This window comes from Escherichia sp. 20412-1, from assembly GCF_003027595.1.
Classification (GTDB): domain Bacteria; phylum Pseudomonadota; class Gammaproteobacteria; order Enterobacterales; family Enterobacteriaceae; genus Escherichia; species Escherichia marmotae.
Genome location: NZ_PYQM01000004.1, coordinates 111693 through 169363, shown reverse-complemented (window position 1 = coordinate 169363; position 57671 = coordinate 111693). Strand labels below are relative to the sequence as shown.

General features: G+C 49.9%; 46 protein-coding genes (2 of these 46 cut by a window edge). 40 read left to right on the top strand and 6 right to left on the bottom strand.

What is annotated here, in order from left to right; translation table 11 throughout:
- The 3 genes in view from mdtC to mdtA are tightly spaced (each overlapping or abutting the next) and all read right to left on the bottom strand, a layout consistent with a single transcriptional unit that may run on beyond the window.
- A protein-coding gene (mdtC, locus tag C7B16_RS05205; RefSeq protein ID WP_107179433.1) for a multidrug efflux RND transporter permease subunit MdtC crosses the window boundary here: on the bottom strand, nucleotides 1–1560 show its 5' portion. The gene continues 1518 nt to the left of window position 1, outside the view; the window shows 1560 of its 3078 coding nt (coding positions 1–1560); the start codon lies at nucleotides 1558–1560; its stop codon lies beyond the left edge, outside the window.
- A complete protein-coding gene (mdtB, locus tag C7B16_RS05200) occupies nucleotides 1561–4683 on the bottom strand; it encodes a multidrug efflux RND transporter permease subunit MdtB (RefSeq protein ID WP_107179432.1) in 3123 nt (1040 codons plus the stop codon).
- Nucleotides 4683–5930, bottom strand: coding sequence for a multidrug efflux RND transporter subunit MdtA (gene mdtA, locus C7B16_RS05195; RefSeq protein ID WP_000679018.1), 1248 nt, complete (start codon nucleotides 5928–5930; stop codon nucleotides 4683–4685). The genes mdtB and mdtA overlap by 1 nt, the downstream gene beginning before the upstream one ends.
- Nucleotides 5931–6209: 279 nt before the next feature.
- Between mdtA and C7B16_RS05190 the strand changes: the two genes are divergently transcribed.
- The 4 genes from C7B16_RS05190 (at nucleotide 6210) to C7B16_RS05175 (ending at nucleotide 9838) form a co-directional block, all read left to right on the top strand.
- Nucleotides 6210–6266, top strand: coding sequence for a type I toxin-antitoxin system Ibs family toxin (locus C7B16_RS05190; RefSeq protein WP_106907789.1), 57 nt, complete (start codon nucleotides 6210–6212; stop codon nucleotides 6264–6266).
- Nucleotides 6267–6483: 217 nt separating this feature from the next.
- On the top strand, nucleotides 6484–7143 hold the full coding sequence (locus tag C7B16_RS05185) for a vWA domain-containing protein (protein ID WP_000003146.1): 660 nt from the start codon (nucleotides 6484–6486) through the stop codon (nucleotides 7141–7143).
- Nucleotides 7140–7901 (top strand): PP2C family serine/threonine-protein phosphatase, encoded by a 762-nt coding sequence (locus C7B16_RS05180; protein WP_032159402.1) that lies wholly within the window; start codon nucleotides 7140–7142, stop codon nucleotides 7899–7901. The genes C7B16_RS05185 and C7B16_RS05180 overlap by 4 nt, the downstream gene beginning before the upstream one ends.
- Nucleotides 7898–9838 carry a helix-hairpin-helix domain-containing protein gene (locus C7B16_RS05175; protein WP_016248905.1) on the top strand — a complete coding sequence of 647 codons (1941 nt, stop codon included), beginning with the start codon at nucleotides 7898–7900 and terminating at the stop codon, nucleotides 9836–9838. The genes C7B16_RS05180 and C7B16_RS05175 overlap by 4 nt, the downstream gene beginning before the upstream one ends.
- Before the next feature lie 12 nt (nucleotides 9839–9850).
- Here C7B16_RS05175 and yegD read toward each other — a convergent pair whose 3' ends face one another.
- Nucleotides 9851–11203: a molecular chaperone gene (gene yegD, locus C7B16_RS05170; protein WP_000469721.1), complete on the bottom strand. Its 1353-nt coding sequence runs from the start codon at nucleotides 11201–11203 to the stop codon at nucleotides 9851–9853.
- Between the two features lie 133 nt (nucleotides 11204–11336).
- Here yegD and alkA point away from each other — a divergent pair, with 133 nt between their 5' ends.
- A complete protein-coding gene (gene alkA, locus C7B16_RS05160; protein ID WP_105269861.1) occupies nucleotides 11337–12185 on the top strand; it encodes a DNA-3-methyladenine glycosylase 2 in 849 nt (282 codons plus the stop codon).
- A gap of 70 nt (nucleotides 12186–12255) precedes the next feature.
- Here alkA and C7B16_RS05155 read toward each other — a convergent pair whose 3' ends face one another.
- Nucleotides 12256–15573 carry a diguanylate cyclase gene (locus C7B16_RS05155; protein WP_107179431.1) on the bottom strand — a complete coding sequence of 1106 codons (3318 nt, stop codon included), beginning with the start codon at nucleotides 15571–15573 and terminating at the stop codon, nucleotides 12256–12258.
- A 318-nt stretch (nucleotides 15574–15891) separates the two neighbouring features.
- Here C7B16_RS05155 and udk point away from each other — a divergent pair, with 318 nt between their 5' ends.
- From udk to asmA, 3 genes are all read left to right on the top strand, one after another.
- Complete coding sequence (udk, locus tag C7B16_RS05150) at nucleotides 15892–16533, top strand: uridine kinase (protein WP_000132077.1); 642 nt, start codon at nucleotides 15892–15894, stop codon at nucleotides 16531–16533.
- A 91-nt stretch (nucleotides 16534–16624) separates the two neighbouring features.
- Nucleotides 16625–17206, top strand: a complete 582-nt coding sequence (gene dcd / locus C7B16_RS05145; RefSeq protein ID WP_001234771.1) for a dCTP deaminase — start codon at nucleotides 16625–16627, stop codon at nucleotides 17204–17206.
- Between the two features lie 21 nt (nucleotides 17207–17227).
- Complete coding sequence (gene asmA / locus C7B16_RS05140; protein ID WP_061090431.1) at nucleotides 17228–19081, top strand: outer membrane assembly protein AsmA; 1854 nt, start codon at nucleotides 17228–17230, stop codon at nucleotides 19079–19081.
- Nucleotides 19082–19540: 459 nt separating this feature from the next.
- Here the strand turns inward: asmA and C7B16_RS05135 are convergent, their stop codons facing one another.
- The gene (locus C7B16_RS05135) at nucleotides 19541–21124 is read right to left on the bottom strand and encodes a TerC family protein (RefSeq protein WP_000454698.1); all 1584 of its coding nucleotides are present in this window, start codon (nucleotides 21122–21124) and stop codon (nucleotides 19541–19543) included.
- Between the two features lie 669 nt (nucleotides 21125–21793).
- On the opposite strand from C7B16_RS05135, the gene wza reads away from it, so the two are divergent.
- From wza to wecB, 32 genes are all read left to right on the top strand, one after another.
- Complete coding sequence (gene wza, locus C7B16_RS05125) at nucleotides 21794–22933, top strand: polysaccharide export protein Wza (protein WP_107179430.1); 1140 nt, start codon at nucleotides 21794–21796, stop codon at nucleotides 22931–22933.
- A gap of 5 nt (nucleotides 22934–22938) precedes the next feature.
- Nucleotides 22939–23382 (top strand): low molecular weight protein-tyrosine-phosphatase Wzb, encoded by a 444-nt coding sequence (gene wzb / locus C7B16_RS05120; protein ID WP_000482894.1) that lies wholly within the window; start codon nucleotides 22939–22941, stop codon nucleotides 23380–23382.
- A gap of 2 nt (nucleotides 23383–23384) precedes the next feature.
- On the top strand, nucleotides 23385–25547 hold the full coding sequence (wzc, locus tag C7B16_RS05115) for a tyrosine-protein kinase Wzc (RefSeq protein WP_105276111.1): 2163 nt from the start codon (nucleotides 23385–23387) through the stop codon (nucleotides 25545–25547).
- Nucleotides 25548–25653: 106 nt separating this feature from the next.
- Nucleotides 25654–26493, top strand: a complete 840-nt coding sequence (gene wcaA, locus C7B16_RS05110) for a colanic acid biosynthesis glycosyltransferase WcaA (RefSeq protein WP_107179458.1) — start codon at nucleotides 25654–25656, stop codon at nucleotides 26491–26493.
- A gap of 2 nt (nucleotides 26494–26495) precedes the next feature.
- Nucleotides 26496–26984, top strand: coding sequence for a colanic acid biosynthesis acetyltransferase WcaB (gene wcaB, locus C7B16_RS05105; protein WP_000888754.1), 489 nt, complete (start codon nucleotides 26496–26498; stop codon nucleotides 26982–26984).
- The gene (gene wcaC / locus C7B16_RS05100) at nucleotides 26981–28198 is read left to right on the top strand and encodes a colanic acid biosynthesis glycosyltransferase WcaC (RefSeq protein ID WP_107179429.1); all 1218 of its coding nucleotides are present in this window, start codon (nucleotides 26981–26983) and stop codon (nucleotides 28196–28198) included. Before wcaB ends, wcaC begins: the two co-directional genes overlap by 4 nt.
- Nucleotides 28173–29393, top strand: a complete 1221-nt coding sequence (gene wcaD / locus C7B16_RS05095; protein WP_107179428.1) for a colanic acid polymerase WcaD — start codon at nucleotides 28173–28175, stop codon at nucleotides 29391–29393. Before wcaC ends, wcaD begins: the two co-directional genes overlap by 26 nt.
- Nucleotides 29394–29522: 129 nt before the next feature.
- Nucleotides 29523–30269 (top strand): colanic acid biosynthesis glycosyltransferase WcaE, encoded by a 747-nt coding sequence (gene wcaE, locus C7B16_RS05090; RefSeq protein WP_001516635.1) that lies wholly within the window; start codon nucleotides 29523–29525, stop codon nucleotides 30267–30269.
- 15 nt (nucleotides 30270–30284) lie between these two features.
- On the top strand, nucleotides 30285–30833 hold the full coding sequence (wcaF, locus tag C7B16_RS05085) for a colanic acid biosynthesis acetyltransferase WcaF (protein WP_001516634.1): 549 nt from the start codon (nucleotides 30285–30287) through the stop codon (nucleotides 30831–30833).
- Between the two features lie 26 nt (nucleotides 30834–30859).
- A complete protein-coding gene (gmd, locus tag C7B16_RS05080; protein WP_000048206.1) occupies nucleotides 30860–31981 on the top strand; it encodes a GDP-mannose 4,6-dehydratase in 1122 nt (373 codons plus the stop codon).
- Nucleotides 31982–31983: 2 nt separating this feature from the next.
- On the top strand, nucleotides 31984–32949 hold the full coding sequence (fcl, locus tag C7B16_RS05075) for a GDP-L-fucose synthase (RefSeq protein WP_016248895.1): 966 nt from the start codon (nucleotides 31984–31986) through the stop codon (nucleotides 32947–32949).
- A 2-nt stretch (nucleotides 32950–32951) separates the two neighbouring features.
- The gene (gene gmm, locus C7B16_RS05070) at nucleotides 32952–33431 is read left to right on the top strand and encodes a GDP-mannose mannosyl hydrolase (RefSeq protein WP_107179427.1); all 480 of its coding nucleotides are present in this window, start codon (nucleotides 32952–32954) and stop codon (nucleotides 33429–33431) included.
- A complete protein-coding gene (gene wcaI / locus C7B16_RS05065; RefSeq protein ID WP_000699674.1) occupies nucleotides 33428–34651 on the top strand; it encodes a colanic acid biosynthesis fucosyltransferase WcaI in 1224 nt (407 codons plus the stop codon). The genes gmm and wcaI overlap by 4 nt, the downstream gene beginning before the upstream one ends.
- A gap of 2 nt (nucleotides 34652–34653) precedes the next feature.
- Nucleotides 34654–36090, top strand: coding sequence for a mannose-1-phosphate guanyltransferase (gene cpsB / locus C7B16_RS05060; protein ID WP_000079312.1), 1437 nt, complete (start codon nucleotides 34654–34656; stop codon nucleotides 36088–36090).
- A gap of 156 nt (nucleotides 36091–36246) precedes the next feature.
- On the top strand, nucleotides 36247–37617 hold the full coding sequence (gene cpsG, locus C7B16_RS05055; RefSeq protein WP_096263657.1) for a colanic acid biosynthesis phosphomannomutase CpsG: 1371 nt from the start codon (nucleotides 36247–36249) through the stop codon (nucleotides 37615–37617).
- A 54-nt stretch (nucleotides 37618–37671) separates the two neighbouring features.
- A complete protein-coding gene (gene wcaJ / locus C7B16_RS05050) occupies nucleotides 37672–39066 on the top strand; it encodes an undecaprenyl-phosphate glucose phosphotransferase (protein ID WP_000183151.1) in 1395 nt (464 codons plus the stop codon).
- A gap of 1 nt (nucleotide 39067) precedes the next feature.
- Nucleotides 39068–40546 carry a colanic acid undecaprenyl disphosphate flippase WzxC gene (gene wzxC, locus C7B16_RS05045; protein ID WP_107179426.1) on the top strand — a complete coding sequence of 493 codons (1479 nt, stop codon included), beginning with the start codon at nucleotides 39068–39070 and terminating at the stop codon, nucleotides 40544–40546.
- A 945-nt stretch (nucleotides 40547–41491) separates the two neighbouring features.
- Nucleotides 41492–42772, top strand: coding sequence for a colanic acid biosynthesis pyruvyl transferase WcaK (gene wcaK, locus C7B16_RS05040; protein WP_096263655.1), 1281 nt, complete (start codon nucleotides 41492–41494; stop codon nucleotides 42770–42772).
- Complete coding sequence (gene wcaL / locus C7B16_RS05035) at nucleotides 42769–43989, top strand: colanic acid biosynthesis glycosyltransferase WcaL (protein WP_072795316.1); 1221 nt, start codon at nucleotides 42769–42771, stop codon at nucleotides 43987–43989. Before wcaK ends, wcaL begins: the two co-directional genes overlap by 4 nt.
- Nucleotides 43990–43999: 10 nt before the next feature.
- Nucleotides 44000–45394, top strand: coding sequence for a colanic acid biosynthesis protein WcaM (gene wcaM / locus C7B16_RS05030; protein WP_072795318.1), 1395 nt, complete (start codon nucleotides 44000–44002; stop codon nucleotides 45392–45394).
- 174 nt (nucleotides 45395–45568) lie between these two features.
- Nucleotides 45569–46462: a UTP--glucose-1-phosphate uridylyltransferase GalF gene (gene galF, locus C7B16_RS05025; RefSeq protein WP_016248888.1), complete on the top strand. Its 894-nt coding sequence runs from the start codon at nucleotides 45569–45571 to the stop codon at nucleotides 46460–46462.
- Between the two features lie 372 nt (nucleotides 46463–46834).
- Nucleotides 46835–47920 (top strand): dTDP-glucose 4,6-dehydratase, encoded by a 1086-nt coding sequence (rfbB, locus tag C7B16_RS05015; protein ID WP_000699457.1) that lies wholly within the window; start codon nucleotides 46835–46837, stop codon nucleotides 47918–47920.
- Complete coding sequence (gene rfbD / locus C7B16_RS05010; RefSeq protein ID WP_072795322.1) at nucleotides 47920–48819, top strand: dTDP-4-dehydrorhamnose reductase; 900 nt, start codon at nucleotides 47920–47922, stop codon at nucleotides 48817–48819. The genes rfbB and rfbD overlap by 1 nt, the downstream gene beginning before the upstream one ends.
- A 57-nt stretch (nucleotides 48820–48876) precedes the next feature.
- Entirely contained in the window at nucleotides 48877–49755 is an 879-nt protein-coding gene (gene rfbA / locus C7B16_RS05005) for a glucose-1-phosphate thymidylyltransferase RfbA (protein WP_072795324.1), read from the top strand.
- Nucleotides 49756–49759: 4 nt separating this feature from the next.
- A complete protein-coding gene (gene rfbC / locus C7B16_RS05000) occupies nucleotides 49760–50299 on the top strand; it encodes a dTDP-4-dehydrorhamnose 3,5-epimerase (RefSeq protein ID WP_107179425.1) in 540 nt (179 codons plus the stop codon).
- 44 nt (nucleotides 50300–50343) lie between these two features.
- Entirely contained in the window at nucleotides 50344–51648 is a 1305-nt protein-coding gene (locus tag C7B16_RS04995) for a nucleotide sugar dehydrogenase (protein ID WP_072795328.1), read from the top strand.
- A 1-nt stretch (nucleotide 51649) separates the two neighbouring features.
- Nucleotides 51650–52708: a Gfo/Idh/MocA family protein gene (locus tag C7B16_RS04990; RefSeq protein WP_072795330.1), complete on the top strand. Its 1059-nt coding sequence runs from the start codon at nucleotides 51650–51652 to the stop codon at nucleotides 52706–52708.
- 26 nt (nucleotides 52709–52734) lie between these two features.
- Nucleotides 52735–53313 (top strand): acyltransferase, encoded by a 579-nt coding sequence (locus C7B16_RS04985; protein WP_072795332.1) that lies wholly within the window; start codon nucleotides 52735–52737, stop codon nucleotides 53311–53313.
- 2 nt (nucleotides 53314–53315) lie between these two features.
- The gene (locus tag C7B16_RS04980) at nucleotides 53316–54416 is read left to right on the top strand and encodes a DegT/DnrJ/EryC1/StrS family aminotransferase (RefSeq protein ID WP_072795334.1); all 1101 of its coding nucleotides are present in this window, start codon (nucleotides 53316–53318) and stop codon (nucleotides 54414–54416) included.
- The gene (gene wzx / locus C7B16_RS04975) at nucleotides 54413–55672 is read left to right on the top strand and encodes an O180 family O-antigen flippase (protein ID WP_072795336.1); all 1260 of its coding nucleotides are present in this window, start codon (nucleotides 54413–54415) and stop codon (nucleotides 55670–55672) included. The genes C7B16_RS04980 and wzx overlap by 4 nt, the downstream gene beginning before the upstream one ends.
- Nucleotides 55673–55822: 150 nt before the next feature.
- Nucleotides 55823–57037 carry an O180 family O-antigen polymerase gene (gene wzy / locus C7B16_RS04970; protein WP_160524827.1) on the top strand — a complete coding sequence of 405 codons (1215 nt, stop codon included), beginning with the start codon at nucleotides 55823–55825 and terminating at the stop codon, nucleotides 57035–57037.
- A gap of 76 nt (nucleotides 57038–57113) precedes the next feature.
- A protein-coding gene (wecB, locus tag C7B16_RS04965; RefSeq protein WP_107179424.1) for a non-hydrolyzing UDP-N-acetylglucosamine 2-epimerase crosses the window boundary here: on the top strand, nucleotides 57114–57671 show its 5' portion. Its footprint extends 528 nt past the window's final position; 558 of the gene's 1086 nt are visible here — the first part of the coding sequence; the start codon lies at nucleotides 57114–57116; the stop codon falls past the right edge of the window.

Sequence of the window (57671 nt, the reverse complement as noted above, 5' to 3'; positions counted from 1 at the left end):
TTTCAGCGACTTGCCGTAGCCTTGTTGCAGTGCAACCAGCATCCGGCCAAAACCGCGTAACCGTGTTTGCTCACGCGGCTTGCTGGCTTTCAGCATCCAGCCGCACATCATCGGCGTCAGCGTCAGGGAAACCAGCAGTGAAATACCTATCGCCACCGAAAGCGTCACGGCAAACTCGCGTAACAAGCGCCCCGGCAAGCCGCCCATCAACAACAGCGGCAGGAACACAGCTACCAGTGACAGGCTCATCGACAGAACTGTAAAACCGACTTCGCGGGTGCCTTGCAGTGCGGCCTGTAGCGGTTTCATTCCCGCTTCCAGATGACGGGCAATGTTTTCCAGCACCACAATGGCGTCATCGACTACAAAGCCAGTAGCGATGGTGAGTGCCATCAGCGACAGGTTATTGAGACTGAAACCGCAAAGATACATCGCTGCAAAGGTGCCAATCAGCGAAACCGGCACTGCAACCGCAGGAATGATCGTCGCCCGACCTGAACGCAGGAACAAAAAGACCACTAAAATCACCAGCGCCACCGAAATAATCAGCGTCTGCTCGACTTCTTCCAGCGAGGCGCGAATGGTGGGGGAGCGATCCTGAGCTATTTGCAGATCAATCGCCGCCGGGATTGTCTCCTGTAACTCCGGTAATTTCGCCCGGATGCTGTCTACCGTCTGGATGATATTGGCTTCCGGCAGTTTGCGGATCATCAACAAAATAGCCGGTTTGGCGTTGGTCATCCCGGCGTTGCGCACATCCTGTACTGAGTCGGTTACCGTTGCCACATCACCCAGACGAACCGCGCCGCCGTTGTTGTAATGAATAATCAACGGCTGGTATTCGGCGGCAGTTTTCAGCTCATCGTTGGTCTGGATCTGCCAGCGGTGAGTGTCATCTTCCAGCGCCCCCTGCGGTTTACGCACGTTGGCATTGCTGATGGCGGTGCGCACATCGTCCAGCGACACGCCCTGATTAAACAGCGCCTGTGGATTCAGCCCGACGCGCACCGCAGGCAGCGAGCTGCCGCCGACATCGACATCACCGACGCCGTCGATTTGTGCAATTGTCGGAGCCAGTTGCGTCGAGGCAAAATCGTACAGTTCCCCCTGCGAATAAGTATCGGACGTCAGCGTCAGGATCATAATTGGTGCATCCGACGGGTTCGCTTTGCGATAAGTCGGACGGCTTGGCATCCCACTGGGCAGCAGACTTTGGGCGGCGTTGATCGCCGCCTGTACATCGCGCGCCGCGCCGTTGATATCCCGGTCAAAATCAAACTGCAAAATGATACGCGTGCTGCCGAGCGAACTGCTGGAGGTCATTTCACTGACCCCGGCAATGCGTCCAAGCGAGCGTTCCAGCGGTGTGGCAACGGAAGACGCCATCGTCTCTGGCGATGCACCGGGCAGCGAGGCGCTGACCATAATTACCGGAAAATCGACCTGCGGCAGCGGGGCGACCGGCAGCATACGGAAGCCCAGTATGCCGCAAAGGGTAATGGCAACCGACAGTAAAATCGTCGCCACCGGGCGGTAAATGAAGAGGGCAAAAAACTTCACTTACGCCTCCTCTTCATGGCGGGCAAAGCGGCTTTTGGTCCACAATGCCAGGCGGTCGAACAGCAGATAAATCACCGGCGTGGTGAACAGCGTCAGCACCTGACTGACAACCAGACCGCCGACCATGCCGATACCTAACGGACGACGCAGTTCCGCGCCGACTCCGGTACTCAACATCAGCGGCAATGCACCGAGCAGCGCTGCCAGCGTGGTCATCAGGATCGGACGAAAACGCAGCAGGCAGGCCTGGTAGATGGCATCTCGCGGCGACATGCCTTGCTCGCGCTCAGCGGCCAGCGCGAAGTCGATCATCATGATGGCGTTTTTCTTCACAATACCGATCAGCAAAATAATGCCGATAATGGCGATCACATCCAGCTCACTACCGGCAATCAGCAACGCCAGCAATGCGCCGACACCTGCCGTTGGCAACGTCGAGAGAATAGTGATCGGGTGAATAAAGCTTTCGTACAGAATACCGAGCACGATATACATCGCCACCACTGCCGCGACAATCAGCCAGACAGTGCTACCCAATGCCGACTGGAAGGCGAGGGTACTACCCTGGAATTGCGTGGTGATATCCACTGGCAGATTTAGCGTCTTCTCGGTATCCATAATCGCCTGCACCGCATCGCCCAGTGAATAGTTATCCGGCACGTTAAAGGAGATGGTCGTTACCGGGAACTGATCCAGATGGTTGATGGAGAGCGGCGCAAAACGCTGCTCAATTTTAGCTATCGAGCTGAGTGGCACTACGCCGCCGTCGCTGCTGGTCAGGCGAATGGTATCCAGCGCCGCCAGCCCTGGTGTGTTTTCAGTGTTGTGCTCCAGCACCACGCGATACTGGTTGGCCTGAGTATAAATCGTCGAAATTAGCCGCTGACCAAAGGCGTTGTACAGGGCGTTATCAACATCCGCCATGCTGATCCCCAGACGGCTGGCGCTGTCGCGATCAACGTTAACATACGCCACCAGTCCTTTGTCCTGCCAGTCGCTGGAGACATCAGAAAGCTGCGGCAGTTGCTGGAGTTTTTCTATTAGCTGCGGCACCCAGGTACTGAGCGCATCCAGAGACGTGGCCTGCAATGTAAACTGGTACTGCGTGCGGCTGACCTGAGTATCGATGGTCAGATCCTGCGTTGGCTGCAGGAAGAGATCGACGCCCGGCACTTTATCTACCGCCGTTTGCAAACGGGCGATAACTTTTTGTACCCGATCATCACGCTCATCCAGCGGTTTCAGATTGATCTGCAAACGCGCACTGTTCAGCGACGGGTTAGTGCCATCAACGCCCACAAATGAGGTCAGGCTTTGCACTGCCGGGTCCTGCAAAATCACCTCCGCGACCTGGCGTTGCCGCTGGGCCATATTGGCAAAGGAGCTGGATTGCGGTGCCTGCAAGGTGCCCTGAATAATGCCGTTGTCTTGCACCGGGAAGAAGCCTTTTGGAATAAATACCCACAGCAGCACGCTAAGCAGCAGCGTACTGAGCGCCACGCTTAAGGTCAGCCACGGATGATTCAGCACTTTCGTAAGTCCGCGACCATAGGCGGCGATTATCCGCTCGAACATTTTTTCCGAGGCGCGGGAGAAGCGGTTCTGTTTACGCAGCGACTCCTGGCTAAGCATCCGCGCGCACATCATCGGCGTCAGGGTCAGCGACACGACGGCTGAGATCAAAATCGCTACTGCCAGAGTAATGGCAAATTCGCGGAACAGTCGCCCGACGATATCGCCCATAAACAGCAATGGGATCAGCACTGCAATCAGCGAGAAGGTCAGCGAGATAATGGTAAAGCCGATTTCGCCTGCACCCTTGAGCGCCGCTGCCAGCGGTTTTTCACCTTTTTCGATATAGCGCGAAATGTTTTCGATCACCACGATGGCATCATCGACCACAAACCCGGTGGCGATGGTTAACGCCATCAGGGTCAGGTTATTGATCGAGAAATCGAGAAATACCATGACCGCGAAGGTGCCGATTAACGACAGCGGCACCGCGACGCCAGGAATGATGGTTGCCGGAATATTTCGTAGAAACAGGTAGATAATCATCACCACCAGCGCGATAGCCATCATCAGCTCAAACTGGGTATCGTCGACCGATGCGCGGATATTGGTGGTGCGGTCAGAAAGCACCGTCACTTTTACCGATTTCGGCAGACTCTCAGTGAGCTGCGGCAGCATCTGACGAATGCTGTCAGCGGTGGAGATAATGTTAGCGCCAGGCTGGCGCTGAACATTCATGACGATGGCTTGTTCTTTATTCGCCCACGCACCAAGCCAGGTGTTTTCCGCCCCTTGTTCTACGGTAGCGACATCGCCAAGACGAATCGGCGCGCCGTTCTGGTACGCGATAATTAACTGACGGTACTCTTCCGCAGACTGCATTTGATCGTTTGCGGAAAGCGTGACTGCGCGGGAGGGGCCGTCGAGGCTACCTTTAGCCGAGTTAACGTTCGCGCCGGTAATAGCTGTGCGTACAGTTTCGCTGGTCAGGCCGAGGGCGGCAATCGCCTGAGCGTTAAGTTTGACGCGAACGGCCGGACGCTGACCGCCGGAAAGCGTTACCAGCCCGACGCCGGAAATCTGCGAGATTTTCTGCGCCACGCGGGTTTCTACCATATCTTCCACCTGCGTCATCGGCATGGCGGTTGAGGTAACGGCAAGCGTCATGATCGGCGGATCTGCCGGATTCACTTTGCTGTAAACCGGTGGGTTAGGCAGATCGCCTGGTAACAGGTTAGTGGCGGCGTTAATTGCGGCCTGCACTTCCTGCTCGGCAACGTCCAGCGGTAATGTTAGCTGGAACTGTAAAGTGATGACCGACGCGCCGCCGGAACTTTGCGACGACATCTGTTTCAGTCCGGACATTTGCCCGAACTGGCGTTCAAGTGGCGCGGTAACGGCAGAGGTCATCACATCCGGGCTGGCACCGGGGTAAAGCGTAACCACCTGAATCGTCGGATAATCCACTTCCGGCAACGCCGAAACGGGCAGGGTGCGGTAGCCAATAATCCCGGCGAGTAAGATCGCTACCATCAGCAGCGTGGTGGCGACAGGACGCATAATAAACAGGCGCGACGGGCCGCCTGTGCTGCTCGGAGGTAACACCTGCATCAGGAGCGCGCTCCTTTTTTCGCATATTCGCGGCTGGTGGCTTTCTCTTCTGGTGTGCTTGTGCCTTGCGCTTCAACCACTTCCACTTTCGCCCCTTCGGTCAGGCGGTCAATGCCGTCCGTCACTACCCGATCGCCTGCGGAAATACCTGCGCGGATCACCACTTTCTGGCTGTCCTGAATGCCCGGTGTCACCAGATGCTTGCTGACTTTGTTTTCGCTATTCAGCACCCAGACAAAGTGGCCTTCGTTACCCATTTGCAGTGCAGCGGTTGGGATCACCACGGCGTTTTGTTCAGTGTCCACTAACATGCGGGCGTTAACAAACTGGTTGGGGAACAGCGCATCATCCTGATTATTAAAGCGTGCTTTTACTTTGATGGTGCCAGTGGTGGCGTCGATTTGGTTATCGAGACTTAACAGCGTACCTTCACTTAATTTCTTCGAGTTGGTGCGATCCCAGGCTTCAACAACCAGCGGTTTTCCGGATTTTTGTGCCTGCACAACGGTGGCGATATCGCTTTCCGGTAGAGTAAATACCAGATCGATAGGATGTGTCTGGGTGATCACCACAATGCCAGTGGTATCGCCGCTGGAGATTTGGTTACCGACATCAACCTGTTTCAGGCCAACCCGACCATCGACTGGTGCGGTAATGCGACTCCAGTCGAGTTGCAGTTGTGCGCTGGCAACGCTGGCTTCATCCGCCTTAATGGTGCCTTCGGTTTCACTGACCAGTGCCTGTTGGGCATCCAGTTCCTGACGGGAAACGAGGTTGGTTTTTGCCAGTTGTTGATAACGCGCCAAATCACGGCGGGCATTGGCAAGTGTGGCTTTATCTTTTGCCAGTTGTCCTTGTGCCTGGGCCAGTGCAACTTTGAACTGGCTGGGATCAATCTCAGCCAGTAAATCCCCCGCTTTTACCTGCTGACCTTCCTGAAAATGCAACGCCATCAACTGGCCGTCAACGCGACTGCGCACTGTGACGGTGTTTGCAGCGGTAATGGTGCCAAGCCCGGTGAGATAACGCGGAACTGCCTGTTCAACGGCAGTTGCTGCCTGCACGGGAGCCAGCGGTCCGGAGCGCATACCACGACGGCCACCGGCTGGCGGCTGCTGCGCTTGCTTCGTCGCACCTGGCGCTGCGCTCTGGGATTCATTGCGGCCTTGCCAGAACCAGAATGCGGCGATGGCGGCGATAACCACCACGATTACGATTACCCAACGGGATTTATAACTGCCTTTCATCGTTAAGAGTTTCTCTTCCTGAAACGTTTCGCGGAATGATACTAGTGTAGCCAGCTAATCAGGGAGAAAAATGGAGGAATTATGAAACAGTTTCGCGAATCGTCTGAATGGTTGTGCACTTTGCGAGCGCGCATCCAGTAATAACATGTGAAACTATTTTATCTGCAGGTTAGCGATAGACTACGTGCATGGCGATAAGGAGGTAAGCCGACGATTTCAGCGGGATGCTGAAACGGGAAAGCCCCTCCCGAAGAAGGGGCCTTAAAGAAGGAAAGGGTCATGATGAAATGGATCATCATCGTGGTGCTCTTAGTCATTAGCTTACCGGCTTACTAAGACTACCAAGGCGGGGGAAACCCCGCTCAACCCTCACTCCTGAAAGTATGTCACTCCCCCCTTACTGTCAATCTATAAGACCTCGTTCTTGCGAGGCGAATAGCAAAATTATCTACGCAGTTGGACTGAATTCTGAAAGTTGTTTCACCTGCTCTTAATTCATTATTGCAGTCGGTATGATACCGAACCTTAATAATTCTCTAAGAAAGGATCTCTTATGAGCGAACAAATCACCTTTGCCACCAGCGATTTTGCCAGTAATCCGGAACCACGTTGCCCCTGCATTTTGCTGCTGGATGTTTCTGGTTCGATGAACGGCAAACCCATTAATGAACTTAACGCCGGATTGGTTACCTTTCGCGATGAACTGCTTGCCGATCCGCTGGCATTAAAAAGAGTCGAACTGGGTATTGTGACTTTTGGCCCGGTGTATGTGGAACAACCATTTACCAGCGCCGCTAACTTTTTCCCGCCCATCCTGTTTGCTCAGGGCGATACACCCATGGGCGCAGCCATTACCAAAGCCTTGAATATGGTTGAGGAACGTAAGCGGGAGTATCGTGCCAATGGTATCTCCTATTATCGTCCGTGGATTTTCCTGATCACCGATGGCGCGCCAACCGATGAGTGGCAGACTGCCGCCCACAAAGTGTTTCAGGGGGAAGACGCTAAGAAGTTTGCCTTTTTCACCATTGGTGTTCAGGGGGCTGATATGAAGACCCTGGCACAAATCAGCGTCCGCCAGCCTTTGACACTGCAAGGATTACAATTCCGCGAATTGTTTAGTTGGTTATCCAGTTCGCTACGTTCGGTTTCCCGTTCCACGCCGGGAACGGAAGTTGTACTGGAAGCACCGAAAGGTTGGACGTCAGTGTGAGCTGGCGCCTGGTTTATGCATCTGCCGTCGGAACGTCGCACATCAGCTCAGGCTTGCCTTGCCAGGATGCCTGCCAGATGCAGGTTGTCTGGCTAAAAGACCAGCAGCCATTACTGGTGGTGTTTCTTGCTGATGGCGCAGGTAGCGTGTCGCTGGGTGGTGAAGGCGCGATGCTTGCTGTCAATGAAGCGATGGCTTATATGTTGCAGAAAGTGCAGGGCGGGGAATTGGGGCTTAATGACGTCCTCGCCACGGATATTGTGCTGTCTATTCGTCAGCGACTTTTTGCCGAGGCTGAAGCCAAAGAATTAGCGGTTCGCGATTTTGCCTGCACGTTTCTGGGATTGATTTCATCGGCTAACGGCACCTTGATTATGCAGATTGGCGATGGTGGCGTGGTGGTGGATTTTGGTCACGGCCTGCAACTGCCGCTCATGCCGATGGTGGGTGAATATGCCAATATGACGCACTTCGTTACCGATGAAGATGCCGTTTCCAGACTGGAAACTTACACCTGCACTGAACGGGCGGTAAAAGTGGCAACATTTACGGATGGCATTCAACGGCTGGCATTAAATATGCTGGATAACGTGCCCCATGGGCCTTTCTTTGCGCCATTTTTCAATGGACTCAAATCAGCTACGCCTGAACAATACGATTTACTGCCAGATTTATTGAAGCAATTTTTGTTCAGTGAGGCAGTAAATGAACGCACGGACGATGATAAAACGCTGGCGCTGGCTATTTGGTTACCATGAAATCAACCTTGTATACCGCTACTGGCGAGTGCGTTACGCCAGACCGTGAACTGGGCAAAGGTGGCGAAGGTGCGGTTTATGATATTGAGGAGTTTGTCGATAGCGTCGCCAAGATTTATCACACGCCGCCACCCGCCTTAAAACAGGACAAACTTGCCTTTATGGCGGCGACAGTTGATGCGCAGTTGCTGAATTATGTCGCCTGGCCGCAGGCAACGCTTCACGCCGGGCGCGGCGGAAAAACCATCGGTTTTATGATGCCAAAGGTTTCAGGTAAAGAACCGATTCATATGATCTATAGCCCGGCACATCGTCGCCAGAGTTACCCTCATTGTGCGTGGGATTTTCTACTCTATGTTGCGCGTAATATAGCTTCATCTTTTGCTACGATTCACGAGCACGGGCATGTCGTGGGTGACGTAAACCAGAATAGCTTTATGGTAGGCCGCGATAGCAAAGTTGTATTGATCGACAGTGATTCCTTTCAGATTAACGCCAATGGCACGCTGCATTTATGCGAAGTCGGCGTGTCGCATTTTACGCCGCCAGAACTGCAAAGCTTGCCGTCATTTGTTGGCTTTGAACGCACAGTGAATCACGATAATTTTGGCCTTGCGTTGCTGATTTTTCACGTCTTATTTGGTGGGCGTCATCCTTATTCCGGTGTGCCGCTTATACCTGAAGCGGGTAATGCGCTGGAGACGGATATTGCCCATTTCCGTTATGCCTACGCGTCGGACAGTCAGCAACGAGGATTAAAACCGCCGCCACGATCTATTCCGTTATCGATTCTACCAACCCATATTGAAGCGCTGTTTCAGCAGGCGTTCACCGAAAGTGGCGTGGCAACCGCGCGTCCGACGGCAAAAACATGGGTAGCGGCACTTGATTCTCTACGCCAACAGTTAAAGAAATGTACCGTTTCAGCAATGCATATTTACCCGGATCATTTAACTGACTGCCCGTGGTGTGCGCTCGATAATCAAGGCGTTATCTATTTTATTGATCCCGGTGAAGAGGTCATTACCACCGGCGGAAATTTTGTGCTGGCGAAAGTCTGGGCGATGGTAATGGCGTCAGTGCCACCGCCAGCATTACAGTTACCATTACCGGGACATTTCCAACTTACTGGCAGGCTGCTTCCTGTTGGGGTACTAAGGAGTAAATACATCATTCTGATTGAGATCGCGTTGTCAGCGTTATCGCTGTTACTTTGCGGTCTTCAGGCGGAACCGCGCTATATCATTTTGGTTCCCGTGCTGGCGGCTATCTGGATTATTGGCAGTCTGGCAAGCAAAGCGTACAAAGCAGAAGTCCAACGACGCCGTGAGGCGTTTAATAGCGCAAAAATGGACTATGACCATTTAGTTAACCAGATCCAGCAGGCAGGTGGGCTGGAGGGTTTTATCGCTAAACGGACGATGCTCGAAAAAATGAAGAGCGAGCTTCTCGGTCTGCCGGAAGAAGAAACGCAAGCGTTGGCAGCACTCCATGACACAGCACGGGAACGCCAGAAGCACAAATTCCTCGAAGGATTTTTTATTGATACCGCGTCGATTCCAGGCGTTGGCACGGCTCGTAAAGCGGCGTTACGTTCCTTTGGTATTGAAACGGCGGCGGATGTTACCCGACGCGGCGTTAAGCAAGTGAAAGGGTTTGGCGACCATCTGACCCAGGCTGTCATTGACTGGAAAGCGAGCTGCGAACGCCGATTTGTGTTCAGGCCGAATGAAGCGGTAACGCCAGCAGACAGGCAGGCGGTAATGGCGAAAATTGCCGCCAAACGACATCGACTGGAATCGGCGTTGACTGTCGGCGCGACAGAGTTGCAGCGTTTCCGTCTTCATGCTTCTGCACGGACTATGCCGTTGCTGGAACCGTTACGTCAGGCGGCGGAGAAACTGGCTCAGGTGCAGGCAGATTTAAGCCGTTGCTGAGCCATCCTTCATTTAACGAAATACCACTTCCGCCCAGCGTGCCAGTCCGGCGGTGACGGAGCCAAAGTCATCGCCGCCAGCAATCGGAATCCCCGGCAACTGTTCCGCCAGTGCCTTTTTAATCAGCGGCGAGCGGGCGCTACCACCAGTCAGATAGATGACGTCCGGTTTTTCCTGGGCGTTATCCAGCGCCAGTTGCACCTGTTCCAGAATCCGCGCCAACGGCTGGTTGAGGGCGCTCTCCAACCCTTGCTGGCTAATCAGCGTAGCCAGTTCGTCGCGGATAAATGGCAGCGACGCGCGAGTTTCAACTTCACTGGAAAGCGCAATTTTGCTCTCTTCTGCGCAGCGTACCAGGCGATAACTTAAACGTTGCCGCCAGACTTTCTGCAACAGGGCAACTTTTTCCGGTTCGCGGGCATCTCGTACTAAATCATTAAGCAGACGACCATTGGCGCTACTGTAGAAATCGCTTTGCGCAGGTACGTCGTTGATGGCGACCGCATTCCACCACGGCAGAATCGGCAGGGCGATACCTTTTTCTGTATCGCCACCCATGCCCAGCAGTGGCATCAGGTGTTTAAACGCCAGTGCGATATCCAGATCGTTACCGCCAATACGGCAGCCACTGTGACCAAGCAGACTGGCTTCACGATCCAGGCGCGAACGCCACTGGGGGCCCATAAGCAACAATGAACAGTCAGTCGTACCGCCACCGATATCCACCACCAGTACACGTTTTTCTTCCTGCAAGGTCGCTTCGTAATCCAGCCCGGCCGCCACCGGTTCGTACTGGAATACCACATCCTTGAACCCGGCACGCTTCGCCGCACGTTCGAGGATCCCCTGCGCCTGGGCGTTAGCTTCATCGCCACCCAGCCCCTGGAAGTTAATCGGACGGCCAATCACCGCTTGGGTAATCGCTTCAGGTAACTGCGCTTGTGCCTGTTGGCGAATGTGTAACATCATTGCGCAGACCAGATCTTCAAACAGCGCCACCTGCTGCGGTTTTAAACCGCTGGCTCCGAGGAACGATTTCGGTGATTTCACAAACCACACTTCTTCCGGATCATCAATGTACTGCGCCAGTGAGGAAAGACCGAACTGCACGCTTTTCGCCGTAACATCGATATCTTCTTCGCGGTTGTAACGAATCGCCCGACGCAGCAGCGCCTGCGTTTCATCGTCGTTTGCCGGAACATCATGATGGCGGTACAGCCATTCGCTTACAGCTTCACGCGTTGGTGCACAAAGCATTGAAGGCAGCAGCGAGCTGTCATTTTCCATTTTCAGCAACTGTGGTTTACCGTCACGCATCACCGCTACTGAACAGTTTGCTGTACCGTAATCAAAACCAATAAACACGAAATAATCCCCATGCCGGTGAAGAAGGGGCGTGACTTTAGCGAAATGTTGTCGCCGCGACAACCGGAATATGAAAGCAAAGCGCTGCGTCTGAATAACGTTTATGCTGAAAGCGGATAAAAAAGGAGATGCGATGTATACCCTGAACTGGCAACCGCCGTATGACTGGTCGTGGATGTTGGGATTTCTTGCCACTCGTGCGGTGAGCGGTGTGGAAACGGTCGCTGACAATTATTATGCCCGCAGTCTGGCAGTGGGCGAACATCGGGGCATGATAACGGTGGTTCCTGATGTCGAAAATAATACGTTGCAAGTGAACTTAAGTTCGGGATTAGAATCGGTGGCGACCGAGTGCCTGGCGAAAATAAGCCGCCTGTTTGATCTGCAATGTAATCCGCAGATCGTTAATGGGGCGTTAGGTGAGTTAGGCGCGGCGCGGCCGGGATTGCGTTTACCTGGCTGTGTTGATGCTTTTGAACAGGGCGTGCGCGCCATTTTAGGCCAACTGGTGAGCGTGGCGATGGCGGCGAAATTGACCGCCAAAGTGGTGCAGCTTTATGGCGAACGTCTGGATGATTTCCCGGATTATATCTGCTTTCCCACGCCTCAACGGCTGGCAGCAGCCGACTCGCAGGCGCTAAAAGCGTTGGGGATGCCGCTGAAACGTGCAGAGGCGTTGATCCATCTGGCAAATGCGGTACTGGATGGCTCCTTACCGATAACAATGCCCGGTGATGTTGAGCAGGCGATGAAAACGCTGCAAACCTTTCCTGGAATCGGGCGCTGGACGGCGAATTATTTCGCCTTGCGCGGCTGGCAAGCGAAAGATGTTTTTCTACCGGATGATTATTTAATTAAACAGCGATTTCCGGGAATGACACCGGCACAAATCCGCCGTTATGCCGAACGCTGGAAACCCTGGCGTTCTTATGCGCTGTTGCATATCTGGTATACGGAAGGCTGGCAACCAGATGAAGCATGATGCTGGTCGCCAGGCGGCCGACGAAATGGATGAATTGTAGACGCATCAGGCGATGGGGGCGGCAAAATACTCAGTTAATTGCGAAATAACTGCTATTAACCAGCAAATCCAGCGGTTGGGCATCGGCAATCACCTCGCCATAAATCAGATCGACGCCGATGCCAGAAAGCGTATCCATTACCAGCGGCAGCGTTACTGGCCCGGCGATGGTTTTCAATCCCAGCCGCCGGGCGTGACCCTGAATGATCGAAATCAGCATTTCATCCATCAAATTGCCTTGTACGCTGGCGCATAACTCGTCGTCAAGTAGCAGATAATCTGCCATATTCGCGTTCAGTGCGTTGAAGATTTGCAGGTCGCGTCCCACCTGACTGAGCACGATCCGGCAGCCCGCCAGCCGCAGTTTGTGCATATTTTCTGCGTGGTCGAAAATGGTTTCTGCCGGAATAATCAGATGTAATAACCGTGGTTGTAGTGGGCTATTTTCCAGTTGTTCAAGCAGTTCATCCACCAGCGTGGTGTTGCTTAAACCGGTAACGGAAAGGGGAAGGGCGATGCTTAAGCCTTTACTGGCAACTGCGTTTGCTGCCTGTTGGAAAAATTCATGCAATACCCGGCGATCAAGGGCGAGATTGAGCATCGGATCACTGAAGCTACGGCGAAATGTCAGTTCGTTAATAACCTCGCCGTTACGACTCCAGAGCTTAAGCGAAATCAGCCACAGATTACGCGTTTCCGGAATTCGCGGAGAAGCGACGCCGTGGGCGATCAGCAGCAGATGATTCTCTTTAATCATCATCCACGGATCATCGAGTGACATCGCTGCCTGTGCGCTATGTGCGGTAACTTGCTGTGGTTCGTAAACCGTCACTTGGCCGCGGCCCGCATTTTTTGAAGCATAACAGGCGATATCGGCCTGCGACATCACATCTGCCGCCTGATGATTGCTGTCATCGATCAGTGTAATTCCTGCGCTGGCTCCAACCCGATGCACACGGCCTTCCCACATAAAGTGGTAGTCATTAATCGTGCTGATAATGCGTGTCGCGATAAAGCGGGCACTTTCAACATTACAGTCAGGTAGTAAAAGACCAAATTCATCACCGCCGAGCCGCGCCAGCACGTCACTGGAGCGCAACAGGTTTAACATCAGCGATGCCAGTTCTCGCAGCAGGGCATCACCTGCCGCGTGCCCGGCGCTGTCATTTACGGCTTTAAAGCGATCAAGATCGATAAACACCAGAGCATGTCGTTGATGCGTACTGCTTACCGTCTGCAAAAGTATCCGCAACTGCTTCTCAAAACTGGCACGGTTGGCGAGATGCGTCAGGGTATCATGGGAGGCGCTGTAGCTAAGCTGGCGCAGCATTTTGCGTGATTCGGTGACGTCCTGAATTACCAGCACCGAACCAATATTGCTGCCATCAAGGGTACTTAGCGGCGTAATGCTGTAATGGACGTCGTAGCTGCCGCCGCTACGGCAGTGGAGAACGACATCTTGTTCGATAGCGGAACGCGACGTGTCGGCACTGTAAATGTTCTCCATTAAGGGACCATTATCACCAAATGTAATTTGCAACACCGTGAGTAGCGGAACACCCAACGCCTCTTCTTGCGTCCAGCCGCTCATCTTCTCGGCAACCGGATTCATAAAGGTAATTTTCATCGCCATATCAATACAGACCACGGCTTCACCGATGGAATCCAGCGTAATGTGCAGGCGCTCTTTTTCCTGAAACAGCGCCTCATTGAGCTGTTTCACTTCGGTCATATCAATATTAATGCCGAGCAGGCGCTCGACTTCGCCCTCTTTATTCAGCACACGATTGGCGAGGGCGCGAATATGGCGGATGCCATCTTTTACGGTAATGCGAAATTCCAGTTTAAAAGGCAAACGAGCCTGCAATGAATCGCGAATCACTTTCTCGGCGTGCCCGCGATCTTCTGGCAGCACACAGTCGTACCACACCTGCCAGTTCGGTTTGACATGTGACGGAATTTCATACAGCTCGAACATCCGCTTATCCCAACTGAAGATGTTAGGCTTCAGCTCCCACTCCCAGATGCCAATGCCACCGGCTTCGTTAGCCAGTGTTATCCGTTCCATCAGACGTTTGTTGATCTGTTCGGTGCGTTTGAGATCGTTTATGTCTTCAATCTGGGCAATAAAATAGAGTGGTGTGCCATCGGTGTGGCGTACCAGTGAGACGGCAAGCAACGCCCAGACAACGTCGCCATTACGGTTGTAGTAGCGTTTTTCCATTGAATAGGTGTTTATTTCACCGCTGATCAACTTCTCAACGTGTTGCAGATCTTTATTGAGATCTTCCGGCCAGGTAAGTTGTTGAAAGGTAATGGCACGCAGCTCTTCCTGGCTGTAACCAAGAAACTGGCATAGCGATTTGTTGGATTGCAGCCATTGCCCTTCGATACCCACTAACGCCATGCCGATGGCGGAATACTCCATCGCATTCCGAAAGCGGGTTTCGCTTTCGGAAATATGCTTGCGTTCAGCGCGAAAGGCATACATCACCATGGTCATGATATTGGCGGGCAGCAGGATCAGCAAAAATGGCAGCCACGGCATATGGCTCATCAGGTAGGTTCGCGGCGTGGCGAGTAAAGCCGGATCGGCTGCCAACATCAGCGACACCATCATCACCGTGGCAAGAAAAATCAAAAAGGCTTCCATCCGTGGCAAACGCACGGCGCTCCACATCAGCAGCACAATAATGAAAGTAAAAGGCCACGGCAGATACCGCATCGAGAGCCAGCTTAACGCCAGCGTGATGGATAACGTTAACAGCGTCTCAAACAGCAACCGCGGGTCGCGATGGCGCAATAGATAGTGTGGCTTAAACAACAATCCCAGCGGGACTAGCGCCAGTGCGCCGATTGATTCGGAAAGCACCCAGATCAGAAATGCTTTAAGTGGATCGTCGTCTGGAACCAGCAAGACAACCAGCACGCCGCCCAATACAGGTGGCACGATAGCGCTGCCAAATGCCAGACGTAGCCAGTCAGCCAGATTTTGTAGTGGGTTATACCACGGTAATAATTTACGCAGCAGCATTGCGCCCACGACGGCCTCAATAATGTTGATGGTCGTCCAGGTCATATTGAGCGAACTGGTAGAAAAAAGCAGTACAGATGCGGCGACATTTCCCAGCGAGCAGGCCAATGCGATTCCCGGCCACATCCGCCCGGCATGGCGGTAAAACGCCACCATCATAATGGACGTCGGAAACCACAGCGGCGCAAGCTGGCTACCAAACTGCGAAAGTTCAAGTGAAAAGAGGGTAAAGATAAACGAGACTAAACCTAAACTGACGAGGTGAAGCAGTGGATGAGGCAGGGTAATTAAAACACGTTGTGATCGTTTACTCATTACCGCTCTATCCATATGGCCAGGTCGCCAGCATTAGTATCTGTGTTTATGCTAGTACAAAAGTTTTACATTTTATATGCGGTTTGTTCATAAAGTGACGTAATGGGCGGCAATTTGCACAACCGGACATAACATTTTTCACATTGCGTTAAAAGTAAACAATTAAATTTGCGTCAGGGAATGGATCGTCAACAATTAACTCTAAATGTGCGGCAACGCTATTCGACTGGTATCAGGCGGATGAAATCCCTATAATTGCCGCGTTTGGTGCTTCGGCACCCCCTTCCTAACATCCAGGTTAATCAGGTCGCTAAATTTATGACTGATCAGTCTCATCAGTGCGTCATTATCGGTATCGCTGGCGCATCGGCTTCCGGCAAGAGTCTCATTGCCAGTACCCTTTATCGTGAATTACGTGAACAAGTGGGTGATGAACACATCGGCGTTATTCCGGAAGACTGCTACTACAAAGATCAAAGCCATCTGTCGATGGAAGAACGCGTTAAGACCAACTACGACCATCCGAGTGCGATGGATCACAGTCTGCTGCTTGAGCATTTACAAGCGCTGAAACGTGGTTCGGCTATTGACCTGCCGGTTTACAGCTATGTTGAACATACGCGTATGAAAGAAACGGTGAAGGTTGAACCGAAGAAAGTCATCATTCTCGAAGGCATTTTGCTGCTGACGGATGCGCGTTTACGTGACGAACTCAACTTCTCCATTTTTGTTGATACCCCGCTGGATATCTGCCTGATGCGCCGCATCAAGCGCGATGTTAACGAGCGCGGGCGTTCGATGGATTCGGTGATGGCGCAATATCAAAAAACCGTGCGCCCAATGTTCCTGCAATTCATTGAACCTTCCAAACAATATGCCGACATTATCGTGCCGCGCGGCGGTAAAAACCGCATCGCGATCGATATATTGAAAGCGAAAATAAGTCAGTTCTTTGAATAAGCCTGGTAAATTGTGTACCGTTCAGTGATAACCTGGTATGCCCTTGACGTAAAAGGCGTTAAGGGAGTGATGCGCGAAAGGAGAAAATGCCATGCGTCTGTGTGACCGAGATATTGAAGCCTGGCTTGATGAAGGCCGTTTGTCGATCAACCCACGTCCGCCGGTGGAGCGTATTAATGGCGCGACGGTGGATGTGCGCCTGGGCAATAAATTTCGTACCTTCCGGGGCCACACGGCAGCGTTTATCGATCTGAGCGGTCCTAAAGACGAAGTGAGCGCGGCCCTTGATCGCGTGATGAGCGATGAGATCGTGCTCGATGAAAACGAGGCGTTTTTTCTTCATCCAGGTGAGCTGGCGCTGGCGGTGACGCTGGAGTCGGTAACCTTGCCTGCTGATTTGGTGGGCTGGCTGGACGGGCGTTCTTCACTGGCGCGTTTAGGGCTGATGGTGCACGTCACCGCACACCGTATCGATCCGGGCTGGTCTGGCTGCATTGTGCTGGAGTTTTACAACTCCGGTAAACTGCCGTTGGCGCTGCGCCCGGGGATGTTAATTGGCGCGCTGAGCTTTGAGCCGCTTTCCGGCCCGGCAGCGCGTCCATACAACCGCCGTGAAGATGCGAAATATCGCAACCAGCAGGGCGCGGTCGCCAGTCGAATCGATAAAGACTAATTCAGGCCCATTGAGGATTCCATGAGACGATTTCTGACGACGCTGATGATACTCCTGGTCGTGCTGGTGGCCGGGTTATCTGCGCTAGTGTTGCTGGTGAATCCGAATGATTTCCGCGACTATATGGTCAAGCAGGTTGCTGCGCGTAGCGGCTATCAATTGCAGTTGGACGGGCCACTGCGTTGGCACGTCTGGCCGCAACTTAGTATTCTCTCCGGGCGCATGTCCCTTACCGCCCAGGGTGCCAGCCAGCCGCTGGTACGAGCCGATAATATGCGCCTTGATGTGGCGCTTTTACCGCTACTGAGCCATCAACTGAGCGTTAAGCAGGTGATGCTGAAAGGCGCAGTCATTCAACTGACGCCGCAGACAGAAGCGGTGCGGAGTGAAGATGCCCCCGTTGCGCCGCGCGATAATACGTTGCCGGAGCTGTCAGAAGATCGCGGCTGGTCGTTTGATATCTCCAGCCTGAAGGTAGCTGACAGTGTGCTGGTATTCCAGCATGAAAATGACGAGCAGGTGACGATTCGCAATATCCGTCTGCAAATGGAGCAAGATCCCCAACATCGTGGCTCGTTTGAGTTCTCCGGGCGGGTTAATCGCGACCAGCGCGATCTCACGTTATCTCTCAAAGGCACGGTGGATGCCTCTGATTATCCGCAAGATTTAACGGCAGCTATTGAACAAATTAACTGGCAGTTGCAGGGCGCAGACTTGCCAAAACAAGGTATTCAGGGGCAGGGGAGTTTCCAGGCCCAGTGGCAAGAGCCACATAAACGTCTGTCATTTCATCAAATCAATTTGACCGCTAACGACAGTACGCTCAGTGGGCAAGCGCAGGTCACGCTGACAGAGAAGCCGGAATGGTTGTTAAGACTGCAATTCCCGCAGCTTAATCTCGATAACTTAATCCCGCTTAATGAAACAGTTAACGGTGAAATCGGTGCTGCGCAGCAGGGGCAGAATCAACCAACGTTACCACGTCCCGTTATTTCCTCGCGTATTGATGAGCCAGCCTACCAGGGGTTAAAAGGTTTTGCCGCCGATATATTGTTGCAGGCTGATAACGTGCGTTGGCGCGGAATGAATTTTACCGATGTCGCCACGCAAATGACCAACAAGTCGGGCTTGTTGGAGATTATCCAACTGCAAGGCAAACTCAACGGTGGGCAAGTTTCGCTGCCGGGCACGCTGGACTCGACGGTAAAAAATCCGCGGATATCCTTTCAACCCCGGTTGGAAAACGTTGAGATTGGCACTATTCTGAAGGCGTTTAACTATCCGATTTCGTTGACCGGCAAAATGTCGCTGGCCGGTGATTTCTCCGGTGCTGACATTGATGCGGAAGATTTCCGCCATAATTGGCAAGGGAAGGCGCATGTTGAAATGGCCGACACGCGCATGGAAGGGATGAACTTCCAGCAGATGATCCAGCAGGCGGTAGAACGTAACGGCGGTGATGTGAAGGCTGCTGAAAACTTCGATAATGTGACACGGCTTGACCGTTTTACGACGGATTTGACGCTAAATAATGGCGTCGTGACGTTAAACGACATGCAGGGTGAATCGCCAGTGCTGGCGCTGACAGGGGCTGGTACGTTGAATCTGGCAGAGCAAACCTGTGACACCCAGTTTGATATTCGTGTCGTTGGCGGCTGGAACGGAGAAAGCAAGCTGGTTGAATTCTTCAAAGAAACACCGGTTCCGCTGCGGGTTTATGGCAACTGGCAGCAACTCAATTACAGTCTGCAAGTGGATCAGTTGCTGCGTAAACAGTTACAGGACGAAGCCAAACGTCGCCTGAACGACTGGGCTGAGCGCAATAAAGACTCCCGCAATGGTAAAGATGTGAAGAAGTTGCTGGAGAAGATGTAAGTTTCCAGATGACATAATTTGTAGGCCTGATAAGACGCGTAAAGCGTCGCATCAGGCAATCACGTAGATTACTTTCAGCAAAGATGAATCATCAGTAAAAGTAAGGTATTTCAGCGAGGGTGTTGGTCCGGCTGTAAATCGCCGAATCGTTTCCTGTAGGCCGGGGCAGCCCACATGGATGTGGGCTGAGGGCGCGTTTTACAGGGATGTTACCTCGCGCCCGTACCCGATAGCCGAAAGGAATAAGATGAGGGGACCGCGCCAGCGGCGATTTACCGCCGGGAGCCCGGGTTGCCAGGGTGGTGGCGATTGAGCCACCCTGGCACGTTCACCGGCTTGAGCGTTCCAAAGTAGCGAGGAACATAAAGTGAACGGAACAGCCTTCAATGTCACATACTCTCCCGGTTGAATGAAACGCCTGATGCGACGCTTTACGCGTCTTATCAGGCCTACATGCCCTCACACCTCATACTCCAAATTATCTTCCTTATGCAGCGGAATAATCTGCACCTTCTGCACGCGATGGCTCTCCACCTGCAACGTTTTGAGCAAATAATCCCCTACCTGTACTTCTTCGCCAGGTTGTGGAATGCGCTGCAAATATTCCATCAGCAGCCCGGCAATGGTGTGATATTCACGCTTCTCGTCCAGCGGCAGCGGCACATATTGCACCAGATCTTCCAGCGGCATATGGCCATTCGCCGTCCAGGAGCCGTCGGCGTTTTTCTGAATATCATGACGGGCGTCGATCTCTTCCACTTCGTTCGGCAGGTTCCCGGCGATGGTTTCGGTGACGTCACTTAATGTCACAATCCCTTCCACTGAGCCAAACTCATCCACCACAAAAGCAAAGTGCGTGCGAGCGTTACGGAACTGCTCGAGGGCAGGTAACAATGGCAAGGTTTCCGGAAAGACCAGCGGCTGGCGAATTAACACCCGCAGGTTGAGCGGTTCACCGCGCAGCGACTGTTGCAGCAGGTCGATAACGTGAACAACACCGAGCAAATCTTCGGCGTCGTCACCGTCGGTAACGACCAGACGCGTGTGCTGATTTCGCTCCAGTAACCGGCGGATCTCTTCTTCCGGGGCGTTGAGATCAATATGCTCAATATCGTGACGTGAGGTCATAATGCTGCTGACGGTACGCTGATTCAGATTGAGTACCCGCTCGATCATCCGCCGCTCCTGCGGATTAAAGATTTGCTGATTATCATGATCCACCAGCATTGACGCGGTTTCGGCATCCAGTTCTGCATCTTCTTTTTGCCCGCTTAACAGGCGCATCACTGCTTCGGTTGTGCGCTGACGCAGCGTCTGATTGGCGGAAAGAAAACGGCGTCGGTTAAAGATGGCTAACTGGTTGAGCGCCTCGATCATCACTGAGAAACCAATAGCAGCGTACAAATACCCCTTCGGAATGGCGAATCCGAAACCTTCCGCGACCAGGCTAAAGCCAATCATCAACAGGAAACTTAAGCACAGTATAACGATGGTTGGGTGGCTATTAACGAACTGAGTTAACGGCTTGCTGGCCATCAGCATCAGACTGATAGCGATAACGACGGCGGCCATCATTACCAGTAAATGATCGACCATCCCAACGGCGGTAATCACCGAGTCGAGAGAGAAGATGGCGTCCAGCACGACTATCTGCGTCACCACGCCCCAGAACTTCGCTCCTTTGCGTTGTGTGGGGTTATTGCTGTCTTTCCCTTCCAGCCGCTCGTTCAGCTCCATCGTAGCTTTGAACAGCAGGAAGAAACCACCGAACAGCATGATTAAGTCGCGGGCGCTAAAGGTAAACGAGCGGAAGCTAAACAGCGGTTGGGTCAGAGTGACCAGCCAGGAGATTGACGCCAGCAGTAACAGGCGCATTAACATTGCCAGCAGTAGTCCGGTAACTCGTGCGCGGTCGCGCTGCTTCGGCGGTAGTTTTTCTGCGAGGATGGCAATAAAGACCAGGTTATCAATACCGAGGACCAGTTCGATCACTATCAGCGTGATTAACCCGGCCCAGATAGACGGATCGGCAATCCATTCCATAGTAAGTGCAATACCTATTCGTTGTATGACAAATGTCACAATTCGATCATGGATAATGATGCGCCAAATTGCAATGCTCAGGCATGACTTATCAGATTTTTATTCACAATGAATCCGGTAATCAATCCCCTTTATTTTGTGTTGAAAATAACTCTCTTATCGCAAATATATTTAAGAAATATCGCATATGGAGGTGGTATATTAAATATTGTCAACATAAAGAAACTCCTAAAAGATACAAAAAATAGCCTTCATATAATTCTTAAAAATAGTCAATTACCGATTTGTTACCTTGCCTGCTATTCCTTTAGCTGTAACACTTCTTCCTGAATTATTGGAGAGCAAATATTTAATTACCATAATGCTATCTTATAGTCGGGGAAATAATTTCCGGAATAATGCTTTCACATAGACTGTTGCATGGTGAAATGGTTAGAAAATTTGAACCAAATCAGTGTATTGGTAGCTAAAAAGCCAGGGGCGGTAGCGTGTCTGGATGCCTGAACGATGAGTCTGAATTATTCTGTCAATAGCCTGCGGATGAAATCAATTTTTTTAGGACTGATGCCAGTTAAATTTTTATTCAATTAACTGCAAGGTAAATGTGCATAGTGATATTGCGACGAATAATGCACAGGATAATGACTCTGCCAAAGTGATAAATAAACAATGATGAAATCCAAAATGAAATTGATGCCATTATTGGTGTCAGTAACCTTGATAAGCGGTTGCACAGTACTTCCGGGCAGCAATATGTCTACGATGGGTAAAGACGTCATCAAACAGCAGGACGCTGATTTCGATCTCGACAAAATGGTGAATGTTTATCCGCTTACCCCGCGTCTGGTTGATCAATTACGCCCACGCCCCAACGTGGCGCGCCCTAATATGACGCTGGAAAGTGAGATTGCTAATTACCAGTATCGTGTTGGATCCGGCGATGTTCTTAACGTCACTGTCTGGGATCACCCTGAACTCACCACGCCTGCCGGTCAGTACCGCAGCTCCAGCGATGCCGGTAACTGGGTACAGCCTGACGGCACCATGTTCTATCCGTATATTGGCAAGGTTCACGTGGTGGGCAAAACTCTCGCTGAAATTCGCAGTGATATTACCCGCCGCTTAGCGACATACATCGCTGACCCGCAGGTGGACGTTAATATCGCCGCCTTCCGTTCGCAAAAAGCCTATATCTCCGGCCAGGTGAATAAATCCGGTCAGCAGGCCATTACCAACGTGCCGCTGACCATTCTCGATGCCATTAACGCCGCTGGTGGCCTGACCGACACCGCCGACTGGCGCAACGTCGTTCTGACACACAATGGCCGCGAAGAACGTATTTCTTTGCAGGCGCTGATGCAAAACGGCGATCTCAACCAGAACCGACTGCTTTATCCGGGCGATATTCTTTACGTGCCGCGTAATGACGATCTGAAAGTGTTCGTGATGGGCGAAGTGAAGAAACAGAGCACCCTGAAAATGGACTTTAGCGGCATGACCCTGACTGAAGCCCTGGGCAATGCCGAAGGTATTGATATGACCACCTCTAACGCCAGCGGCATCTTTGTCATTCGTCCGCTGAAAGGCGAGGGCGGGCGCGGCGGCAAGATTGCCAACATCTACCAGTTGGATATGTCCGATGCCACTTCGCTGGTGATGGCGACGGAATTCCGCCTCCAGCCTTACGACGTGGTGTATGTCACCACCGCCCCGGTTTCCCGCTGGAACCGCCTGATCAATCAGTTGCTGCCAACTATTAGCGGTGTCCGTTACATGACGGATACAGCCAGCGACATTCATAACTGGTAATCGTCATGTTTAACAACATCTTAGTTGTCTGCGTCGGCAATATTTGCCGCTCCCCGACGGCGGAGCGCTTACTGCAACGTTATCACCCTGAGCTGAAAGTGGAGTCCGCTGGGCTCGGTGCGTTGGTAGGTAAAGGCGCTGATCCTACCGCCATCAGCGTCGCCGCAGAACATCAACTGTCTCTGGAAGGTCACTGCGCCCGGCAAATCAGCCGCCGCCTGTGTCGCAACTACGACCTGATTTTGACCATGGAAAAGCGCCATATCGCCCGTTTATGCGAGATAGCGCCGGAGATGCGCGGCAAAGTGATGCTGTTTGGTCACTGGGATAACGAATGTGAAATCCCCGACCCCTATCGCAAAAGTCGGGAAACGTTTGCAGCGGTGTACACATTACTTGAACGGTCTGCCCGCCAGTGGGCGCAGGCATTGAACGCAGAGCAGGTATAAGAATGACAGAAAAAGTAAAACAACATGCCGCTCCGGTAACGGGCAGTGATGAAATCGATATTGGTCGTCTGGTCGGCACCGTCATTGAAGCGCGCTGGTGGGTGCTTGGCATCACTGCCGTATTCGCCCTCTGTGCCGTGATTTACACCTTCTTCGCCACGCCGATTTACAGCGCCGATGCACTGGTTCAAATCGAACAAAGTGGCGGTAATTCGCTGGTGCAGGACATCGGTTCGGCGTTAGCCAACAAACCGCCAGCATCGGACGCCGAGATCCAGTTGATTCGATCGCGTCTGGTGCTCGGCAAAACGGTTGACGATCTCGACCTTGATATTGCGGTGAGCAAAAACACGTTCCCGATTTTCGGTGCGGGTTGGGATCGTCTGATGGGACGCCAGAACGAGACGGTGAAAGTGACCACCTTTAACCGTCCAAAAGAGATGGCAGATCAGGTATTTACGCTTAACGTTCTGGACAACAAAAACTACACCCTGATCAGTGATGGTGGCTTTAGCGCCCGTGGGCAAGCAGGCCAGATGCTGAAAAAAGAGGGCGTCGCGCTGATGGTCGAAGCCATTCACGCCAGTCCGGGCAGTGCGTTTACGGTTACGAAATACTCCACGCTCGGGATGATTAATCAACTGCAAAATAGCCTGACGGTAACGGAGAACGGCAAAGACGCTGGTGTACTTAGCCTGACTTATACCGGTGAAGATCGCGAACAGATCCGCGACATTCTTAACAGCATCGCCCGTAACTATCAGGAACAAAATATTGAACGTAAGTCGGCAGAAGCGTCGAAAAGCCTCGCCTTCCTCGCACAGCAGTTGCCGGAAGTGCGCAGCCGCCTTGATGTCGCTGAAAACAAACTGAATGCCTTCCGTCAGGATAAAGATTCCGTCGATTTACCGCTGGAAGCAAAAGCAGTGCTCGATTCGATGGTCAACATCGACGCACAGCTTAACGAACTGACCTTTAAAGAGGCGGAAATCTCCAAACTGTATACCAAAGTCCACCCGGCCTACCGTACCTTGCTGGAGAAACGTCAGGCACTGGAAGACGAAAAAGCCAAACTTAACGGCCGGGTGACGGCGATGCCGAAAACTCAGCAAGAGATTGTGCGCCTGACCCGCGATGTGGAATCTGGTCAACAGGTCTATATGCAACTGCTGAATAAAGAGCAGGAGCTGAAAATTACTGAAGCCAGTACCGTCGGTGATGTACGTATTGTTGACCCGGCAATCACCCAGCCTGGTGTACTGAAACCGAAGAAAGGGTTGATTATTCTTGGTGCGATTATCCTCGGCCTGATGCTCTCCATTGTTGGCGTGTTGCTGCGCTCACTGTTTAATCGCGGTATTGAAAGCCCGCAGGTGCTGGAAGAACATGGCATCAGCGTTTACGCCTGCATTCCACTGTCGGAATGGCAGAAAGCACGCGATAGTGTCAAAACGATTAAAGGTATTAAACGCTACAAACAGAGCCAGTTGTTGGCGGTGGGGAATCCAACCGATCTGGCGATTGAAGCCGTCCGCAGTCTGCGTACCAGCCTGCACTTCGCGATGATGCAGGCGCAAAATAATGTGCTGATGCTGACCGGGGTTAGCCCGTCAATTGGTAAAACCTTTGTCTGTGCCAACCTTGCCGCGGTGATCAGTCAGACCAATAAACGGGTGTTGTTGATCGACTGCGATATGCGCAAAGGCTATACCCACGAGTTACTCGGCACCAATAACGTCAATGGCCTGTCGGAGCTACTGATTGGCAAGGGTGATATTGCGGCCAGTGCCAAACCCACTTCGATTCCTAATTTTGACCTGATCCCGCGCGGTCAGGTGCCGCCGAATCCGTCTGAACTTCTGATGAGCGAACGCTTTGCCGAACTGGTGAGCTGGGCGAGTAAAAACTACGACCTGGTGTTGATTGATACGCCGCCGATTCTGGCGGTGACCGATGCGGCAATTGTCGGGCGTCATGTCGGAACCACCTTGATGGTGGCGCGTTATGCGGTCAACACCTTGAAAGAAGTGGAAACCAGCCTCAGCCGTTTTGAGCAAAACGGGATTACGGTGAAAGGGGTGATTCTGAACTCCATCTTCCGCCGCGCCAGTGCGTATCAGGATTATGGCTACTACGAATATGAATATAAGTCGGATGCAAAATAACGAGGTCGGTTTCCCGATACCTGCATTCGCACCGCCCCGTAGGCCGGATAAGGCGTTCACGCCGCATCCGGCAAGCAAACCAGCTCATAAGCCGGGAGAACAAACTATGAAAGACAATCCGCTGATCTCAATCTATATGCCGACCTGGAACCGCCAACAACTGGCGATTCGGGCGATCAAATCGGTCCTGCGCCAGGACTACAGCAACTGGGAGATGATCATCGTTGATGATTGCTCTACGTCCTGGGAACAGTTGCAACAATACGTCACAGCCCTCAATGACCCACGCATCACCTACATTCACAACGATATTAACAGTGGAGCCTGCGCGGTACGCAACCAGGCGATTATGCTGGCTCAAGGGGAATACATCACCGGGATCGATGACGATGACGAGTGGACACCCAACCGCCTGAGCGTCTTCTTCGCCCATAAACAGCAACTGGTCACTCACGCCTTTTTGTACGCTAACGACTACGTTTGCCAGGGCGAAGTCTATTCCCAACCGGCAAGCCTGCCGCTGTATCCCAAATCGCCGTATTCACGCCGCCTGTTCTACAAGCGCAACATCATCGGCAACCAGGTTTTTACCTGGGCGTGGCGTTTCAAAGAGTGCTTGTTCGATACCGAACTGAAAGCGGCACAGGATTACGACATCTTCCTGCGGATGGTGGTGGAGTATGGCGAACCGTGGAAAGTGGAAGAGGCGACGCAGATCCTGCATATCAATCACGGCGAAATGCAGATCACCTCGTCACCGAAAAAATTCTCCGGATACTTCCATTTTTACCGCAAGCACAAAGACAAATTCGACCGCGCCAGCAAAAAGTATCAACTGTTTACCCTCTATCAAATCCGCAATAAGCACATGACCTGGCGCACTTTGCTGACACTGTTGTCAGTGCGCAATGGTAAACGTCTGGCGGACGGGCTGCGGGGGCGCTAAGGATGCTGGAAGATCTGCGCGCCAATAGCTGGAGTCTCCGCCCGTGCTGCATGGTTCTCGCCTATCGCGTTGCCCATTTTTGCTCGGTGTGGCGCAAAAAGAACGTCCTCAACAATCTGTGGGCGGTTCCGCTGCTGGTGCTGTATCGCATTATCACTGAATGCTTTTTCGGTTATGAAATCCAGGCTGCCGCGACCATCGGACGTCGTTTTACCATCCATCACGGCTACGCGGTGGTGATCAATAAAAACGTGGTGGCGGGGGATGATTTCACCATTCGCCACGGTGTCACTATTGGCAATCGAGGAGCCGACAACATGGCGTGCCCCCAAATTGGCAACGGCGTCGAACTCGGTGCCAATGTCATTATTCTTGGCGATATCACCATTGGTCACAACGTGACTGTCGGCGCGGGCAGCGTGGTGCTCGATGCTGTCCCGGACAACGCGCTGGTGGTGGGAGAAAAAGCGCGAGTGAAGGTAATTAAATGAATATTTTGCAATTTAATGTGCGGCTGGCGGAGGGCGGGGCGGCAGGCGTGGCGTTAGATCTCCACCAGCGCGCACTGCAACAGGGGCTGGCGTCACATTTTGTCTACGGCTACGGCAAGGGCGGCAAAGAGAGTGTCAGCCATCAAAACTATCCGCAGGTGATTAAACACACCCCACGCCTGACGGCGATGGCGAATATCGCACTGTTTCCACTGTTTAACCGCGACGTGTTCGGCAATTTTAATGCGTTATATCGCACCATTACCCGCACGCAGGGGCCAGTGGTGCTGCATTTTCATGTCCTGCACAGTTACTGGTTGAATCTCAACAACGTGGTGAGATTTTGCGAAAAAGTGAAAAACCACAAGCCAGATGTCACTCTGCTCTGGACGCTGCACGACCACTGGAGTGTCACCGGACGCTGCGCCTTTACCGACGGTTGTGAAGGCTGGAAAACGGGCTGTCAGAAATGCTCGACTCTAAATAACTATCCGCCGGTGAAGGTTGATCGCGCGCACCAGCGAGTTACAGGCAAACGCCAGTTGTTCCGTGAGATGCTGGCGCTGGGCTGTCAGTTTATTTCCCCCAGCCAGCATGTGGCTGACGCTTTCAATAGTCTGTACGGGCCTGGACGTTGCCGGATTATCAATAACGGGATTGACGTGGCAACCGAGGCAATTCTGGCGGAACTGCCACCGGTGCGCGAAACCCAGGGCAAGCCGAAAATCGCTGTGGTGGCGCATGACCTGCGTTATGACGGCAAAACTAACCAGCGACTGGTACGCGAAATGATGGCGCTGGGCGATAAAATCGAACTTCATACCTTCGGTAAGTTCTCGCCGTTTAGCGCAGGCAACGTGGTCAATCACGGTTTTGAAACCGACAAACGTAAGCTGATGAGTGCGCTTAATCAAATGGATGCGCTGGTATTTAGCTCTCGCGTCGATAACTACCCGCTGATTTTGTGTGAAGCGTTATCCATCGGTGTGCCGGTGATTGCCACTCACAGCGACGCGGCGTGGGAAGTGCTGCAAAAGTCTGGCGGTAAAACCGTCAGCGAAGAAGAAGTGCTGCAACTGGTGCAGTTAAGTAAACCAGAAATCGCGCAGGCGATATTTGGCACCACACTTACCGGGTTCAGCCAGCGCAGTCGCACCGCCTACAGTGGACAACAGATGCTGGAGGAGTATGTCAAGTTCTATCAGGATCTGTAGCTACCTGCTGTTGCCGCTGATTTACCTGCTGGTTAACGTCAAAATCGCCCAGCTTGGCGAAAGTTTTCCCATCACCATCGTCACCTTTTTGCCTGTCTTGTTGTTGCTGTTTTTAGAGCGCATCAGCGTTAAAAAATTGATGATAGCGTTAGGGATTGGTGCGGGACTCACGGCGTTTAACTACCTGTTTGGTCAGTCTTTGGATGCCAGCAAATACGTTACCTCGACGATGCTGTTTGTCTATATCGTGATCATTATTGGCATGGTGTGGAGCATTCGCTTTAAAACCATTTCGCCACACAACCACCGCAAGATATTACGCTTCTTTTATTTGGTGGTTGGGCTGGTGGTGGTGCTGGCGGCGGTGGAGATGGCGCAAATTATCCTTACTGGCGGCAGCAGTATTATGGAGTCGATTTCGAAATACCTGATTTACAGTAACAGCTATGTACTGAATTTCATTAAATTCGGTGGCAAGCGCACCACGGCACTTTATTTCGAACCAGCATTTTTCGCTCTGGCATTAATCTCAATTTGGCTCAGTATCAAACAGTTTGGTATCAAAACCCCTAAAACCGATGCTATGATTCTCGCAGGGATAATATTATCCGGATCGTTTTCAGGGGTTATGACCTTTATCCTGTTTTATTTGCTGGAGTGGGCATTCCAGTATCTGAATAAAGAGGCGATTAAGAAAAAATTACCGCTGGCATTGATTTCTTTGGCTGTATTCCTGGTTGGTGTGGTCATTGCGTTTCCTTATATTTCCACCCGTCTGGGAGATTTAGGTACGGAAGGATCGTCATCGTATTATCGTATTGTTGGTCCGCTGGTGATGGTCGGTTATTCTTTGACCCATATTGACGGTGTGGTCAGATTTGGCTCACTTTATGAATATGTCGCATCATTCGGAATATTTAACGGTGCGGATGTCGGAAAAACCATAGACAATGGTTTATATCTGCTGATTATTTATTTTTCCTGGTTCGCGGTGTTTTTATCGCTGTGGTACATGGGGAAAGTGATAAAAATGATGCTCAACGCTTTTGGTGATAACCGCAATTTTCGCGTGCAATTATATCTTTTTACTCCGGTGTCGCTGTTTTTTACCGGTTCAATATTTAGCCCGGAATATGCATTTTTAATCGTCTGTCCGTTTATTTTGCGAAAAGCGTTAAATATACACCCTAAATAATTCGAGTTGCAGGAAGTTGGTGACACAGCGAATCCCAGGAGCCTACACGAGTACGTGACTGGGGGGAGCGAGGAAAACCAACGCACATGCAGCTTGAAGTATGACGGGTATTACGAGGTAAGAAAGAACATGTTGCTTAGCATAATCACCGTCGCGTTTCGTAATCTCGAAGGGATAGTTAAAACACACGCCTCCCTGACGCATCTGGCGCAGGCGGAGGATATCAGCTTCGAATGGATTGTTGTCGATGGCGGTTCGAACGACGGCAGCCGTGAGTATCTGGAAAATCTCAATGGTGTTCATAACTTACGCTTTGTCAGTGAGCCAGATAACGGCATCTACGACGCCATGAACAAAGGCATTGCGATGGCGCAAGGCAAATTTGCTTTGTTTCTTAACTCGGGCGATATCTTTCACCCGAATGCCGCGAATTTTGTGCGTAAGTTAAAAACACAACAAGATAACGTGATGGTCACTGGCGATGCGCTGCTGGATTTTGGCGATGGCCATAAAATTAAACGTAGCGCCAAACCTGGCTGGTATATTTATCACAGTCTGCCCGCCAGTCATCAGGCGATATTTTTCCCGGTTTCTGGTCTGAAAAAATGGCGCTATGATCTGGAATATAAAGTTTCTTCCGATTACGCGCTGGCGGCCAAAATGTATAAGGCCGGTTATGCATTTAAAAAACTCAATGGCCTGGTGTCTGAATTTTCCATGGGCGGAATTTCTACCACCAATAATATGGAATTGTGTGCAGACGCCAAAAAAGTACAACGACAAATATTACATGTGCCTGGCTTCTGGGCTGAATTATCCTGGCATTTACGCCAGCGTACTACCTCAAAGACGAAAGCCTTATATAACAAAAGCTGAATATAAGGGAAAACGATGCAGGATTTAAGTGGGTTTTCAGTGCCGAAAGGGTTCCGGGGCGGCAACGCGATTAAAGTGCAATTATGGTGGACGGTACAGGCAACATTATTTGCCTGGTCACCGCAAGTATTGTATCGCTGGCGGGCATTTTTGTTACGTTTATTCGGCGCAAAAATAGGAAAAAACGTAGTTATTCGCCCGTCAGTAAAAATTACTTATCCGTGGAAATTAACTTTAGGTGATTACGCGTGGATCGGTGATGAGGTTAATTTATATACCCTTGGCGAAATTACCATTGGCGCTCATTCGGTAATTTCACAAAAAAGTTATTTGTGTACCGGCAGTCATGATCATGCAAGTGACTATTTCACTATTAACGCCTTGCCAATTGTGATTGGCGAGAAATGCTGGCTGGCGACGGATGTTTTTGTCGCGCCCGGCGTCACTATTGCCGACGGCACCGTCGTAGGTGCGCGAAGCAGTGTTTTTAAATCGCTTCCGGCAAATGTGGTTTGCCGGGGGAACCCCGCAGTGGTGATACGCAAACGCGTTGAAACTGAATAAATTCAAAAAATACAGAGGAATAAGACATGTCAAAAGTCGCTCTCATCACCGGCGTAACCGGACAAGATGGTTCTTACCTGGCAGAACTGCTGCTGGAGAAAGGTTACGAGGTGCATGGTATTAAGCGCCGCGCATCGTCATTCAATACCGAGCGCGTGGATCATATTTATCAGGATCCACACACCTGCAACCCGAAATTCCATCTGCATTATGGCGACCTGAGTGATACCTCCAACCTGACGCGCATTTTGCGTGAAGTACAGCCGGACGAAGTGTACAACCTGGGCGCGATGAGCCACGTTGCGGTTTCTTTTGAATCACCGGAATATACCGCAGACGTTGACGCGATGGGCACGCTGCGTCTGCTGGAGGCGATCCGCTTCCTCGGTCTGGAAAAGAAAACCCGTTTCTATCAGGCTTCCACCTCTGAACTATACGGTCTGGTGCAGGAAATTCCACAGAAAGAGACTACGCCGTTCTACCCGCGCTCTCCGTATGCGGTCGCCAAACTGTACGCCTACTGGATAACCGTCAACTACCGCGAATCCTATGGCATGTACGCCTGCAACGGCATTCTGTTTAATCATGAATCGCCGCGCCGTGGCGAAACCTTCGTCACCCGCAAAATTACCCGCGCAATCGCCAACATCGCTCAGGGGCTGGAGTCCTGCCTGTACCTCGGCAATATGGATTCCCTGCGTGACTGGGGGCATGCCAAAGATTACGTAAAAATGCAGTGGATGATGCTGCAACAGGAACAGCCAGAAGATTTCGTTATCGCTACCGGCGTTCAGTACTCCGTGCGCCAGTTTGTGGAAATGGCGGCGGCACAACTGGGTATCAAACTGCGCTTTGAAGGCACGGGCGTTGAAGAGAAGGGCATAGTGGTTTCCGTCACCGGGCATGACGCACCAGGCGTAAAACCGGGTGATGTAATTATCGCCGTTGACCCACGTTACTTCCGTCCGGCTGAAGTTGAAACGCTGCTCGGTGATCCGACCAAAGCGCACGAAAAACTGGGCTGGAAACCGGAAATCACCCTCAAAGAGATGGTCTCTGAAATGGTGGCTAACGACCTTGAGGCAGCGAAAAAACACTCTCTGCTGAAATCTCACGGCTACGACGTGGCGATCGCGCTGGAGTCTTAAGCATGAGTAAACAACGTATTTTTATCGCTGGCCATCGCGGGATGGTCGGTTCCGCCATCAAGCGCCAGCTCGAACAGCGCGGCGATGTGGAACTGGTATTGCGTACCCGCGACGAACTGAACCTGCTGGACAGCCGCGCGGTGGATGATTTCTTTGCCAGTGAGCGCATTGACCAGGTGTATCTGGCGGCGGCGAAAGTGGGCGGCATTGTTGCCAACAATACTTATCCGGCGGATTTCATCTACCAGAACATGATGATTGAGAGCAACATCATTCATGCCGCGCATCAGAACGACGTGAACAAACTGCTCTTTCTCGGTTCGTCCTGCATCTACCCAAAACTGGCAAAACAGCCGATGGCAGAAAGCGAGTTGTTACAGGGGACGCTGGAGCCGACCAATGAGCCCTACGCGATTGCCAAAATCGCCGGGATCAAACTGTGCGAATCATACAACCGCCAATATGGACGCGATTACCGCTCGGTCATGCCGACCAACCTGTACGGGCCACATGACAACTTCCACCCGAGTCACTCGCACGTGATCCCTGCATTGCTGCGCCGCTTCCACGAGGCGACAGCACAGAATGCGCCGGACGTGGTGGTGTGGGGCAGCGGCACACCGATGCGCGAATTTCTGCATGTCGATGATATGGCGGCGGCGAGCATTCATGTGATGGAGCTGGCGCACGAAGTCTGGTTGGAGAACACCCAGCCGATGCTGTCGCACATTAACGTTGGCACCGGCGTTGACTGCACCATCCGCGAGCTGGCGCAAACTATCGCTAAAGTGGTGGGCTACAAAGGTCGGGTAGTTTTCGACGCCAGCAAACCGGACGGCACGCCGCGCAAACTGTTGGATGTGACACGCCTGCATCAACTTGGCTGGTATCACGAAATCTCACTGGAGGCGGGGCTTGCCAGCACCTACCAGTGGTTTCTTGAGAATCAAGAGCGTTTTCGGGGGTAATGATGTTTTTACGTCAGGAAGACTTTGCCACAGTAGTGCGCTCGACCCCGCTTGTCTCTCTCGACTTTATTGTCGAGAACAGCCGCGGCGAGTTCCTGCTTGGCAAAAGAACCAACCGCCCGGCGCAGGGTTACTGGTTTGTGCCGGGAGGGCGCGTGCAGAAGGATGAAACGCTGGAAGCCGCATTTGAGCGGCTGACGCTGGCGGAACTGGGGCTGCGACTGCCGATGAAAGCAGGCCAGTTTTACGGCGTCTGGCAGCATTTTTATGACGATAACTTCTCCGGTACAGATTTCACCACCCACTATGTGGTGCTCGGTTTTCGCTTCAGGGTAGCGGAAGAAGAGCTGTTGCTGCCGGACGAACAGCATGAAGATTACCGCTGGTTGACGGCGGACGCGCTGCTGGCCAGTGACGATGTTCATGCGAACAGCCGCGCCTATTTTCTCGCTGAGAAGCGTGCCGGAGTGCCTGGCTTATGAAAATTCTGGTCTACGGCATTAACTACTCGCCAGAGCTAACCGGTATCGGCAAATACACTGGCGAGATGGTGGAATGGCTGGCAGCACAAGGTCATGAAGTGCGGGTCATTACCGCGCCGCCTTACTATCCGCAGTGGCAGGTGGGCGAGAACTATTCCGCCTGGCGGTACAAACGGGAAGAGGGCGCAGCCACGGTGTGGCGCTGCCCGCTGTATGTGCCAGAACAGCCCAGTACCCTGAAACGCCTTTTGCATCTTGGCAGTTTTGCCGTCAGCAGTTTCTTCCCGCTGATGGCGCAACGCCGCTGGAGGCCGGATCGCATTATCGGCGTGGTGCCAACGCTGTTTTGCACGCCGGGAATGCGCCTGCTGGCAAAACTCTCTGGCGCGCGTACCGTGCTGCATATTCAGGATTACGAAGTGGACGCCATGCTGGGGCTGGGTCTTGCCGGAAAAGGCAACGGCGGCAAAGTGGCCCGCCTGGCAACAGCGTTCGAACGTAGCGGGCTGCACAACGTTGATAATGTCTCCACGATTTCACGCTCGATGATGAATAAAGCCATCGAAAAAGGCGTGGCGGCGGAAAAAGTCATCTTCTTCCCCAACTGGTCGGAAATCGCCCGTTTTCAGCACGTTGCACAGGCCGATGTCGACGCCCTTCGTAACCAGCTTGGTCTGCCGGATAACAAAAAAATCATTCTTTACTCCGGCAATATTGGCGAAAAGCAGGGGCTGGAAAACGTTATTGAAGCCGCCGATCGCCTGCGCGATGAACCGTTGATTTTTGCCATTGTCGGGCAGGGCGGCGGCAAAGCGCGGCTGGAAAAAATGGCGCAGCAGCGTGGACTGCGCAACATGCAATTTTTCCCGCTGCAATCGTATAAAGCCTTGCCCGCGCTGCTGAAGATGGGCGATTGCCATCTGGTAGTGCAAAAACGCGGCGCGGCAGATGCCGTATTGCCGTCGAAACTGACCAATATTCTGGCGGCAGGCGGTAACGCGGTGATTACCGCAGAAGCCCACACAGAACTGGGGCAGCTTTGCGCCACCTTTCCAGGTATTGCGGTTTGCGTAGAACCGGAATCGGTAGAGGCGCTGGTGGCGGGGATCCGCCAGGCGCTCCTGCTGCCCAGACACAACACGGTGGCACGTGAATATGCCGAACGCACGCTCGATAAAGAGAACGTGTTACGTCAATTTATAAATGATATTCGGGGATAATTATGGCGCAGTCGAAACTCTATCCTGTGGTGATGGCAGGTGGCTCCGGTAGCCGCTTATGGCCGCTTTCCCGCGTACTTTACCCCAAGCAGTTTTTATGCCTGAAAGGTGATCTCACCATGCTGCAAACCACCATCTGCCGCCTGAACGGCGTGGAGTGCGAAAGCCCGGTGGTGATTTGCAATGAACAACATCGTTTTATTGTCGCGGAGCAATTGCGTCAACTAAACAAACTCACCGAGAACATTATTCTCGAACCGGTAGGGCGCAACACCGCACCTGCCATTGCGCTGGCGGCACTGGCGACAAAACGCCATAGCCCCGAGAGCGACCCGTTAATGCTGGTGCTGGCGGCGGATCATGTGATTGCCGATGAGGACGCTTTTCGCAGCGCCGTGCGTAATGCCATGCCGTATGCCGAAGCGGGCAAGCTGGTGACCTTCGGCATTGTGCCGGATCTACCTGAAACCGGTTATGGCTATATTCGTCGCGGCGACGTTTCCCCCGGCGAGCAGGATATGGTGGCCTTTGAAGTGGCGCAGTTTGTCGAAAAACCGAATCTGGAAACCGCGCAGGGCTATGTGGCAAACGGTGATTATTACTGGAACAGCGGCATGTTCCTGTTCCGCGCCGGACGTTATCTCGAAGAACTGAAAAAATATCGTCCGGATATTCTCGACGCCTGTGAAAAAGCGATGAGCGCCATCGATCCTGATCTCGATTTTATTCGTGTGGATGAAGAAGCGTTTCTCGCCTGCCCGGAAGAGTCGGTGGATTACGCGGTCATGGAACGCACGGCAGATGCCGTTGTGGTGCCGATGGATGCGGGCTGGAGCGATGTCGGTTCCTGGTCCTCATTATGGGAGATCAGCGCACACACCGCCGAGGGCAATGTTTGCCACGGCGACGTGATTAATCACAAAACCGAAAACAGCTATGTGTATGCCGAATCTGGCCTGGTGACCACCGTTGGGGTGAAAGATCTGGTCGTGGTGCAGACCAAAGACGCGGTGTTGATTGCCGATCGGAACGCGGTGCAGGATGTGAAAAAAGTGGTCGAGCAGATCAAAGCTGATGGTCGTCATGAGCATCGGGTGCATCGCGAAGTGTACCGCCCGTGGGGCAAATATGACTCTATCGACGCAGGCGACCGCTACCAGGTGAAACGCATCACCGTGAAACCGGGCGAGGGGTTGTCGGTACAGATGCACCATCACCGGGCAGAACACTGGGTGGTGGTGGCGGGAACGGCAAAAGTCACCATTGACGGTGATATCAAACTGCTTGGTGAAAACGAGTCCATTTATATTCCGCTGGGGGCGACGCATTGCCTGGAAAATCCGGGGAAAATTCCGCTCGATTTAATTGAAGTGCGCTCCGGCTCTTATCTCGAAGAGGATGATGTGGTGCGTTTTTCGGATCGCTACGGACGCGTGTAAACGCCTTATCCGACCTGTGGTTCGGGTTTTGTAGGCCTGATAAGACGCGGTAGCGTCGTATCAGGCAATGAATGCCGAATCGCGATGTAAATAACGACAAAAACAAAATTGGCCGCTTCGGTCAGGGCCAACTATTGCCTGAAAAAGGGTATCGACATGAAAAAATTAACCTGCTTTAAAGCCTACGATATTCGCGGAAAATTAGGCGAAGAACTGAATGAAGATATTGCCTGGCGTATTGGTCGCGCCTATGGCGAATTTCTTAAACCGAAAACCATTGTATTAGGTGGTGATGTCCGCCTCACCAGTGAAACCTTAAAACTGGCGCTGGCAAAAGGTTTACAGGACGCGGGCGTCGATGTGCTGGATATCGGCATGTCAGGCACCGAAGAGATCTATTTTGCCACGTTCCATCTCGGCGTAGATGGCGGTATCGAAGTCACCGCCAGCCATAATCCGATGGATTACAACGGCATGAAACTGGTGCGCGAAGGGGCTCGCCCGATCAGCGGCGATACCGGACTGCGCGACGTCCAGCGTCTGGCTGAAGCCAATGACTTCCCGCCTGTCGATGAAACAACACGCGGTCGCTATCAGCAAATCAACCTGCGTGACGCTTACGTTGATCACCTGTTCGGTTATATCAACCACAAAAACCTCACGCCGCTCAAGCTGGTGATCAACGCCGGTAACGGCGCTGCGGGGCCGGTGGTGGATGCTATCGAAGCCCGTCTGAAAGCACTCGACGCCCCCGTGGAATTAATCAAGGTGCACAACACGCCAGACGGCAATTTCCCCAACGGTATTCCTAATCCGCTGCTGCCGGAATGCCGCGACGATACGCGTAATGCGGTTATCAAACACGGTGCGGACATGGGTATTGCCTTTGATGGCGATTTCGACCGCTGCTTCCTGTTCGACGAAAAAGGGCAGTTTATCGAGGGCTACTACATCGTCGGCCTGCTGGCAGAAGCGTTCCTCGAAAAAAATCCTGGCGCGAAGATCATCCACGATCCGCGTCTCTCCTGGAACACTGTCGATGTGGTGACCGCTGCAGGCGGTACGCCGGTGATGTCGAAAACCGGACACGCCTTTATTAAAGAACGTATGCGCAAGGAAGACGCCATCTACGGTGGCGAAATGAGCGCCCATCACTATTTCCGTGATTTTGCTTATTGCGACAGCGGCATGATCCCGTGGCTGTTGGTAGCCGAACTGGTGTGCCTGAAAGGGAAAACACTGGGTGAACTGGTGCGTGACCGCATGACGGCATTTCCGGCAAGTGGGGAGATCAACAGCAAGCTGGCGCAACCCGCTGAGGCAATTAACCGCGTCGAACAGCACTTTAGCCGCGAGGCGCTGGCGGTGGATCGCACCGACGGCATCAGCATGACCTTTGCCGACTGGCGTTTCAATCTGCGCTCCTCCAACACTGAACCGGTGGTGCGGCTGAATGTGGAATCGCGCGGCGATGTGCCGCTGATGGAAGCGCGAACGCGCACTCTGCTGACGTTGCTGAACGAGTAATGTCTGTTTTTCCCTTACCCCATTGCGGGTAAGGGGCTAATAACAGGAACAACGATGACAAATCTAAAAAAGCGCGAGCGAGCGAAAACCAATGCATCGTTAATCTCTATGGTGCAACGCTTTTCAGATATCACCATCATGTTTGCCGGGCTATGGCTGGTTTGCGAAGTGAGCGGGCGGTCATTCTTCTACATGCATCTGTTGGTGGCGCTGATTACGCTGGTGGTGTTCCAGATGTTGGGCGGCATCACCGATTTTTATCGCTCCTGGCGCGGTGTTCGGGCAACGACAGAATTTGCCCTGCTGCTACAAAACTGGACGCTAAGCGTGATTTTTAGCGCCGGACTGGTGGCGTTTAATAATGATTTCGATACGCAACTGAAGGTCTGGCTGGCGTGGTATCTGCTGACCAGCATCGGACTGGTGGTTTGCCGTTCATGCATTCGTATCGGTGCGGGATGGTTGCGTAATCATGGCTATAACAAACGCATGGTCGCGGTGGCGGGGGACTTAGCCGCCGGACAAATGCTGATCGAGAGCTTCCGTAATCAGCCGTGGCTGGGGTTTGAAGTGGTGGGCGTATACCACGATCCGAAGCCGGGCGGCGTTTCTAATGACTGGGCAGGCAACCTGCAACAACTGGTTGAGGACGCTAAAGCGGGCAAGATTCATAACGTCTATATCGCCATGCAGATGTGCGACGGCGCGCGAGTGAAAAAGCTGGTACATGCGTTGGCAGACACCACCTGTTCGGTGCTGCTGATCCCCGATGTATTTACTTTCAACATTCTCCATTCACGTATCGAAGAGATGAACGGCGTACCGGTGGTGCCGCTGTACGACACGCCGCTTTCTGGGGTTAACCGCCTGATCAAACGTGCTGAAGATATTGTGCTGGCTACCTTGATCTTACTGCTGATCTCCCCGGTGCTGTGCTGCATTGCCCTGGCAGTGAAACTGAGTTCCCCTGGGCCAATAATTTTCCGCCAGACCCGCTATGGCATGGATGGCAAGCCGATCAAAGTGTGGAAGTTTCGCTCTATGAAAGTGATGGAAAATGACAACGTCGTGACCCAGGCGACACAAAACGATCCGCGTGTGACCAGAGTGGGGAACTTTCTACGTCGAACCTCGCTGGATGAACTGCCGCAATTTATCAATGTGCTGACGGGAGGAATGTCGATTGTTGGTCCGCGCCCGCACGCGGTGGCGCATAACGAACAATATCGCCAGCTCATTGAAGGCTACATGCTGCGCCATAAAGTGAAACCAGGCATTACCGGTTGGGCGCAGATTAACGGCTGGCGCGGCGAGACCGACACGCTGGAGAAAATGGAAAAACGCGTCGAGTTTGACCTTGAGTATATCCGCGAATGGAGCGTCTGGTTCGATATCCGGATCGTTTTCCTGACGGTGTTCAAGGGCTTCGTTAACAAAGCGGCATATTGATATGAGCTTACGTGAAAAAACCATCAGTGGCGCGAAGTGGTCAGCGATTGCCACGGTGATCATCATCGGCCTGGGACTGGTACAGATGACCGTGTTGGCGCGGATTATCGATAACCATCAGTTCGGCCTGCTTACCGTGTCGCTGGTGATCATTACGCTGGCAGATACGCTTTCTGACTTCGGCATCGCCAACTCCATTATTCAGCGGAAAGAAATCAGTCACCTTGAACTCACCACACTGTACTGGCTGAACGTTGGGCTGGGGATCGTGGTGTGCGCGGCGGTGTTTTTGTTGAGTGACGCCATTGGTGGCGTGCTGAATAACCCGGATTTGGTGCCGTTGATTAAAACATTGTCGCTGGCGTTTGTGGTGATCCCCCACGGGCAACAGTTCCGCGCGTTGATGCAGAAGGAACTGGAGTTCAACAAGATCGGCATGATCGAAACCAGCGCCGTGCTGGCGGGCTTTACCTTTACGGTGGTTAGCGCTCATTTCTGGCCACTGGCGATGACCGCAATCCTTGGTTATCTGGTCAATAGTGCGGTGAGAACGCTGCTGTTTGGCTACTTTGGCCGTAAAATTTATCGTCCCGGCCTGCATTTTTCGCTGGCGTCGGTGGCACCAAACTTACGCTTTGGTGCCTGGCTGACGGCAGACAGCATCATCAACTATCTCAATACCAACCTTTCAACGCTGGTGCTGGCACGTATTCTCGGCGCGGGCGTGGCGGGGGGCTACAACCTGGCGTACAACGTGGCTGTTGTACCGCCGATGAAGTTGAACCCGATAATCACCCGCGTGCTGTTTCCAGCGTTCGCCAAAATTCAGGACGACACCGAAAAGCTGCGCGTCAACTTCTACAAGCTGCTGTCGGTGGTGGGGATTATCAACTTTCCAGTGCTGTTGGGATTGATGGTGGTAGCCAATAATTTTGTGCCGCTGGTATTTGGTGAGAAATGGAACAGCATCATTCCGGTGCTGCAATTGCTGTGCGTGGTGGGGCTACTGCGTTCAGTGGGTAACCCGATTGGTTCGCTGCTGATGGCGAAAGCGCGGGTCGATATCAGCTTTAAATTCAACGTATTCAAAACCTTTCTGTTTATTCCGGCGATTGTTATTGGTGGGCAGATGGCGGGCGCAATTGGCGTCACGCTTGGCTTCCTGCTAGTGCAGATTATCAACACTGTGCTGAGTTATTTCGTGATGATTAAACCGGTGCTCGGCTCCAGTTATCGGCAGTATATCCTGAGCTTGTGGCTACCGTTTTATCTCTCATTACCGACGCTGGTGATCAGTTATGTGCTGGGCGTGGTGCTGAAAGGGCAACTGGCACTGGGGACGCTGTTGGCGGTGCAAATTACCGCAGGCGCACTGGCGTTTGTGGTGATGATTGTGCTGTCGCGCCATCCGCTGGTGGTGGAAGTGAAGCGTCAGTTTTGTCGCAGCGAAAAAATGAAAATGCTTTTACGGGCGGGGTGAGTTGTTGTTTTCGGTTCCGGCAACGGTTGCCGGATGCGGCGTAAAACGCCTTATCCGGCCTACGGTTCAGTGCCCGGATTTTGTAGGCCTGATAAGACGCGTCAGCGTCGCATCAGGCGCTGAATGCCGGATGCGGCGTAAAACGCCTTATCCGGCCTACGGTTCAGTGCCCGGATCTTGTAGGCCTGATAAGACGCGTCAGCGTCGCATCAGGTGTTGAATGCCGGATGCGGCGTAAAACGCCTTATCCGGCCTACGGTTCAGTGCCCGGATCTTGTAGGCCTGATAAGACGCGTCAGCGTCGCATCAGGCGTTGAATGCCGGATGCGGCGTAAAACGCCTCATCCAGCCTACGGTTCAGTGCCCGGATCTTGTAGGCCTGATAATACGCGCCAGCGTCGCATCAGGCGCTGAATGCCGGATGCGGCGTAAAACGCCTTATCCGGCCTACGGTTCAGTGCCCGGATTTTGTAGGCCTGATAAGACGCGTCAGCGTCGCATCAGGCGCTGAATGCCGGATGCGGCGTAAAACGCCTTATCCGGCCTACGGTTCAGTGCTCGGATCTTGCAGGCCTGATAAGACGCGTCAGCGTCGCATCAGGCGCTGAATGCCGGATGTGGTGAAAACGCCTTATCCGGCCTACGGTTCAGTGCCCGGATCTTGTAGGCCTGATAAGACGCGTCAGCGTCGCATCAGGCGTTGAATGCCGGATGCGGCGTAAAACGCCTTATCCGGCCTACGGTTCAGTGCTCGGATCTTGCAGGCCTGATAAGACGCGTCAGCGTCGCATCAGGCGTTGAATGCCGGATGCGGCGTAAAACGCCTTATCCGGCCTACGGTTCAGTGCCCGGATTTTGTAGGCCTGATAAGACGCGTCAGCGTCGCATCAGGCAAAAAGCGGCAACGAACACAACCTCACCTGGCATCAAATTTATGAGGAAAAAATGAAATTACTTATTCTGGGCAACCACACTTGCGGCAACCGCGGCGACAGCGCCATTTTGCGTGGCTTACTTGATGCCATCAACATCCTCAATCCACACGCCGAAGTGGACGTGATGAGCCGCTATCCGGTCAGTTCTTCCTGGCTGCTTAATCGCCCGGTAATGGGCGATCCGCTGTTCCTGCAAATGAAACAACACAACAGCGCGGCGGGCGTTGTCGGGCGCGTAAAAAAAGTCCTTCGTCGCCGCTACCAACACCAGGTATTGCTCTCTCGCGTCACCGACACCGGCAAGCTGCGTAATATTGCCATCGCCCAGGGATTTACCGACTTCGTGCGCTTGCTATCAGGTTACGACGCCATTATTCAGGTCGGTGGTTCGTTTTTTGTCGATCTCTACGGCGTACCGCAATTTGAACACGCTCTGTGCACCTTTATGGCGAAAAAGCCGCTGTTTATGATTGGTCACAGCGTCGGCCCGTTCCAGGATGAGCAATTTAACCAACTGGCTAACTACGTTTTTGGTCACTGTGATGCATTGATCCTGCGCGAATCGGTCAGCCTTGAGCTGATGAAACGCAGCAATATCACTACCGCAAAAGTCGAACACGGCGTCGATACCGCCTGGCTGGTCGATCATCACACTGAAGATTACACCGCCAGCTACGCCGTCCAACACTGGCTGGGCGTCGCATCCCAACAGAAAACCGTGGCAATTACTCTGCGCGAACTGGCACCGTTTGATAAACGCCTCGGCACTACTCAACAAGCGTATGAACAAGCCTTTGCCGGGGTGGTCAATCGCATTCTCGACGAAGGGTATCAGGTCATTGCGCTTTCCACCTGTACGGGCATCGACAGCTACAACAAAGATGACCGCATGGTGGCGCTCAACCTGCGCCAGCACATCAGCGAGCCTTCCCGTTACCACGTGGTGATGGATGAACTTAACGATCTGGAAATGGGCAAAATTCTCGCTGCCTGTGAACTCACTGTCGGTACGCGCCTGCACTCCGCCATTATCTCTATGAACTTTGCCACTCCGGCAATTGCTATCAACTACGAACATAAATCCGCCGGGATTATGCAACAACTGGGGCTGCCGGAGATGGCGATGGATATTCGTCATTTATTAGACGGCAGCCTGCAAGCGATGGTTGCGGATACCTTAGGCCAGCTTCCGGCGCTGAACGCGCGACTTAGCGAAGCCGTCAGGCGCGAACGCCAGGCAGGAATGCAGATGGTGCAGTCCGTACTGGAACGCATCGGGGAGGCGAAATGAAGGTCGGCTTCTTTTTACTGAAATTCCCGCTGTCGTCGGAAACCTTCGTCCTCAACCAAATTACTGCGTTTATTGATATGGGCTTTGAGGTGGAGATTGTCGCGCTGCAAAAAGGCGATACGCAAAACACCCATGCGGCATGGGCGCAATACAACCTTGCCGCTAAAACTCGCTGGTTACAGGACGAACCTCAGGGCAAAGTAGCGAAACTACGCCATCGTGCCAGCCAGACCTTACGCGGCATTCATCGTAAAAACACCTGGCAGGCGCTCAACCTCAAACGCTATGGTGCCGAGTCGCGGAACCTGATTTTGTCTGCCATTTGTGGTCAGGTCGCAACACCGTTTCGCGCCGATGTGTTCATCGCTCATTTTGGCCCTGCGGGGGTAACCGCAGCCAAATTGCGTGAACTGGGTGTCATTCACGGCAAAATCGCTACTATCTTCCACGGCATTGATATCTCCAGTCGGGAAGTGCTCAACCACTACACCCCCGAATATCAACAACTGTTTCGCCGTGGCGACCTGATGTTACCGATAAGCGATCTGTGGGCCGGAAGGCTGCAAAAAATGGGCTGCCCCAGAGAAAAAATCGCCGTATCGCGCATGGGCGTGGACATGACGCGCTTTAGCCCGCGTCCGGTGAAAGCACCCGCAACGCCGCTGGAAATCATTTCCGTCGCACGCTTAACCGAGAAAAAAGGCCTGCATGTGGCGATCGAAGCCTGCCGTCAGTTGAAAGAGCAGGGTGTGGCGTTTCGCTATCGCATCCTCGGCATCGGCCCGTGGGAGCGGCGTTTACGCACGCTCATCGAACAGTATCAACTGGAAGATATGGTGGAGATGCCGGGGTTTAAACCGAGCCACGAAGTGAAGGCGATGCTCGACGACGCGGATGTCTTCCTGCTGCCATCGGTAACGGGCGCGGACGGTGATATGGAAGGCATTCCGGTGGCGCTGATGGAAGCGATGGCGGTCGGCATTCCGGTTGTTTCTACTCTGCATAGCGGAATACCGGAACTGGTGGAGGCCGATAAATCCGGCTGGCTGGTGCCTGAGAACGATGCTCGCGCACTGGCGCAACGACTGGCGGCGTTTAGCCAACTGGATGCCGACAAACTGGCTCCGGTAGTCAAACGCGCTCGCGAAAAAGTCGAACACGATTTTAACCAGCAGGTGATCAATCGAGAACTCGCCAGCTTGTTGCAGGCTTTATAGAGGAGAACGCATGCCATTTAAAAAACTCTCCCGACGCACCTTCCTGACGGCAGGCTCCGCGCTTGCTTTCCTCCATACTCCTTTTGCCCGTGCAATTCCCGCCCGACAAAGCGTTAACATCAATGACTACAATTCCAAAGACTGGATAGCCTCGTTTAAACAGGCTTTCAGCGAAGGGCAAACGGTCGTCGTGCCTGGCGGATTTGTTTGCGACAACATCAACACCGGCATCTTCATCCCTCCCGGTAAAACGTTACGCATCCTTGGAAGCCTGCGCGGCAACGGCAGAGGGCGATTTGTCTTACAGGACGGCAGCCAGGTGACAGGGGAGAAGGGCGGCAGTATGCATAACATCACCCTGGATGTGCGCGGTTCTGATTGCACCATCAAAGGGCTGGCGATGAGCGGCTTTGGCCCGGTAACGCAAATCTATATCGGCGGTAAAAACAAACGGGTCATGCGCAATCTGGTCATTGACAACCTCACGGTCAGCCACGCCAACTACGCCATCTTACGCCAGGGATTTCATAACCAGATTATCGGTGCCAACATCACCCATTGTAAGTTCAGCGATTTACAGGGCGACGCCATCGAATGGAATGTGGCGATTAACGACCACGATATTTTAATTTCCGACCACGTAATAGAACGCATCAACTGTACTAATGGCAAAATCAACTGGGGTATTGGCATAGGCCTTGCGGGAAGTACTTACGATAACAACTATCCGGAAGACCAGGCAGTGAAAAACTTTGTCGTAGCGAATATCACTGGCTCTGATTGTCGGCAACTAATTCATGTTGAAAATGGCAAGCATTTCATTATCCGTAATATCAAAGCGCGTAATATTACGCCGGATTTCAGTAAGAAAGCGGGTATTGATAATGCCACGATCGCTATTTACGGATGTGATGATTTCGTGGTTGATAATATTGAGATGATTAATAGCGCAGGGATGTTAATCGGCTATGGCGTCATTAAAGGAAGATATCTCTCCATACCGCAAAATTTCAGACTGAATAATATTCATCTTGATAATACTCAACTTGCCTGGAAATTGCGCGGAATACAAATTTCGGCAGGCAATGCAACTTCCTTTGTGGCGCTGACCAACATTGAAATGAAGCGTGCGTCGCTGGAACTGCACAACAAACCGCAACATCTTTTTATGCGAAATATCAAAGTGATGCAGGAATCCTCTGTGGGGCCAGCATTGACCATGAACTTCGACTTGCGTAAAGACGTTCGTGGCACATTTATGGCAAAGAACGAGACCTTACTGTCACTGGCAAATGTTCATTCGGTGAATGAAAAAGGACAAAGTTCGGTCGATATCGACAGGATTAATTACCACATTGTTAATGTGGAAAAGATTAACTTTCGATTACCGGAACGGGGGGAGTAGAATTGCGACCATTCCTGGAAAAATGGAGCCATACTTAAGAATAACGCTACTGCAATCCTGAGCGAAGCGGCGTAACATCGGAAGTAAATCAGTCATCAGTTCAGGGTAATTGATGCTGGCGAAAAAAATCGAACAAGCTATAATTCAGCAACCATTTTACAGGTGGATGAAATAATGACGAATTTAAAAGCAGTTATTCCTGTAGCGGGTCTTGGGATGCATATGTTGCCTGCCACTAAGGCGATTCCTAAAGAGATGCTACCGATCGTCGACAAGCCAATGATTCAGTACATTGTTGACGAGATTGTGGCTGCAGGGATCAAAGAAATCCTCCTGGTAACTCATGCGTCCAAGAACGCGGTCGAAAACCACTTCGACACCTCATATGAATTAGAATCTCTCCTTGAGCTGCGCGTGAAGCGTCAACTACTGGCGGAAGTACAGTCTATCTGCCCGCCGGGCGTGACCATTATGAACGTGCGTCAGGGTGAACCTTTAGGTTTAGGCCACTCCATTTTGTGCGCGCGACCAGCCATTGGCGACAATCCGTTTGTCGTGGTGTTGCCAGACGTTGTTATTGACGACGCCAGCGCCGATCCGCTGCGTTACAACCTTGCTGCCATGATTGCGCGCTTTAACGAAACGGGCCGCAGCCAGGTACTGGCAAAACGTATGCCGGGCGACCTCTCTGAATACTCCGTCATCCAGACCAAAGAGCCGCTGGACCGTGAAGGCAAAGTTAGCCGTATTGTTGAATTTATTGAAAAACCGGATCAGCCGCAGACGCTGGACTCAGACATAATGGCTGTTGGTCGTTATGTCCTTTCTGCCGATATTTGGCCTGAACTGGAACGCACTCAGCCAGGTGCATGGGGACGTATACAGTTGACAGATGCCATTGCTGAACTGGCTAAAAAACAAGCCGTTGATGCCATGTTAATGACCGGTGACAGCTACGACTGCGGTAAAAAAATGGGCTATATGCAGGCGTTTGTGAAGTATGGGCTGCGTAACCTGAAAGAAGGGGCGAAGTTCCGCAAAGGTATTGAGAAGCTGTTAAGCGAATAATGAAAATCTGACCGGATGTAACGGTTAATAAGAAAATCATAACGGCAGTGAAGATTCGTGGCGAAAGTAATTTGTTGCGAATCTTCCTGCCGTTATTGCTTTATAAACTTTCAGAATAACAATGAGTTAGCAATAGGATTTTAGTCAAACTTTTCCAGGATTTTCCTTGTTTCCTGGGCTGATTGGTAAGACAATTAGCGTTTGAATTTTTCGGGTTTAGCGCGAGTGGGTAACGCTCGTCACATCGTAGGCATGTATGCAGTGCTCTGGTAGCTGTAAAGCCAGGGGCGGTAGCGTGCATTAATACCTCTATTAATCAAACTGAGAGCCGCTTATTTCACAGTATGCTCTGAAGTAATATGGAATAAAAAAGTGAAGATACTCGTTACTGGTGGCGCAGGATTTATTGGTTCTGCTGTAGTTCGTCACATTATAAATAATACGCAGGACAGTGTTGTTAATGTCGATAAATTAACTTACGCCGGAAACCTGGAATCACTCGCTGAAGTTTCTGATTCTGAACGTTATTCATTTGAGCATGCAGACATCTGCGATGCCGTAGCAATGGCTCGTATTTTTTCACAGCATCAGCCAGACGCGGTGATGCACCTGGCGGCAGAGAGCCACGTTGACCGTTCAATAACTGGCCCGGCAGCCTTTATTGAAACCAATATTGTGGGGACTTACGTCCTTTTAGAAGCAGCTCGTAATTACTGGTCTGCATTGGATGATGAAAAGAAAAACAATTTCCGCTTCCATCATATTTCTACTGATGAAGTCTATGGTGATTTACCTCATCCTGATGAAGTAAATAATACAGAAGAATTACCCTTATTTACTGAGACGACAGCTTACGCGCCAAGCAGTCCTTATTCCGCATCCAAAGCATCCAGCGATCATTTAGTCCGTGCGTGGAAACGCACCTATGGTTTGCCGACCATTGTGACTAACTGCTCGAATAACTACGGTCCTTATCACTTTCCAGAAAAATTGATTCCGTTGGTCATTCTTAATGCGCTGGAAGGTAAGGCATTACCTATTTATGGTAAAGGGGATCAAATTCGCGACTGGTTGTATGTAGAGGATCATGCTCGTGCGTTATATACCGTCGTAACCGAAGGTAAAGCGGGTGAAACTTATAACATTGGTGGACACAACGAAAAGAAAAATATCGATGTAGTGCTCACGATTTGTGATTTGTTGGATGAAATTGTACCGAAAGAAAAATCTTATCGTGAGCAAATTACTTATGTCGCTGACCGCCCGGGACATGATCGCCGTTATGCCATTGATGCCGATAAAATTAGCCGCGAATTGGGCTGGAAACCGCAAGAAACGTTTGAGAGTGGGATTCGTAAAACGGTGGAATGGTATCTGGCTAATACAAATTGGGTTGAGAATGTGAAAAGCGGTGCTTATCAGTCATGGATTGAACAGAACTATGAGGGGCGTCAGTAATGAATATCCTTCTTTTCGGCAAAACAGGGCAGGTGGGGTGGGAACTGCAGCGTTCTCTGGCTCCCCTGGGTAATCTGATTGCTCTTGATGTTCACTCCACTGATTATTGTGGCAATTTCAGCAACCCCGAAGGTGTGGCTGAGACTGTCAAAAAAATTCGCCCTGATGTTATTGTTAATGCTGCTGCTCACACTGCAGTAGACAAAGCGGAATCAGAACCGGATTTCGCACAATTACTTAACGCGACAAGCGTCGAAGCGATAGCAAAGGCAGCTAATGAAGTTGGAGCCTGGGTTATACACTACTCCACTGATTACGTTTTCCCTGGCAGCGGTGACGCGCCATGGCTGGAAACGGATGCAACAGCACCGCTAAATGTTTACGGTGAAACAAAATTAGCCGGAGAAAAAGCATTACAAGAACATTGCGCGAAGCACCTTATTTTCCGTACCAGTTGGGTCTATGCAGGTAAGGGAAATAACTTCGCTAAAACGATGTTGCGTCTGGCAAAAGAACGCGAAGAGTTGGCTGTGATAAACGATCAATTTGGTGCACCAACGGGAGCTGAATTGCTGGCCGATTGCACCGCTCATGCCATTCGCGTGGCAGTAAACAAACCAGAAGTTGCTGGTTTGTACCATCTGGTTGCTGGCGGTACAACAACCTGGCACGATTATGCCGCTCTGGTATTTGAAGAGGCGCGCAAAGCGGGGATTAACCTTGCTCTTAACAAACTTAACGCCGTGCCGACATCGGCTTATCCTACTCCAGCCCGCCGCCCTCATAATTCTCGTCTTAATACAGAAAAATTTCAGCAGAACTTTGCTCTTGTCTTGCCTGAATGGCAGGTAGGCGTGAAACGTATGCTCAATGAATTATTTACAACTACAGCAATTTAAAAATTTATTGTATCTCGCCAATGATATTGGGCGTGATAAATTAAAAGGAATGGTGAAATGAAAACGCGTAAAGGTATTATTTTAGCTGGCGGATCAGGTACTCGTCTTTATCCTGTGACTATGGCAGTGAGTAAACAACTCCTGCCTATTTATGATAAGCCGATGATCTATTACCCGCTCTCTACACTGATGTTAGCGGGTATTCGCGATATTCTGATTATCAGTACGCCACAGGATACACCGCGTTTCCAACAATTGTTGGGGGACGGGAGCCAGTGGGGGCTTAATCTACAGTATAAAGTACAACCGAGCCCGGATGGCCTGGCGCAAGCGTTTATCATTGGTGAAGATTTTATTGGTGGTGATGATTGTGCACTCGTACTTGGCGATAATATCTTCTATGGACATGATTTGCCGAAGTTAATGGAAACTGCTGTTAATAAAGAAAGCGGTGCAACGGTATTTGCCTATCACGTAAATGATCCAGAACGCTATGGTGTCGTGGAGTTTGATAAAAACGGTACAGCCATTAGCCTTGAAGAAAAACCGTTAGAGCCAAAAAGTAACTTCGCTGTAACTGGGCTATATTTCTATGATAATGACATTGTAGAAATGGCGAAAAATCTTAAGCCTTCTGCACGTGGCGAGCTGGAAATTACAGATATTAACCGTATCTATATGGAACAGGGGCGTTTATCTGTTGCCATGATGGGACGTGGTTATGCCTGGCTGGACACGGGGACACATCAAAGCCTGATTGAAGCAAGTAACTTCATTGCTACAATTGAAGAGCGTCAGGGATTAAAAGTATCTTGCCCGGAAGAGATTGCTTATCGTAAAGGATTTATTGATGCAGAACAGGTGAAAGTGTTAGCTGAACCGCTGAAAAAAAATGCTTATGGTCAGTATCTGCTGAAAATGATTAAAGGTTATTAATAAAATGAACGTAATTAAAACAGAAATTCCTGATGTGCTGATTTTTGAACCAAAAGTTTTTGGCGATGAGCGCGGCTTCTTTTTTGAGAGCTTTAACCAGAAAGTATTTGAAGAAGCTGTAGGGCGTAAGGTTGAATTTGTTCAGGATAACCATTCGAAGTCTAGTAAAGGTGTTTTACGCGGGCTACATTATCAATTAGAACCTTATGCACAAGGAAAATTGGTGCGCTGCGTTGTTGGTGAAGTTTTTGATGTGGCTGTTGATATTCGTAAATCTTCACCTACTTTTGGCAAATGGGTTGGGGTGAATTTATCTGCTGAGAATAAGCGTCAGTTGTGGATACCTGAAGGGTTTGCGCATGGGTTTTTGGTGCTGAGTGAGACGGCGGAGTTTGTTTATAAAACAACAAACTACTATTACTCAGAAAGTGATAGAGGCATAATATGGAATGATCCAATGTTAAAAATTCAATGGCCATTAGAAGTTGAACCTATTCTGTCAGAAAAAGATCAGAAACAAGCTCACTTTTTAACAAAGCAATAATGTATTAAACAAAATTTTACCGGGATTAGATCTCCGAGGTTTCAATGAAAAACTTGCTAATTAATAAAATAAACGATAAAGACGCTGTAATTGGTATTGTTGGTTTGGGCTATGTTGGCCTACCATTAATGTTACGATTCTCTGAGGTTGGTTATAAAGTTATTGGCTATGACATTGATCAAAAAAAGGTTGATGAGCTTACTGCTGGGAGAAGTTATATTGAACACATTTCTGCTTCTAGTATCCAGGACGCAAATAAGCGAGGGTTTGAAGCAACTACTGATTTTTCTCGTGCTGGAGAAGCCGATACTTTAATTCTATGTGTGCCTACACCACTCAATAAATACCGTGAACCGGATTTGTCATTTGTTCTTAATACAACGGATGCTCTCGTACCCCATCTGCGCAAAGGCCATTTCGTTTCTCTTGAATCGACAACCTATCCAGGCACTACAGACGAAGAGCTGCTGCCACGCATAGAATCTCGTGGATTGAAAGTAGGTGAGGATATATTCCTGTGTTATTCGCCGGAACGTGAAGATCCTGGCAACCCTAACTTCACTACTCGTACCATTCCTAAAGTATGTGGAGGCGTCACTGAAGATTGCCTAGAGATCGGTTTGGCTCTTTATGGTGCAGTAATTGATCAGGTTGTTCCTGTATCAAGCACCCGGGCAGCAGAAATGACGAAACTTTTGGAGAATATTCACCGTGCAGTGAATATCGGTTTAGTCAACGAAATGAAAATTGTTGCGGATAAAATGAATATCGATATCTTTGAAGTTATCCGCGCAGCAGCGACTAAGCCATTTGGTTTTGTTCCTTATTACCCGGGTCCAGGTCTTGGGGGACACTGCATCCCGATTGATCCGTTCTATTTGACTTGGAAAGCACGTGAATATGGCGTAAATACACGATTTATCGAGTTAGCAGGGGAAGTAAATTCCTCTATGCCTGATTGGGTTGTCGACAAAGTGGTTCATGCGCTTAACTTAGATAAAAAATCTGTTAATGGCAGCAACATTCTCGTATTAGGTATCGCATATAAGAAAAATGTAGATGACATGCGTGAAAGTCCATCTGTGTTTATTATGGAGAAATTACGCTCGTTGGGCGCTGAAGTGTCTTACAGTGATCCCCATGTCGCAACATTTCCGAAAATGCGTGAGCATCATTTTGAGCTCGCTAGCGTTACTCTTACCAAAGAAAAACTCTCATCCTATGATTGCGTTGTTATAGCAACAGACCATGACAAATTTGACTATGAACTTATTAAAGAGCATTCGAAGTTTATAGTGGATACGCGCGGGAAGTTTAGAGATAACGAAAAAAATGTTGTAAGGGCTTAATATGAATAATTATGAACCAATTGTTGATCGTAAGATAAAATTTGCGTTGGTAGGTTGTGGCAGAATTTCTAAAAATCATTTTGCATCATTAGAAAAGCATGCTGAACGCGCTGAATTAGTCGATGTTTGTGATATTGACTCTAACGCACTTGAAAGAGCAGTTAAATCAACTGGCGCAAATGGCCATAAAGATATTAACTCAATGCTGGAAAAATCAGATGCGGATGTTGTTATTCTGACTACTCCCTCTGGACTACATCCTGTCCAAGCAATTAAAAGTTTTGCCAACGGCTTTCATGTTGTTTCCGAAAAACCAATGGCGACACGTATGGAAGATGGGGTTGCCATGGTTAAGGCCGCAGATGAAGCGAATAAACGTTTATTTGTTGTCAAACAGAATAGACGTAATGCTACTCTTCGTCTGTTAAAAGATGCAATTGAAAGTGGCCGCTTTGGACGTATTTATATGGTCAATGTAAATGTATTTTGGACGCGCCCGCAGGATTATTATAATGCTTCCCCTTGGCGTGGGACTTGGGAATATGATGGGGGCGCTTTTATGAATCAAGCTAGTCACTACGTTGACCTCCTGGAATGGTTAATAGGTCCAATCGATAGCTTGTTTGCCTTTACGGGGACACTTGAACGGAAAATTGAGGCTGAGGATACAGGAGCTGTTGCCCTAAAATGGCGCTGTGGTGCTATGGGGAGCATGAATGTCACGATGCTTACCTACCCGCAGAATCTAGAAGGATCAATTACTATCTTAGGAGAAAAAGGCAGCGTTCGTATCGGTGGTGTTGCGGTGAATGAAATTCAACACTGGGAGTTTTCTGAACCACATGAAATGGACACTAGAATCAAAGAAGTAAGTTATCAAACAACAAGCGTCTATGGATTCGGTCATCCCCTATATTATGATAATGTTATTAATGTGTTACGTGGGAATGCTGTTCCTGAGACAGATGGACGCCAAGGATTAAAATCTCTCGAAGTTCTGTCTGCAATTTATCGTTCAGCACGTGATGGTAAAAAAGTTGGTTTACCATTAGATCTTTAAAGCAATCACAAAATGTCAGGATACGTATGACTTATACTGTTCACGAAACTGCAATTGTTGATCAAGGAGCCGTCATTGGTGACGGCACCAAGGTATGGCACTGGGTCCATATCTGTGGTGGAGCACAAATTGGTAAAAATTGTTCCTTTGGACAAAATGTTTTTGTCGGAAATGACGTGAAAATTGGCAACAATGTGAAGGTTCAAAATAATGTCTCAATTTATGATGCAGTGCACCTTGAGGATGACGTTTTCTGTGGACCAAGTATGGTTTTTACGAATGTCTATAATCCTCGATCCCATGTATTACGAAAACATGAATACAGGAAAACGTTGGTGAGAAAAGGCGCAACGATTGGGGCGAATGCAACTATAGTATGTGGTAACGAGATCGGTGAATATGCCTTTATTGGTGCTGGTAGTGTAGTAAATAAGGATGTTAAGCCCTATGCGATGATGGTTGGAGTTCCTGCCCGTCAAATTGGTTGGATAAGTCGCCATGGTGCGAAACTAGATTTACCGCTTTCTGGAAACGCTACAGCTAAATGCTCTGAGACAGGTGAAAGTTACCGACTAATTCACGATCATATTGAATTTGTGGAGTGATTATGGAATTTATAGATTTAAGTGCGCAGTACAGATATCTAAAAACACAAATCGATACTGCCATTTCTAAAGTGTTGCAAACCGGTAGCTACATTATGGGTAGTGAAGTTCAGGAACTTGAGATTGAGCTTGCCCGATATGTTGGAGTTAAACATGCGATTACTTGCGCAAATGGTACAGATGCCTTGACGCTGGCGTTAATGACCTTAGGTATTAAGGAGGGCGATGCTGTTTTCTGCCCAACCTTTACATTCTTTGCAACAGCGGAAACTATAGCTTTTGAAAATGCAACACCTATTTTCGTTGATTCAGAAGAAGACACTTTCAATATTTCTGCTGCAGACCTTGAAAAACAAATTGAAAAGGTCATTGCTGAAGGTAAGTTAAAACCTAAAGCAATTATTGCTGTGGATCTATTTGGACTGCCTGCTGAGTATGATGCTATCAAAAAAATTGCTGACCAATACGATCTAAAAATTATCGAAGATGCTGCTCAAGGTTTTGGTGGTCATTTTAATGGGAAAAAAGCGGGTAGTTTCGGTGACATTAGTACGACCAGTTTTTTCCCTGCTAAACCACTGGGGTGTTATGGGGACGGTGGGGCGATCTTTACCGACAATGACGAATATGCTTCAATAATCAGGTCACTGCGTATACATGGAAAAGGGAAAGATAAGTACGACAATGTTAACATCGGTATGAACAGCCGTCTGGATACGATTCAGGCTGCGGTACTTCTTGAAAAACTGAAAGTATTCCCGCAAGAACTTGAGGCTCGTAATAATCTTGCTACCCAATATACTGAAGCTTTGCGAGGAATATACAAAACTCCAGTTGTTCCTGAAGGATATTTTAGCTCTTGGGCACAATATACAATCATTGCTGACGATCGTGATATGGTCATGAACAAATGTAAAGAGCAGGGGGTGCCGACGATGGTGTATTATACAACCTGTCTTCATTTACAAACAGCTTTTGAAAAACTTGGTTATCATGAAGGATGTTTCCCAGTTGCTGAAAAACTCAGTAAATCAGTTTTAAGTCTTCCAATGCATCCTTATATGGCGAAGGATTCATTTGAGAAAATAATCAAAGCACTATGAGCTTAAATTATATTAGAGTTAAATCAGAATTTTTTCGGAATGTAGTAACATTAATTTTTGGAACTACCATTGCACAACTACTTCCAATACTGATCAGCCCTATTTTAACTCGAGCATATACCCCAGAGGAATTTGGGGTATTCGCTATGTTTATAACGTTGGGAACTATTCTAGGCACGATAGCTACAGGTCGGTACGAATTGGCAATAATGCTTCCAAAAACACAACGTAAGGCGCTCTCAGTTGCAATTCTATCTGTAGTGCTAACAACATTGGTCTGTTTTATTGCTATTGGTTTTTTTTATGGTTTCAGGAACAATATTGCATATTTATTGGATCATTATGCTATTGCGCCGTGGCTCTTGTTAGTTCCCTTATATTCATTTTTTTATGGTAACTATCAAGTTGTAAATTATTGGCATAATAGGCATATAAGGTTTAAGACGTTATCTCTCAGTCGTGTGTTACAAAGTTTTGTAACATGCTGTATACAATTAATTGCAGGAATATTTCATCTGGGCATTGGTGGACTCATTATTGGTCTAATCATAGGTCAGTGTACATCATTCTTATGGTTGTTTATATGTGGCTGGATGGAGTGGAAAACTTTATTTGATAAACTACATCTACGTCGAGTTTTATTTGAAGGGAGAAAATATATAAGTTTTCCTTTGATTGATGGACCTACCAGTTTATTGAATGTATTGTCTTCACAACTTCCAAATATATTATTTGCTATATTGTTTTCCCCTACAGCTGCTGGCTATTATTTTCTAACTCAGCGGATATTACAAGCACCGGTTACTCTGGTCTCTGGTGCTTTTCTTGATGTTTTTAAACAGAAGGCAAGTGAAGAGTTTAAAATTTATGGACATGCTAAACATATATATAAAAAGACCTTTGTGAGTCTTTTTTTTATATCTATTATACCTTCCGTTGTTGCATTTATCATACTGCCTGAACTTTTCTCTCTATTTTTTGGAAAATCATGGTACGAGGCTGGCCTCTTTGCACAAATAATGATGCCAGCAATAGTTATGAGATTCGTAGTGAGCCCGCTGAGTTTTATTATTTATATTGCGGGAAAACAAAAATGGAATTTAATTTGCATGATTATGCTCTGTGGTGGAGTAATTGCTTCATTGTTCCTTTGTAAGGATGCTACAGAAGCAATGAAAACTATCTCAGCAAGTTATGTTATTTATTATTGCCTGCATCTCGTTATATCAATGAGGTTGGCAGGTTTTTTCAAGTAACTGTTAAGCAATTGACTCAGCGAATATTTTTATATGCTTATTCTCATAGTTTTTGTTGTGATTATATCTTGGTTTCTTTTTAAAATAGCTGCTGGCAGCATGTCTATTGGCCAATTAAATATAATATCAGCAATTTTTTATTATAATATAATGTTTAATGCATTGCCTGGTGGTATATTGATTTATTACACCAATGTTACAAATTCGGTATTAGATAAAGTCACTGCTGAATATAGAATTATGGGACTTTATTTAATATTGTATATGATGATAGCATTCCCCTTGGGATTGTTGTTTATAAAATCATTTTTTTTTAAAGTTGGTGATATTGGCTTCTTAACCCGTTATCAGAATAAACCACTTGTCGGACTGGCATCAACGAATGATGCACATGCACGAGTTATGTTAACATTATTAACGGGAGGTTGTGCCTTATCATTATTATATGTCACATGGTCAGTTGGAAATATACCTCAGCTATCTTTCATTTATCATATGACGCATGATGATATTTTAAGAATACGGGTTGAAAACTCGCGACATTTTAATGGCTTGTTATTTATTAAAACAATTTTCTTTGAGCAATTAACGCCTTTGTTATCTTTGGTTGTATACGCTTTTTATAGACAAACAAAAAAAAGATATGACAAACTCCTATTTGTCATATTATTTATTATGTCGCTCTACACTGTAACATTTTCTCTTTCAAAATCAACACTTGTAGTTTATCTGGCATTCTTCATTTTTATGCGAATCTATTTAAATGGTCGAATCCCTGTTATGAAGTTTTTTATCGCTGCAGCTATATTATTTATTCTTCTCATATTTATGTTTTTCATAGTTACAGACCAGTCAACTGCTGATGTTATTGTATATTTGCTAAATCGAATGTTTATTGATCAGGTTTCTGGACTGTATTTAATGTTACAACTATTTCCGCAAACTTATCCCTTTATTGGTGTTGATTCATTATCAAGTATCTTGTCAAGTCTTATGGGGGCAGAATTTGTACAGCCTTCGACACGCCTGGCAATGGAATATGCATTCCCAACTGCAGTTGCAGAAGGGAAGATGAATCTTTTAAGTACCTTGTTTATTGGTGAAGCATGGGCAAACTTTGGGTGGTTGGGTGTTGCAATATCTCCGTTATACGTCGGGATGATAACTGGATTTATTTATTATTTTGTTCTTAGCAAACGGAAGACACCATTATTGATTGGACTTTTAACATATTGTAGCTTTGGGACTAACTTTTCATCTCAGCTTAATATGTATATTTATAATTCTGTGATGATTTCATTAATATTAGCTCTCGGCTTAATTTACTTTATTTCTGTTTTGGCAGGACAGTTATCAAAACGATAAGTTCTGATAGATATATAATCGTCACTTGGCAAATGATATTATTAATAAGTTAATAAATTAAATATTGGAGATGAAAATGAGAATTGTTACTATTTTAGGCGCAAGACCTCAATTTATCAAAGCAGGTTCTGTTAGTCGTGAAATTCAGCGTCAAAAGGACTCAGGTAAAAATATTGATGAAGTGATTATCCATACTGGACAACATTATGATATGAATATGAGTGATGTTTTCTTTAAAGAAATGAAAATTCCAAAACCAGATTATTATCTAGGTATTGGGGGGAATAATCATGGTGCTATGACAGGGCAAATGATTGAAGCAATTGAAGGGATCTTAATTAAAGAAAAGCCTGATGTAGTTATGGTTTATGGAGATACTAATTCAACTTTAGCTGGAGCCATTGCTGCATCAAAACTCCATATTAATGTTGCTCATGTTGAGGCTGGTTTACGTAGTTTTAATATGAGCATGCCTGAGGAAATTAATCGAATACTAACAGATCGCGTTAGTTCGTTACTCTTTTGTCCAACAAGAGCTGCTATGGATAATCTCGAAAAAGAAGGTATCAGAAGTTGGGGTAACGGCGTTAATGCGATTTTAAGTGGTGATGTCATGCAAGATGGCGCCTTGTTT

Excerpts from the sequence above, each read along its gene's own strand:
- mdtB (WP_107179432.1), bottom strand. The coding sequence starts at position 4,683 with ATGCAGGTGTTACCTCCGAGCAGCACAGGCGGCCCGTCGCGCCTGTTT.
- cpsB (WP_000079312.1), top strand. The coding sequence starts at position 34,654 with ATGGCGCAGTCGAAACTCTATCCTGTGGTGATGGCAGGTGGCTCCGGT.
- C7B16_RS04990 (WP_072795330.1), top strand. The coding sequence starts at position 51,650 with ATGAATAATTATGAACCAATTGTTGATCGTAAGATAAAATTTGCGTTG.
- gmd (WP_000048206.1), top strand. The coding sequence starts at position 30,860 with ATGTCAAAAGTCGCTCTCATCACCGGCGTAACCGGACAAGATGGTTCT.
- wcaK (WP_096263655.1), top strand. The coding sequence starts at position 41,492 with ATGAAATTACTTATTCTGGGCAACCACACTTGCGGCAACCGCGGCGAC.
- wcaD (WP_107179428.1), top strand. The coding sequence starts at position 28,173 with ATGTCAAGTTCTATCAGGATCTGTAGCTACCTGCTGTTGCCGCTGATT.
- C7B16_RS05185 (WP_000003146.1), top strand. The coding sequence starts at position 6,484 with ATGAGCGAACAAATCACCTTTGCCACCAGCGATTTTGCCAGTAATCCG.
- wzx (WP_072795336.1), top strand. The coding sequence starts at position 54,413 with ATGAGCTTAAATTATATTAGAGTTAAATCAGAATTTTTTCGGAATGTA.
- wcaF (WP_001516634.1), top strand. The coding sequence starts at position 30,285 with ATGCAGGATTTAAGTGGGTTTTCAGTGCCGAAAGGGTTCCGGGGCGGC.
- udk (WP_000132077.1), top strand. The coding sequence starts at position 15,892 with ATGACTGATCAGTCTCATCAGTGCGTCATTATCGGTATCGCTGGCGCA.
- wcaE (WP_001516635.1), top strand. The coding sequence starts at position 29,523 with ATGTTGCTTAGCATAATCACCGTCGCGTTTCGTAATCTCGAAGGGATA.
- wzy (WP_160524827.1), top strand. The coding sequence starts at position 55,823 with ATGTTTAATGCATTGCCTGGTGGTATATTGATTTATTACACCAATGTT.
- wcaM (WP_072795318.1), top strand. The coding sequence starts at position 44,000 with ATGCCATTTAAAAAACTCTCCCGACGCACCTTCCTGACGGCAGGCTCC.
- wzb (WP_000482894.1), top strand. The coding sequence starts at position 22,939 with ATGTTTAACAACATCTTAGTTGTCTGCGTCGGCAATATTTGCCGCTCC.
- C7B16_RS04985 (WP_072795332.1), top strand. The coding sequence starts at position 52,735 with ATGACTTATACTGTTCACGAAACTGCAATTGTTGATCAAGGAGCCGTC.
- wcaJ (WP_000183151.1), top strand. The coding sequence starts at position 37,672 with ATGACAAATCTAAAAAAGCGCGAGCGAGCGAAAACCAATGCATCGTTA.
- wcaI (WP_000699674.1), top strand. The coding sequence starts at position 33,428 with ATGAAAATTCTGGTCTACGGCATTAACTACTCGCCAGAGCTAACCGGT.
- dcd (WP_001234771.1), top strand. The coding sequence starts at position 16,625 with ATGCGTCTGTGTGACCGAGATATTGAAGCCTGGCTTGATGAAGGCCGT.
- C7B16_RS05175 (WP_016248905.1), top strand. The coding sequence starts at position 7,898 with ATGAAATCAACCTTGTATACCGCTACTGGCGAGTGCGTTACGCCAGAC.
- C7B16_RS04995 (WP_072795328.1), top strand. The coding sequence starts at position 50,344 with ATGAAAAACTTGCTAATTAATAAAATAAACGATAAAGACGCTGTAATT.
- wza (WP_107179430.1), top strand. The coding sequence starts at position 21,794 with ATGATGAAATCCAAAATGAAATTGATGCCATTATTGGTGTCAGTAACC.
- rfbC (WP_107179425.1), top strand. The coding sequence starts at position 49,760 with ATGAACGTAATTAAAACAGAAATTCCTGATGTGCTGATTTTTGAACCA.
- alkA (WP_105269861.1), top strand. The coding sequence starts at position 11,337 with ATGTATACCCTGAACTGGCAACCGCCGTATGACTGGTCGTGGATGTTG.
- asmA (WP_061090431.1), top strand. The coding sequence starts at position 17,228 with ATGAGACGATTTCTGACGACGCTGATGATACTCCTGGTCGTGCTGGTG.
- wcaA (WP_107179458.1), top strand. The coding sequence starts at position 25,654 with ATGAAAGACAATCCGCTGATCTCAATCTATATGCCGACCTGGAACCGC.
- wcaL (WP_072795316.1), top strand. The coding sequence starts at position 42,769 with ATGAAGGTCGGCTTCTTTTTACTGAAATTCCCGCTGTCGTCGGAAACC.
- C7B16_RS05155 (WP_107179431.1), bottom strand. The coding sequence starts at position 15,573 with ATGAGTAAACGATCACAACGTGTTTTAATTACCCTGCCTCATCCACTG.
- rfbA (WP_072795324.1), top strand. The coding sequence starts at position 48,877 with ATGAAAACGCGTAAAGGTATTATTTTAGCTGGCGGATCAGGTACTCGT.
- gmm (WP_107179427.1), top strand. The coding sequence starts at position 32,952 with ATGTTTTTACGTCAGGAAGACTTTGCCACAGTAGTGCGCTCGACCCCG.
- C7B16_RS05135 (WP_000454698.1), bottom strand. The coding sequence starts at position 21,124 with ATGGAATGGATTGCCGATCCGTCTATCTGGGCCGGGTTAATCACGCTG.
- wzxC (WP_107179426.1), top strand. The coding sequence starts at position 39,068 with ATGAGCTTACGTGAAAAAACCATCAGTGGCGCGAAGTGGTCAGCGATT.
- galF (WP_016248888.1), top strand. The coding sequence starts at position 45,569 with ATGACGAATTTAAAAGCAGTTATTCCTGTAGCGGGTCTTGGGATGCAT.
- cpsG (WP_096263657.1), top strand. The coding sequence starts at position 36,247 with ATGAAAAAATTAACCTGCTTTAAAGCCTACGATATTCGCGGAAAATTA.
- mdtA (WP_000679018.1), bottom strand. The coding sequence starts at position 5,930 with ATGAAAGGCAGTTATAAATCCCGTTGGGTAATCGTAATCGTGGTGGTT.
- rfbD (WP_072795322.1), top strand. The coding sequence starts at position 47,920 with ATGAATATCCTTCTTTTCGGCAAAACAGGGCAGGTGGGGTGGGAACTG.
- wcaB (WP_000888754.1), top strand. The coding sequence starts at position 26,496 with ATGCTGGAAGATCTGCGCGCCAATAGCTGGAGTCTCCGCCCGTGCTGC.
- wzc (WP_105276111.1), top strand. The coding sequence starts at position 23,385 with ATGACAGAAAAAGTAAAACAACATGCCGCTCCGGTAACGGGCAGTGAT.
- C7B16_RS04980 (WP_072795334.1), top strand. The coding sequence starts at position 53,316 with ATGGAATTTATAGATTTAAGTGCGCAGTACAGATATCTAAAAACACAA.
- fcl (WP_016248895.1), top strand. The coding sequence starts at position 31,984 with ATGAGTAAACAACGTATTTTTATCGCTGGCCATCGCGGGATGGTCGGT.
- wcaC (WP_107179429.1), top strand. The coding sequence starts at position 26,981 with ATGAATATTTTGCAATTTAATGTGCGGCTGGCGGAGGGCGGGGCGGCA.